Raw genomic sequence first — 57,671 nt, 5'->3', positions numbered from 1 at the left:
GATCCTCTGAGCCCCGGAGGTCCGCAGCCATGAGCCGCAAGCCCTGCATCCTTGCCATCGCCGAGGCCGCCAACCCCGAATGGGTCTCGGTGCCGCTGGTCGGCTGGTCGCTGGCGTCGGCTTTGCGCGCGGTGGCCGAGGTCCACATCGTCACCCAGATACGCAACCGCGACGCCTTCCTGCGCGCCGGTATGGTCGAAGGGCAGGACTTCACCGCCATCGATTCCGAAGCCTTTGCGCGCCCGATGTGGAAGCTCGCCGAACGGCTGCGCATGGGCGAGGGCAAGGGCTGGACCATGGTGCAGGCGATCAACGCGCTGAGCTACCCCTACTTCGAGCGCTTGGTCTGGCAGCGTTTCGGCGCCGGGATCCGGGCGAAGGAATGGGACGCGGTGCACCGCATTACGCCGCTCAGCCCCACGGTCGCCTCGCCGTTGGCCAGGCATTGCGCGCGCGCGGGCGTGCCCTTCGTGCTCGGCCCGCTAAACGGCGGTGTGCCGTGGCCAACTGGCTTCGACGCCGAGCGCCGGCGCGAGCGGGAATGGCTGAGCTACCTGCGCGGGGCCTACAAGGCCCTGCCAGGGCGGGAATCGACCCTGCGCCACGCCAGCGCAATCCTCGCCGGCTCGCGCCATACGGCCTCCGAGATCCCCTCCCGATATCGGGAAAAGCTGCTTTACCTGCCCGAGAACGCCATTGACCCCGCCCGGTTCAACAAACGGGCGATGCCCGAGCCCGGCCCCCTGCGCGCCGCCTTCGTCGGGCGGCTCGTGCCTTACAAGGGGCCGGACATGCTCCTCGAGGCCGCCGCCCCGCTGCTCCGCGATGGTCGCCTGCAGCTCGAGATGGTCGGCGACGGGCCTATGCGCGCGTCCCTCGAGGCGCAGGCGACGGCGCTTGGCGTCACCCATGGCGCCACCTTCCACGGCTGGCTCAATCACCGGACCGTTCAGGATGTGCTCTGTCGCTGCCACCTGCTGAGCTTCCCGTCGATCCGCGAATTTGGCGGCGGCGTTGTGCTCGAGGCCATGGCGCTTGGCGTGGTGCCGATGATCGTCGATTATGCCGGCCCCGCCGAGCTGGTCACCAAGGGCACCGGCTTCAAGCTGCCCTGCACCGACCGCGCCGGGATCGTCGCCGCTTTCGGCGCTGCACTGGAGCGGCTCGCCGCCGACCCCTCGCCCCTGCCCGCCATGGCGCAAGCGGCGCGGCGGCACGTTCACGCGCAGTTCACCTGGGCGCGCAAGGCCGCGCAGATCGCCGAGGTCTACGACTGGATCGCCCGGGGCCAGCCCGGCGCGCCGCCGCAGCTGCTGCGGGACAGCGAGGGCGGAGGCGATGCATCGGCCACTTGAGATTTCCCCAAACCGCTCGCAGTTTCGCAACACTTCCGAGGCTACCCTTCCCGCGCCCGCCTTTGCCTTGCGATGCTGCCGCCCGCCTTCCTATAGTCGAGGAAGGGCGCACGCCTCGGCGCAGGCCGCTTCTGCCCCTGTCGGGGTCGTTCCATATCGAGTTCGCGTAATGTTGAGATCCGGTCCGATCATGCCCCCCTGCGTCCCATCCCACAGCGGCTGCCCCGGCCATGCGTGACCCGGCCCCCCTGCGCGATCCCGCCTTTGCCCCCATGCCGTACCGCCCCGACATCGACGGGCTTCGGGCGGTGGCGGTGCTCTCGGTGGTGCTCTACCACTTCGGCCTGCCCTGGCTCGGCGGCGGCTTCACAGGGGTCGACGTCTTTTTCGTCATCTCCGGCTTCCTGATCGGCGGCATCCTCTGGCGCGAGTACGAGGCCGAGGGGCGCATCCGCCTCGGGGCCTTTTACCTGCGCCGCTTCCGCCGGCTCGCCCCGGCCTTCTTCACCATGGCGCAGCTGACCGCGGCGCTGAGCGCGGCATTGCTCCTGCCCTTCGAATTCCGCGAGTTCGGCAAGTCGCTGATCGCCGCAACGGTGTATCTGTCGAACGTGCTGTTCTACCGGCAGTCGGGATACTTCGACACCGGCGCAGAGCTGAAACCGCTGCTGCACACATGGTCGCTGGCGGTGGAGGAGCAGTTCTACCTCTTCCTGCCGCTGTTCATCGTGGCCTTGTCGCGCAATCGCAGCCTGCTGCTCATGGCGCTCGTTGCGATCTGGGGCGGCTCGCTCGGGTCCAGCGTGCTCGCCACGCCGAGCCACCCGGACGCGGCCTTCTTCCTCTTTCCGTTCCGCGCCTGGGAGCTGCTGTCGGGGGTGCTGCTGGCGATCTGGGGGCTGGAGACCGGACGCGTCTGGCGCGGACATCCAGCGCTGAGCTGGGCCGGGCTGACGCTGGTGCTCGGCTCTGTGCTGCTGATCCCGGCAGGCCCGCTCTTCCCGGGTCTCCTGGCCCTTGCCCCGGTGCTCGGCGCGGTGCTGCTGATCGGAAGCGGCACCGGTGACAGCCCGGTGAACCGGGCGCTCTCGCATCCGTTCGCGCTGTTCTTCGGGCGCATCTCCTATTCGCTCTATCTCTGGCACTGGCCGGTGCTGTGCCTGTCGCTCTACCTGCGCGGCAGCTACGCCAGCCCCGTGGAAGCGCTGTGCTGGATGGCGCTCTCGGTGGCTCTGGCCTGGCTGTCGTGGCGTTTCGTCGAAACCCCGATGCGCCGCGCCCGCCTGCCGGGGATCGTCGTCCTTGGGGGCACGGCGCTGGCCTCGGCGGCAACGCTGGCGGTGGGCGCCTGGCTTTATCTCGGCGACGGTCTCGCGGGGCGCTTCGGCCCAATGGTGCGCCCGCATATCGCCGCCTCTGCCGACTTTCTTCAGGACTGGAGCCGCTGCACCACCGCCGCGAGCGGCCCGCTGATGGGGATCGAAACCTGCCCGATCGGTCCGGAGGGCACGCCGCAGGTGCTGGTCTGGGGCGATAGCCACGTCCGCGCCTTCAAGGAGGGGCTCGATCTTGCCGCCCACGAGGCCGGTGTGCCCGGCCTCATCATCTGGCGCGCCGGCTGTCCACCGCTCTTCGGTTTGCGCAAGACCGAGAGCGCCGCCACCCCCGCGCAGGACCGCGCCTGCACCCAGGCCAACCTGCAGATCCGCCAGGCGCTTCCGGCCATGACCGACCTGCAGCGCATCGCCCTGATCGGGCGCTGGACCTATTACGCTCATGGCGCGGGCGTCGGGCTTGACGCGGGCAACACCATCCAGCTCTTCCCCACCGACGCGCCGACACCGGCCGACGCGCCGCAGTCGCAGATCGTTGCCGAGGCCGCCCGCGCCACCGTCGCCGAGCTGCGCGCCGATGGGGCCGAGGTCATCGCCCTGCGCCAGCCTCCCGAGATCGCCAACTACGACAGCCGCCGTGCCGCGCGCGAAGCCGCCCACGCCGGCTGGCCACTGGCCCCGGTGCCGGTCACCAACCCCGACATGCCGCGCGGCCCTCTCGCGCAGCGGGTGACCGAGGCCGAGGCGCCATGGCGCGCCATGGCCGAGACGGGCGAGATCAGCTTCATCGACAGCTGGCCGCCGTTCTGCGATGCCGAGGCATGCCACGCGCTGCAGGGATCCGAAGGCTGGTATTTCGACAACAACCACATCACCAACACCGCCGCCCGCGCGCTGCGCGACCTCTTCGTCCCGATCTTCGGCACCAAGGTGGCCGGCCTGTGACCCATCCGCTGAGCGACACCTGCTGGGATGTCATCGTCATCGGCACGGGCATCGGCGGCGGCACGATCGGCCGGGCGCTGGCCGAGGCCGGGCAAAAGGTGCTTTTCCTCGAACGCGGCCCCGCGGGTCAGCGCGCCGCGCGCAATGGGCTTTCAGAGGTCTTCGTGCCCGAGGCCCGACTGGCGCGCGGGCTCTGGCCCGAGCCGATGCACGCACGGGTAAACGGGATCGAGAGCTCCTTCTACGCCCCGCTCGGCGCCGGGCCGGGCGGCTCCTCGGTCTTCTACGCCGCCACGCTCGAGCGGCCCGAGCGGCACGATCTCGACGAGCTGCCCGGCCTGCCCCATCCCGCGGGTGGCTGGCCGGTGGGCTATGACGCGCTGCGCCCTTGGTACGACCGCGCCGCCGAGCTCTACCGCATTCACGGCACACCCGACCCGCTCTCGCCCGAGCCCGCGCCGCCCCTGCGCAGCCCGCCACCGCTCACCGCCACCGAAACCGCGCTGATGCAGGCGCTCGAGGCGAACGGCCTGCACCCCTACCACGCCCACACGGCCATCGACCACACGCCGGACTGCCTCAACTGCCTCGGCAGCAAGTGCCCCCGGACCTGCAAGATGGACGGGCGCTCTGCCGGGGTGGAGCCCGCGCTGGCCACCGGCAACGCGATGCTGCTCGACCGCGCCGAGGCAACCCGGCTGCTCGGCCGTGAGGATAAAGTAGAGGGTGTCGAGGTCCGCCGCGACGGCGAGACCCATGTGTTCCGCGCCGCAACCTACGTGCTTGCCGCCGGGGCGCTCAACTCGCCGCGCCTGCTGCTCGCCTCGGCCTGCGACGCCTGGCCGGAGGGCGACGCCAACGGCTCTGGTCTCGTCGGCCGCAACCTGATGTTCCACCTCAACGAGATGTTCGCGCTCTGGCCGCCGCGCGGGACGCCCGATCTCGGCGCAACCAAGGCGATCTCGCTGCGCGATCTCTACCACGCGGAAGGGACCCGCATGGGCACGGTGCAGGCCATGGGCATCCGCGCATCCTATGGCGAGATCACCTTTTACCTCAATCGCATGCTGGCCCGATCGCGCCTGCGCCACCTGCCAGGCTTGGCGCAGCTCACCCGCCTGCCCGCCGCCGCTGCGGCAAAGCTCTTCGGCCATGCGCAGATCTTCGTCGGCCTGCTCGAGGATCTGCCCTACCCCGAAAACCGCGTCACCTACGACCCGGCGCAGCCACACCGGCTGTCGGTCGACTACACGCTGCATCCCGAGCTGCTGCAGCGCCGCCGTGCCTTCCGCAAGGCGATCTCGCGCGCCCTGAGGGGCCAGCGCCGCATGTTTCTCGGCCGCGCCCCCGAGCTGAATTTCGGCCACCCCTCGGGCACGCTGCGGTTCGGCATCGACCCCCGGAGCTCGGTGCTCGACCCGGACTGCCGCGCCCACGGGCTGCGCAACTTGCGGGTGGCGGATGCGTCCTTCATGCCAAGTTCGATGGGGGTGAACCCCAGCCTGACCATCGCCGCCAATGCCCTGCGCGTGGCCGATTCCATCCTCAAGGAGCGCAGATGATCCAGCTCACCCCCGCGAGCGGCATCGCCGTCGTCACCGGCGCGGGCTCCGGCCTTGGCCGCGCCATGGCGATCGAGCTGACGAAACGCGGCTTCACCGTCGCCGGTCTCGGCCGCCGCCGCGCCGCCCTGGAAGAGACCCGCGCCAAGGCCGAGCCGGGGCGCTTCCACCTCTACCCCACCGATGTCGCCGCGCCGCAGGAGGTCGCCGAGACTTTCGCGCGCATAAGGGCCGAGCACGGGCGCATCGCGCTTCTGATCAACAACGCCGCGACCTACCCGCGCCGCGACATCCTCGACGAGAGCGCCGAAAGCTTCCTGCGGACCGTCGCCACCAACCTCGGCGGCACCGTCGCCTGCTGCCGCGCCGCGCTCGATGGGATGGTCGAGGACGGGCACGGGCGCATTCTCAACGTCGCCACCTTCGCCGACCTGGCGCCTCTGCCCGCCTCGTCCGCTTATTCCGTCTCGAAGGGCGCCGCGCGGATCTTCACCCGCGCGCTGATCGCGGATCTGTCGGACCGCTTCCCCGAGATCGTCATCACCGACTGGATGCCGGGAATGCTGCGCACGCAGATGGGTATTCCGGACGGGGTACCGCCCGAACGGGCCGCACGGTGGGGCGTGGCGCTGGCGCTCGATGCCGATCCGGCGCTCACCGGGGCGACATTCGAGATGGACCGGGAGATCCTGCCGCAGCTTGGCCTGAAGGGCAGGCTCAAGAACCTGCTGATGATGCGCCGACGCAGACCACGGCGGATCTCACCCTAGGGGCGAAGCGTGAAGAAACGTAGGAGCAGCGCCCGCGCCGATTGCGCCGGCAGGATCGACAGGCAGCGCAGGTAGCGCAGTCCCAGCCGCCCCGGGCTGTTCGCCGCGCGCCACAGCCATTCCAGCGCCAGCTTGCGCGTCCATGCCGGCGCGCGCTGCTGGGTACCGGCAAGGAAATCCAGCCCCGCGCCGATCCCGGCAAAGCCCACGTTCGGCGCCAGCTTGCGCCCGACCGCGGCAAATATCTCCTGCTTGGGGGCGCCGAGCGCGACAAAGCACAGCCCCGCCCCGGAGGCGGTGATCTCGTCGAAAACCGGCAGCGCCTCGGCCCCCTCGGGATCGAAGCCCATGGGCGGAGCGATCAGGCACACCACGCTCAGGTCGCGGACCTCGCGTTCGAGGTAACTGCGCGCCCGCGACAGCGCCGCAGGCGTGCTGCCGACCAGCGCCACGCCGATGCCTTGCTTCGCCGCAATGCGCGCCAGCGGCAGGATCGCGTCGGAGCCGGGAATCAGCTCTACCGGTCGTCCTGCGAGCCGCGAGAGCCAGACGATGGGATTGCCATCGGCGACGACAAGATCCTGCGCCGCGTAGGCGGCCCGGAACTTCGCCGAGCGGCTCAGTTTGACCAGATGGTCGAGGTTGATGGTTGCCAGCGCAAAGCCTTGCCTCTGGGCGAGTCGCTCGGTCACACGTGCCTGCAACGCGGCCCAGGTGGGCACGCTGATGGCGACGCGCTGGCCGCCAACCCGAAATTCCATGCGCGGATACATCGGCGCGCGACATCCTTATTTCGCCCCGTCGGGGAATGTGGCGCATGGCCCCGGGCGATCCTAGCAGGCCGGAGCGATTTGCCCATGACCGTGGCCGCCGTGCCGCAGTCGCGAGACAAATGCACCGCGATCCAAGCAATGCGCCGAAGAGACCTGCGCAGCGCCGAAATTCGGTCAAAGTTCTCTGCTGAATGGCGTCCCGGAGGCGCCTCCCGAAATGCGCATCCAGTTTTTGCACGACCCGTAGTCAGGTACCCCGATGAACGCCCTCCGCCTCCCTCGCGCCGCGCGCGCCTGCAGCGCGCTCCGCTGCGGTACGGGCCTCCGATGACCGGCACGATCGCCCTGCTTGGCTGCGGGTTCGTCGCCGATCTCTACCTGCGCTCGCTGCAGGCGATGCAGGGCATCGCCGTCCACGCCGTCCACGACCGCGACGCCGCCCGCCTGTCGCGTTTCTGCGGCCATTGGCAGCTGCGTGCCGAGCCCGATCTCGAGGCGTTCATCGCTGGCCTGCCCCAGGGCTGCGTGGTGCTCAACCTGACGAACCCCGCCGAGCACTACGCGCTGAACCTCCGGCTGCTCGAGGCGGGGCACCACGTCTATTGCGAGAAACCTCTCGCCATGGAAGTTGGGCAGGCCAAGGCGCTGCACGCGCTGGCCTTCGAAAAGGGCCTGCTGCTCGCCTCCGCCCCCTGCTCGGTACTGGGCGAGGCGGCGCAGACGCTGGGGCACGCGCTGCGCCACGGCACCGCAGGCACGCCCCGCGCGATCTACGCCGAGCTCGACGACGGCTTCATCCCCCAGGCGCCCTACACCCGCTGGCACAGCGAGACCGGCGCGCCCTGGCCCTATGAGGACGAGTTCGCAACCGGCTGCACGCTGGAACATGCGGGCTATTACCTCACCTGGCTGATCTCGTGGTTCGGCACCGTCCGCAAGGTGGTCGCCGCCTCGGCCGAAGTGCTGCCGGACAAGCCCGGGCTGACAGCTTCCGCCCCGGACCTCTCGGTTGCCACGCTTTTCTTCGAGAACGGACCGGTCACCCGGCTCACCTGCTCGATCGTCGCCAGCCACGGCCATGGCATCCGCATCTTCGGCGACAAGGGCGTGCTGAGCTGCGAGGCCTCCTGGGACAACGATGCCAAGGTGCGCTTCGCAAGGCGCCGCACGCTGCGCCGGCGGCTGATCGAGAGCCCCTTCCCCAGCCGCCTCCGGCTGCCTCACCCAACCCATCCCAAGGTGAAACGCTGGGGCGCCGCTGCGATGAACTTCATGCTCGGCCCGGCCGAAATGCTGGAGTCCCTGCGCGAGCGCCGCCCCTGCCGCCTGTCGTCGGAGTTTGCCTTGCACCTGACCGAGGTCACGCTGGCGATCCAGAACGCCGGCGAGGACAGCGGCCCGCAGGTGATGACCACCCGCTGCGATCCCATGGAGCCCATGCCATGGGCGAAGTGACTGGAAAAATGACCGACGCAGCGATCGACGACGGGACCGGCCAAACCCGCATCCTGCTGACCGGCGCCACCGGCTTCCTCGGCCGCGCGGTGCTTGCCGAGGCCCGCGCGCAGCGGCTGCAGGTCATCGCGCTCCGCCGCTCCGCCGCGCCGGAAGAGGGCGCTCAAGGCAAGGGCATAAGCTGGATCGAGGCCGATCTCGCGGACCCCGCCTGCATCCCGCGCCTGCGCGAGGCGGCCCGGGGCTGTTCGGCGGTGATCCATGCCGCGGCGCATCTCGGCTCCGACGAGGCTGCTGTCACCGCGGCCACCGTGGACGGCACCCGCCACCTGCTTGCCGCGCTCGAAGGGCTGCCGCTGCACCTCGTGCTGGTCAGCTCGATCGGCGTCTACGACACGGCCCGGCTCTCCCCCGGAGCCGACGTCACCGAACGGACCCCGCTCGAAACCAGCGCCACCGCCCGCGACCCATATGTCGCCGGAAAGCTCGCGCAGGAAGCGCTCTGCCGCGCCGCTGACCTGCCGCTCTGGATCCTTCGGCCGGGCGTCATATTCGGTGCGGGACGCACGTGGAATGCCCATCTTGGCCCAACGCTCGGCCCGCTGCTGATCCGCGTCGGCACCAAGGGAGAGCTGCCACTCGCCCATGTCTCGCATGTGGCGAAGCGCCTGCTGCAGGCCGCCCTGCGCCGCCCCGAAGGACTGCGCGCGGTCAATGTCATCGACCCCGACCGTCCCGACCGCACCCGCTTCCTGCGGGCCCATGCCGCGTCGGGCTGGCCGAAAGCGGTGCTGCCGCTGCCCTGGCCGCTCTGGATGCTGGCCGCGAGGCTGCTGGCGCCGCTGGCCTCGCGCCTGCCCGGCCTGCTGCGCGTGCCGGTGCTCAAGGCACGGATGATGCCGCTGCACTACCCCGACAAGGGGCTCGTCGCGGCGCTCGGCTCGCTGCCGCAGGACCGCTTCGACGCGCTCATGGCCCGCGCCCTGCAGGAGAGCCGCGAATGAGCCTGCCCAAGCTCGCCTATCTTACCGGTGAATACCCCCGCGCCTCGGACACCTTCATCCAGCGCGAGGTCGCCGCCCTGCGCGAGCTCGGCCACGAGGTGCTGACCTGCTCGATCCGCACCACGGGCCCCGAGCATCTCGTCGGCCCCGAGCAGCGCGCCGAACACGCGCGGACCTTAAAGGTGCTGGATGCCTGCCGGTCGCCGCTGCGGCTGCTGCGTGCCCAAGCCCGGGGGATGCGCCGACCCCGCCGCTACCTGCGCGCGCTGACACTCGCCTGGCGCAGCGCACCGAAGGGACTCAAGGGGCGCGCCTTCAACCTGATCTACTTTGCCGAAGCCGGGGTGCTGGCCGAGGCGCTGGAGAACGCCGGCGTGCAGCATTTGCACAACCACATCGCCAAGGCGTCCTGCACCGTCGCCATGCTGGCCTCGGAGCTGTCGGGCATCCCTTTCAGCTTCACCATCCACGGGCCTGACATCTTCTTCGAGCCGCAGCACTGGCGCATCGACGAAAAGACCCGCCGGGCCCGCTTTGTCGCCTGCATCAGCGCCTTCTGCCGCGCGCAGCTCATGTGTTTCGCGGGCCGGGCGGACTGGGACAAGCTAAAAATCATCCACTGCGGCATCGAACCCACGCGCTACGCGCCCTCGCGGCACGAAGGGCAGACCCTGCTCTTCACCGGCCGTCTTGCCGGGGTGAAGGGCGTGCCGGTCCTGCTGCGCGCACTGTCGGCACTCGCTCCGCGACACCCGGAGCTGCGCCTGAGGCTCATCGGTGACGGACCCGAGCGCGCGGTGCTGGAGGCCATGGCGGCCGAGCTGGGCATCGCCGCGCGCACCGAGTTCCTCGGCTACCGCTCGCAGGCCGAGGTCGCCGAAGCGCTGACCGAGGCCGACGTCTTCGTCCTGCCGAGCTTCGCCGAGGGCGTGCCCGTGGTGTTGATGGAGGCGATGGCCGCGCAGGTGCCGGTGGTGACCACCCGCATCGCCGGGGTGCCCGAGCTGGTCGATCACGGCGTCAGCGGCCTGCTGGTGCCGCCGGGCGAGGCTGAGGCGCTGACCGCGGCACTGGACGCCCTGCTCGCCGACCCGGACCTGCGCCGCAGCATGGGCGCCGCAGGCCGCGCCAAAGTCGAGGCCGAGTTTACCGCGAAGACCGAGGCGGCAAAGCTCTCCGCCCTCTTCTGTGCAACCGAGCCTCGCGCATGACCGCCGTCGACGTCGTTCTCATCGGCCGCAACGAGGGCACCCGGCTGGTCGCCGCGCTGGCCTCGGTGATGGGACAGGCGCGGCAGGTGGTCTATGTCGACAGCGGCTCCACCGACGGCAGTCTCGCCGCGGCGCGCGACGCCGGGGCGAAAGTGGTGGATCTGGACCTGAGCACCCCCTTCACCGCCGCCCGCGCCCGCAACGCGGGTTTCGCGGCGCTCGACGATCCGCAGCTCGTGCAGTTCATCGACGGTGACTGCGCCCTGGTGCCCGGCTGGCTCGACAGCGCCCGCGCCCATATGCGCGCGCACCCGAAGACCGGGCTCGTCACCGGCTGGCGCGCGGAGATCCACCGCGACGCCAGCCTCTACAACCAGATCTGCGACGTCGAATGGCACCGGCCCGCCGGTGAAATCCAAACCTGCGGCGGCGACATGATGCTCCGCGCCGAAGCCTTCATCGAGGTCGGCGGTTTCGACCCCAGGGTGATTGCCGCCGAGGACGACGAGGTCTGCACCCGCCTGCGCAAGGCCGGCTGGACGCTGGAACGGCTCCCGCAGGAAATGACCCGCCACGACGCCGCCATGCTGCACTTCGGTCAATGGTGGAAACGCGCCGTGCGCACCGGCCATGGCTTCGCGCAGGTCGGCCATTTGCACCCTGACTGCTTCACCACCGAGCGCAAGCGCGCGCTGGTCTATGCACTGCTGCTGCCGCTCTCGATCCTTCTCGGTGCCGCCCTTTTCTGGCCGCTCGCCCTGGCAGCGCTGGCCGCCTACCCGCTCAACTGGATGCGCACGGCGCAGGGCCTGCGCCGCGAGGGGCTGCCAGCCCCCGAGGCGCGCCGCCATGCGCTGCTGCTCACCCTGTCCAAATTTCCCAACCTCATCGGCATGGCCACCTTCCACTGGCGCCGACTGAGACAGGCGCCCATGCGCCTGATCGAGTACAAGTAAGGAGCCCTCATGCCTCAACCGATCCGCGTGGGCCTCATCGGCGCCGGTTATATCGCCAGCTGGCACGGTGATGCACTGAAGGCGACCGAGGGCGCGCATGTCACCGCGGTCTGTGACCTGTCGGAACCCGCCGCCGAGGGGCTGGCCATGGCCTATGGCGCCGTCCCCTTTACCTCCGTCGGGGCGCTGATCGCCTCCGGCGCTTGCGACGCGGTGCATATCCTCACCCCGCCGCAGCTGCACGCGGGGCTGGCGCAGCAATGCCTGAGGGCGGGGCTGCACGTGCTGGTCGAAAAACCCGTGGCGGTGAGCCTTGCAGAGACCCGTGCCATTGCCGAGACCGCCGAGGCCGCGGGCAAGCGTTTTCACCCCGGGCACAACTTCCTTGGCCTGCCCTCCTACGTCCGGATGAAAGAGGCGCTGCAGGCCGGCACCTATGGCCGCGTCTCGCAGGCCGAAATCACCTGGGCGCTGCCGCTGGCGCCGCTGCGCTCGGGCCCGTTCAGCCTGTGGCTGCTGCGCGCGCCGAAGAACCTGCTGCTCGAGCTGGGGCCGCACCCCTTTGCCTTTGCCGTCGATCTTTTCGGCCCGCTCGACATCCTGAATGCCGAGGCGACCAAGCCGATCGCGCTTCCGGGGGATGACCTCCGCCCGCAGGGCTTCCGCATCCTCGCCCGCGCCGGCGGGGTCGAGATCACCTTCCAGCTGTCGATGGTCGAGACGGTGGACGACCGCTCGGTGACCCTGCGCGGCTCCTCGGGGCGGGCGCGTCTCGACTATGCGGCCGACACGCTGGTGGTGGACCGCGAAAATGCCTCGGACCTCATCATGAACCCCCTGCGGCGGCAACTGGACCAAAGCTGGCAACACCTGCGCGAAGGTCTGCGCAACGCCGCGATCCAGACTGTATCGCTGAACCAGAAAGGCCCCTACGCCCAGAGCTTCCGCGGCATGATGGCGGCCATCTACGGCCCGCTCGCCGCGGATCAGCCGCAGGACACCCGCTTCTCGGCGCAGAGCGCCGTCGCGGTCATGGAGGCCCTCGAGGCCGCCATCGCCAAGCTCCCCCCCGAAACGCTGGACGTGAAAGCGCCCGCCGTGCAGACCCGTAAGCCGCGGCCCACCGCCATGGTGATCGGCGGCACCGGCTTTATCGGCCGCGCCCTGACCCGGCGACTGGTGGCCGAGGGCCAGGACGTGCGCGTGCTCTCGCGCGGGCGCCACGGCCCCTTCCCCGACCTGCCCGATCAGGTAGAGACGGTCGGCGTTTCGCTCCATGATCTCGACGCGCTCACGCAGGCCATGCAGGGCATCGACACGGTCTACAACCTTGCCCGTTCGCTCGAGACGACCTGGGCCGGGGCGCTGGTCAACGATGTCGGCGTCTCCACCCGCATCGCCATGGCCAGCGAGGCGGCGGGGGTGAAGCGGCTGGTCTACACCGGCACCATCGCCAGCTATGACATGTCCGATCCGCATGTGCAGATCACCGAGGAAACCCGCTTCCCGGACGACATGACGGGCCGCAACCTCTACGCCCGCTCCAAGGCCGAATGCGAGCGCCAGCTGAGCAAGCTGCACGCCGAGCGCGGTCTGCCGGTGACCATCGCGCGCCCCGGCATCGTCGTGGGCCACGGCGGGCCGTTGCAACATTGGGGGATCGGCCGCTGGCATGGTGCGGGCGCGGTGCGCATCTGGGGGCCGGGGCAGAACATCCTGCCCTTCGTGCTGATCGACGACGTGGCTGACGGGCTGCTCCGCATGGGCGCTGACCCCGCGGCCATCGGCCAGAGCTTCAATCTCGTGGGTGAGCCCATGCTCACCGCGCGCGGGTATTTCGACGCGATCGAGGAAAGGCTCGGCGCCCGCATCCGCGTAAGCTCGGGCAACCTTTCGATCTTTTACGCCGCTGACGCGGTCAAATATGGGCTCAAGAAATACGCCCTGCGCAAGAAAGGGCTGGTGCGCCCCTCGCTGGCCGACTGGCAGAGCCGCGCGCATTTCTCGCCCTTCGTCAACGACAAGCCAAAAGCCGTGCTGGGTTGGCAACCCGAAGCGGACCGCGGGCGTTTCATCGAAAGAGCCGTCACCGAAGCAAATCTCTTCGGGTTCTAGGGGGACGGTTGCGCGGCCACTGCGCCCATTTCCTCCTTATTGTTGACCGAATCTCATGGCGTTATGACACGAATGGTCATGAGTGCATGGGCCGTAAGAACGTCGGGTGTGGCCCGGCGCCGCCGGCCTGAAAGCAGGCGGTCTCCTTGCCGATCGGGCAGGGGCGCCGCAGGTGGGGTGCCCGCGTGTGAGGTGCGGAGAGACGAGTATGGTAGAACGCCGCAAGTTCCAGCGTCGGAAACGGGTCGATGAGACGCCGGAGGATCCGCCGATCTTCCCGCTCGAGCGCCGCGCCGACCGGCTCGCCCGCCGCGAAGCCGAGCGCGAGGCCGAAGACGCCCGCACCGAACAGGGCCGCGCAGACCAGATGTGGGCCGACCAAATCCGGGTTGCCCAGATCCAGACTGAGCAGCACCGCGCGGAGATGGAGACCGCCCGCCGGCAGCCCGCCGCGACCCGCGCCCGTACCGTGACGCCACGCCCTGTGCCCGAGCCGCCCGCGCCCCGCGCGGAGGCGGCCGAGCCCGTCCCCGCCCCGCGCCGCCCGATCACCCGCCGCGCAACGCCCCAAGCCGGGGCGCTCTGGGACCGGCTGCCGGTGCTCGAGATCGACAGCGTCCATCTCGAGCGCAACCGCATCATCACCGCCAGCCGCGAAGACCCGGCCCATGCCGCCTTTGATGTGCTGCGCACCCGCTTGACCCAGGCGCTGGCCGAGAACGGCTGGACCCGCGTCGGCATCACCTCGCCCAGCAAGGGCTGCGGCAAGACGTTCACCGCCGCCAACCTCGCCATCTCGATGTCGCGGCAAGAGGGGCTGCGGGCGCTGCTGATGGATCTCGACCTGCGCAACCCGTCACTGCACAAGGTCATGGGGATGCGCGCGCCCGGTGCCATGGGGGCGCTGCTGCGCGGTGTGATCCCTCCCGAGGCGCACTTGCTGCGCATGGGCGAGAACCACATCCACGCCGGGCACAACATCGCCTTCGGCTTCAACGAGGTCATCGAGCCCTACGCCGCCGAGCTGCTCAACGCGCCAGCCACCGCCGAGGTGATCACCTCGATCGAGGCGCGGCTGCAGCCCGACGTGATGCTCTTCGATCTGCCACCCGCGCTCTACTACGACGATGTTCTGGCCTTCCGGCCGCAAATCGACGGGGTGCTGATGGTGGTCGGCGGCGGGCTGACCACCGAGCGCGAGATCCGCGAGGTCGAGCGTCGCCTCGGCACCGATACGCCGCTGCTCGGCATGGTGCTGAACAAGGCCGAGGGCACCAACCTCAAGAAGTACCAATACTGAGAAAGGCGGGCCCCGGGCCCGCCTTTTCCGTCTCAGCTCACCCTGTCGCCGGGCAGCTTGGCTCAGGCCCCGACGCGCGGCAAGAAACGCTCGATCATCGGCAACCTGTCGCCCAGCAGGCGCAGCACGCCAAAGAGCGCGGCCCCCAAAGCCAGCAGCAGCGCAGCGACGCCGAGACCCCTGCCGCGACGGTCGCGGCGGCTTTTCACCGGCGGAATCGCCACCACGGGCTGGATCCCGAGCACCCGTTCCATCTGTGCCGCGCTGCGCAGGGCCGGGTTCATCATCTCGGCGGCAAAGGCCGCGATTAACCCGGCGATCAGGCTCGCCACGGCGCCCACGGCCACCAGCTTGCGGCGGCTCTGCGAGGCCGAGACCTCGGGCACCAGCGCCGTCTCGAGCACCTCGAAGCGGTCCGACTGCTGCCGGTCCTCGAGCATCTGGCCCATCTCGGCATCCGCCTTGCGGCGGGTGATCACACTGTACTGGTCCTGCAGCTGCGTGCGCTCGCGCTCCAGCCCGCTGAGTTCGCGCTCGACCTCGGGGGCACGGCGGAGGGTCTCTTCGATGCCGTCGATGCGCACCGCGACCAACTGCCTCTGCTCTTCGAGCAACGCCAGCTGTCGGGCCTGCACGTCCTCGCGCTGGCGGGCGGAATTGGCCTGCAGCGCGACGATGTCCCGGTCGAGCTGCAGCTTGTTGTCCTCGAGCGTGCCGAGCTGGTCGCGCATGGCGGTCAGCGCGGAAGGCAGCGCTTCGGAATTCTGCTTCTTGAACTCGGCGATACGGGCATCCATAGCCTCGATCTCGGCCTCGACCCGCGCGTCCTCAGCCTCGAAGAAGGCCAGAGCGTCACGCGCCCGAGTCTCGCTTCGGCTGCGCGACATGTCGATCACCGAGTACATCAGCTCGTTGGCCACGTCCGCAGCCTTCTGCGGATCGTCGAGCCGTACGGTGATCATCAGCCCCGAAGGCTGGTTCTGCGGCGCATAGACATTCGGGGTGGCGCGGATTTCCTGGATCGAGGCCGACTCGCGCATACGGAAGACGCGCTCGTTCATCGGCATCTCGGGACCGGACACGAACAACCCGTGCTCTTGCATGATGCGCACGAGGTTATCGCGCGACATGATCCGCTGCTCGATGAGCTGTACCCGCCGAGAAGCGGACTCAGCCGCGCCTGTGGCGCTGGTCGGATTGGGCGCAACCTGCGCTTCCTCGATCTGCACCACCGCCGTCGCCTCGTAGAGCTTGGGCTGGTTCAGCGCGAAGAACACGGCGATCGCCGTGCCGACCACGAAGGTCAGGGCAATCAGAACAAAACGGCGGCGCACTGCGGAGAGCACCTCGGAAAACGACTGGAACTGGTTCACAACAAAACTCCCGCAATGGCCCCCAATGCGATCGGAAAGCGGCGCCCCTGCCCCGGCCAATTTGGGGTTGGGACCAAGGGTAGGCGCGCCGCTTTCATGTCAAAATCTAACAATTTCGCCCGGTTTACGCCATCTTTATACCGGGCCAATCGGGAAACACTTCGTGTCCAATGTCGGGATCACGGTCACATTTAGGACATAAAATAGGGATTTTTCGCCTATCACTCGTTGGGAAGGGTGCAGATCGACACGATCAGGTCAAATTTCACGATCTGGAGCATCGGCAAAGTCGCCCCAGCCCCAAGCCCCATTTCCGCCACCATTCGCATCGCCCCCAGCGGCAGGCGCGATTCCATCGCCTCGAAACCAAAGAGCGCGCCGGTCAGCGGGTACTGCGCCTTGTAGGCCGCCTCCTTGGCGCTGAAAATTCTCACTCCGGCACGCGAGAAAGGCATCGGCGAGAGCCGCGCCAGCTCGGGCACGCTGGCAATGCTGCGGATCAGCTCCGAGCGCATCGGACGATCGACCTCAAGATCGATTCCCAGTCCGCGCCAGTCCCGCGCCCTTGCCGCCATGGCAAGGCAGAGACCCTCGGTATGGGTGATGCTGGCGACAACGCCCTCGGGCCACACCGGTGCCCGGTCCGCACCCTTGGGAATGGCAACGTCCCGCAGGCCGAGCTGGCGCAGCGCCGCACGCGCCGCCAGCCGGCCACCGGCAAATTCCGCCTGTCGCTTCGGGACCGCCCGGGAGATGCTGGCGCGTTCCTCGGGGAAAAGCTCCGACAGATCCTCCACCGGCTCCGACACCGCCCAGACCAGACCCCCGGGCAGCGTGACCCCATTCAGCAGATCCCTGAGATCCTCGGGCCGGACCATGTCACGCGCGCCTCTTGGCGCGCATCTCGCGACGCCGGTTCATGAGGTCCGCCCGCATCTGTGCGCGCGGGTTGAGCGGCGGAGCCACCTCCGGCGCGGCGCGACCCGTCTCCGTCCCGACCCCCGTCTCTGTCGCTGTCTCGGTCTCAGTCTCAGGCGCGCTCGGCACGACCGGTCCCTCTGGTGCAGCCCGCTTGGGCGCGGGCGCAGCCACGCCGCCGGTAAGCCCCGCGACCCGCTCGGCCAGGTCCGCCAGCACCGGGAAGCGGAAGATGTCGGTGATCGACAGGCCCTTCGCCCCCAGCCCGTCGCGGATCGCCCGATGCGCCTGCACCGCGAGCAGCGAATGCCCGCCCAGCTCGAAGAAATTGTCCCGCCCGGAGAGCCCCTGCACCCCCAGCACGGTCGACCAGATCTCGGCGATCTCTGCCTCGACCCGCGTTGTGTCCACCGTCTGCGCGGGGGGCGACGCGGGGGCCGACGGGGCGGCCATCGGTGCATCGACCGGTGTCGGAGTCCCCCGCCGCGCCACGGGCGCGGGCAGCGCTTTGCGGTCGACTTTCTTGTTCGGCGTCAGGGGAAAGGCGTCGAGCCTGACAAAATGCGCGGGCACCATGAAGGCCGGCAACCCGCTGCCCATCGCGGCCCGCAGCCCGCCCTCGTCCACCTTGGCGGACGCGGTGTAATACCCCACGAGCCGCAGATCGCCGGGGCTGTCCTCGCGCGCCACGACAACTGCCTGGGCAATCCCCGGCTGCGCCTCCATGACGGCCTCGATCTCGCCCAGCTCGATGCGGTAGCCGCGCAGCTTCACCTGATGGTCGACCCTGCCGATGAAGTCGATCCGCCCATCCATCCGCCGCCGCACCAGATCGCCGGTGCGGTACATACGGCCCGAATGGAACGGGTTGGACACGAAGCGTTCCCCGGTCAGCGCCTCCTGTCCCCAATAGCCGCGCGTCACCCCCTCGCCACCGATCCAGAGCTCGCCCGGCACGCCCACGCCCACAGGCTGCTGCGCCTCGTCCAGCACGTAGAGCTGCTGGTTGGCCAGCGGCAGGCCGATGTTGACCACGCCCTCGTCCGCGCGCGCGTCCTCGGTCGAGGACCAGATCGTCGTTTCGGTCGGCCCATACATATTGGTGATCGAAGCGTCCGTGATCCGCCCGAACTCCTCGACCAGCGCGCCGGGCAGCGGCTCGCCGCCGAGAAAGAGGTGCGCCACCTTCGACAGCGCATAGCGCGCCTCGTCGTTCATCGCGATCATCCGCGCCATCGACGGGGTGCACTGCATATGCGTCACCCCATGGCGCAGGATCTGCGCGGCGATCGAGAAGTCCTCCTCCGCCAGTTCCGGCGCCACATTGGCCCGCTTCACCACCTCGGCCAGCGGCCTCAGACCCTGCAGCACGGTCTCGACCGGGATGCCGTAGTCGATCAGGCAGGCGATCTCTCCCACGCCGATCCGTTTCAGCTGCTCGGTGCGCTCAAGCGCGTCCTCGACCGTGCCAAAGAGCCCGCTTTCGGTGAAATACCGCTCGAAGGCGAAATCGAGAATGGCCTCCAGATCGTCGGGCTCCAGAATATCGAGGTCCAGATCGAAAGCGTTGTTCACCCCTTTCGGGCGTTTGAACGCCGGGAAGGCCCAGGCGTATTGCTTGATCAGCGCCGCCGCGGACCGCAGGTACTCGCGCATCGGCCCGCGCGCGGTCTCGCGCGCCTGCTCACGGGTTTCGGCGATGTAGCTGTGCAGCATCAAGGTGACGGTGAAATCCTTGGGATCGCGCCCGGCCTCGCGCAGCGCCGCATGGTAAAGACGGATCATCTCGGCCACGTCGTCGATGCTCTGGCCCAGCAGGTGCGTCAGCACGTTGCAGCCATGGGTGCCCGCATCCTTCCAGGTCTGCGGGTTGCCGGCGACGGTCAGCCAGAGTGGCAGCTCCTTCGACACGGGCCGTGGCTGGGTCACCACGTCATGGGTCGAGCCGTCCTTGCGCGGGAAGGCGACAGGCCGCCCCGCCCATAGTTCTCGGATCTGGGATATATTCTCGATGACCGCCTTCTTGTTATCCGGCGGCGTGTTCTCGGGGCGCAGCACGAAGTCATCCGGCTGCCATCCCGAGGCCAGTGCCAGCCCGGCGCGGCCGTTGGTGAGGTTGTCGATCACCGCCCATTCCTCGGCGATCCGCGCCGGGTGGTGCAGCGGCGAGACCACCGAGCCCGCGCGCACCGCGAGGGTCTCGGTCACCGCCGCCACCGCCGCCCCGGTCACCGAGGGGTTCGGGTAGGGCCCGCCAAAGGCGTGGAAGTGCCGCTCGGGGGTCCAGACCGCGCAGAAGCCGTTTCTGTCACCGAACTTCGCGCCCTCGAGCAGCAGCCGGTACTTGTCGCGGCCGGCGCCGTCGTCGTTGCCCCAGTAGTAGAGCGAGAACTCCATGCGCGCGTCCGAGAGCGGCATCGGCCCGTTCGAGATCAGCCCCCGGTCCTCGTCCGAGGTCAGCACCACCTTGAAGCCCCGCGCCAACGTGTAGAAAAGCTCCAGCACCGAGATGTCGAAGCTGAGCGAGGTCACCGCCAGCCATGTGCCCGCCGGCTCGTGCGGCACGACGGCATCCATCCCGGTGAAGAAGTTCACCACGTTTCGCTGCTCGACCATCACCCCCTTGGGCGTGCCCGTCGAGCCGCTGGTGTAGATCAGATAGGCGATGTCCTCGGGCCCGCTGGTCGCTTCGGGGCGCAAGGCCGGGGCTTGCGACAAGCGCGGGTCGGCGTCGAGCAGCAGAAGCTGCGCGTCATGCTCCGGCAGGGTCTTCGCCAACGCCGACTGGGTGACGATCACCGGCGCACCGCTGTCGGCGATGTAGTGCTGCAGCCGCTCCGCCGGGTAGGCCGGGTCGAGCGGCAGGTAGGCACCGCCCGCCTTGAGGATTCCAAGCGCCCCGACCAGCAGGTCGATCGAGCGGCGCGTGCAGAGCCCCACGACCACGCCCGGCCCGACGCCCATGGTCTGCAACACATGCCCCGCGCGGTTGGCGCGGGCGTCGAGGTCGGCGTAGCTCAGGCTCTGCCCCTCGAAGACCAGCGCCACCGCCCCGGGGGTCTTGGCCACCTGCGCCTCGAACGCGGCCTGAACCGTCAAGTCGCGGTCATGCGCCACGCCAGTGGCGTTCCACAGGTCGATGACCATGTCGCGCTCGGCCTCGGGCAGGACCGGCAGGTCGCGAATCTCGGTGTCGCCGGTCAGATGCGCCGCGATCAGCTCAAGCCGGGCGGCGATCAACTCCACCTGCGCGGCTGGGATGCGGCCGATGTCGGCATGCAGCAGGATGCCCTGCGCGGTCTGCTCGACGGTCAGCACCGCGCCGGGGATTGGCCCGGCGGCAAGGCTCAGCCCCAGATGCGGCACCTGTGGCGCACCGCTCAACTCGGGCGTGCGGGCGGGCAGATCGGTGGCAAAGCCCCGGCGCCTGCGCGCCTCGGTCATGGCCTCGGCCATACGCGCCTGCAGTGCGTTGGCATCCCCCTCGGCCGCGGTGCGCAGCGGCACCCAGGGGGTGAGTATCCCGCTCTTGGCAAGCCCGCTCAGCGCGAGGTCCGCAAGGGCGATGTCGCACACCCCCTGCGGATCGTGCCGCACGGCAAAGGCAGCGACGACCGCGGCGAAATCGGCCTCGCCGAGCGAGAGCGTGCGTCGGGTGATCGCGCCCGTCTGCCGACCGAGACCCGGCATTTCAAAGGGGCGCAGCGCGGCCAGCCGTCCGCGCCAGAAGGGTTCATGCGGGGCAACGGTCCAGATGGCGGTGTCGATCCGGGCGCGCTCCTCCGACTCCACGAGATCCAGCGCTCCGCCGGGTTTGCCGACCTGCGCCACCAGCGCCGGCGCGCCGCAGGGATGGGTGAAATGCGCGAGCCGCAGTGCGCCGCTGCCGCAGGCCACGGTGAGGTGATCGTCGCTGGCCTCGAGGATCTCCCCCGGGGTGCCACGCCCCTCGATCCCCCGGGCCTCGCCCACCAGCCAGATGCGCCCATCGGCCCGCACCTTCGGGGCAGAGAGCGGGTTGGCATAGCCGCCGTGATCCAGCGCCCGCACCAGCCGGGCAAGGTCGGTGGCGGGCTTGGTGAAATCCAGCAGCCCGTGGCCCGAGGGCCGGTCGGCGAGCGCGTGGTAGCTGCGTTGCGAGAGGTCCTGAGGCAGGCGTTTCAGGTCGGTCGCCAGCTGATCGATCACCTCGTCGAAACTGTCGATGGCCGCCTCGAAAGCCTTGGCGTTCAGCGTCAGCGCGGTGTCGCTGGCCGAGATGTCGAAGCCGCGGGTCACGAGGATATCGCCCTCGTCCACGCCGCCCTCGATCATATGCCAGGTGATGCCATGGCGGGTTTCACCCTCGATCAGCGCCCAGACCGGGGCATTGAGCCCGGCGTGCCGCGGCAGCGGCCCGTCGTGGAAATTTACTGCGCCCCTCACGGGCAGCGCCAGCACATCCGCGGGAATTATGTCCAGATTAGAGATCGAGAGCAGGTAGTCGAAGGGCTGCGACAGTCGCTCTGCCAGACCGGGACCGGGAGCGACGACCGGGATTCCCAGGTCTGAAGCCCATTTCCCGATTTCGGGATTTCTGGTCACAACCGCCTCGATGCGATGTCCGGCGGCGTGCAGCTTCCCGGCGCATTGCACCAGCAGGGACTCGTTGCCGATGACGACAGAGCTGAACTTGTCCATCACAGTCTCTCCGCGTTCGCCTCTGCGCCACCTGTCCCCGCGGGGACGGCGCGTCGCGCCGCGGGCCGGAACAGGGCGCGGAGGTCATGGGATATCAGGTCGCGCAGGAAATGCGCGGGATCGGCGGCGGGCTTGCGCTGGATCACCCGACGCAGCCGCCAGAGCAGCCCGCCGCAGGCGTGCGACAGCGTCGCCAGCACCGCGTAGCCCCGCCCGTGGGTCTTGGAGAAATAATGCCACCGGCTGTCGAGCCAGAAGGTGGGAATGCGGGTCCAGCGCTTCATGCCCGTCGAGACCGAGCCGATGTGCATGACCTCGCTGTCCCGCACGTAATGGGTCTGATACCCGGCACGGGCGGCGCGGTGGCAGAGCTCAGTTTCCTCGAAGTAGAGGAAGAAGGTCTCGTCGAAGAGCCCAATCTCGGCCAGCACCGCCTGCCGTATCATCAACGAGGCACCGGCCAGCCAGTCCACGCGCTGTGTCCCCGCGGGGACAGGCATCGGCACGGCCTTGCGCCGCAGCAGCCGCGAGACCGGGCCGAAGCGGGCGGCGCCTTCGAATTCCGAGGCGATGGAGGGGAAGCGGAACGCGGTCATATGCGCCTCGCCGTCCTCGCCGTGAAGATAGCTCCCCGCCAGGCCGGCCTCGGGGTGCGCTTCGAGATGTGCGACCAGCGCGCGGATCGCCCCCGGCGCGGGAAAGGCGTCGGAGTTCAGCAGGTAGACGTAGTCGGGGCGGCTGCCGTCCGACCATCCCGCGTGGATGCCGATGTTGTTGCCCGCGCCGAAGCCGCCGTTGTGGTCGGAGCCGATCAATCGGATCGGCGCGCCCCGGGCCCAGTCCTTTGCCGCGAGCGCAGCCTTCATCTTTTCGTAAGATCCGTCGCCACTGGCATTGTCGACGATGACCAGCTCGGCCTCGAGACCCTGCAGGGCGCGCAGCGCCGCCTGCGCCGAGCGCAGGGTCATCTCCGCCGTGCGGTAGTTGAGCGATATGACGAGCACGCGCGGCATGGGCTATTCCGCCGCCTCGGCAGGGACCGGCGGCGCCCGGCGGTCGGTGGCAGATGCCTCGGCCTCGGCCTCGGCAATGGCCTGCCGCATTTGCGCAGCCAGCACCCGCACGTTGGGCTCGAGCACCATGGAATCATGATCCCCCGGCACCTCGTGCACCTCGACCCCGGGCACATATTGTCCCCAGTCGTTGTCGGCGAGCACGTAGGCGCGTTCCGAGTTCACCATGCGGCCGCCGCCAACCTGCCACTTGCCGACCAGCGGCGGGCGGTAGAGCACCAGTCTCCCGTCCCAGGGGCGGACGCGGTACTGCGCCACGGCCTGCAGGAAGGCGGCTTCGATCTCGGCGTTGTGGAAGGCGTGCCCGGCGTGGGTGGCCTCGCTGGCGCGGCGCTTGGCGATCTCCCAGCGCAGGCGGTTGCGCGCCCAGACCAGCGGGTAGAGCGGGCCTTTGGCCCTGGCTTCCTGCCACTGGATGCGCAGACGGTCGGCGCGCCCGAGCGGACGGCGCGTCGGCAGCGGTGTGTCGAGCAGGACGCAGAGCGCCACCTCTTCGCCTAGGGACTCGAGCTGGCGGGCGATCTCGTAGGCGGTGATCCCACCGCCCGAGAAGCCGCCGAGCATGTAGGGGCCCTCGGGCTGCACCTGCCGCATCTCGGCGATGTAATCGGCGGCGGCAGCCTCGATGGTCGCGTGGGGCGCCTCGCCGCCGTAAAGCCCCTTGGCCTGCAGCCCGTAGAAGCGCCGGTCGGCCCCCAGCAGATGCGCGAGATGGCGCAGGTTGAGCACGTTGCCGAACATCCCCGCCACGAGAAAGAACGGCCGGCGCGGCCCGCCCTCGCCGTCGTGCATCGGCACCAGATGGGTGAAGCGGCGCTCGGGGGTCTTGGGCGTTTCGCTCTCCGCGCCGCCCACGAGGCCCGTGCGCTCGGCGATGAGCGCGGCGCAGCGGCGGATGGTCGGCGCCTCGAACAGCACCGAGATCGGGAAATCGACGCGGAAGGCCTTGCGCACCATGGCAAACAGCCGCACGGCGATCAGGCTGTGCCCGCCAAGGTCGAAGAAACTGTCTTCGGCTCCGACGCTCTGCACGCCGAGAAGCTCCTGCCAGAACCCGGCGAGCGTGCGTTCGATCTCGCCTTCGGGGTCGACGAAATCGCTGTCCAGTTGCGGGCGCTCGAAGCTCTGCCCCTCGGGCGTGTCGAGGCTCGCGGCGGCACTCTGCCGTCTGAGCTGGTCGAGATCCATTGACGAGACCACCACCTGCGGCAGGCCGAGCGCCAGTGCGCGGGCAAAACCCTCGACGCCTTCTTCGGGCCGGATGCCCTGCGACAGGGTGTGGGCCAGCCGCTCCTCTGCGGGCGAGAGCGGCTGCGCGGCGCCCTGGTCCTCTGTCTCCAGCTCGGCGGCGGTGAGCCGCGGCGCGGCCTGCAACTGCTCGGGCGTGTCGAGGCGGCGGAGGGTGAAGCCGGTGATCTCCATCAGCACGCTGCCATCGGGCGCGCAGAGGGTGACGTCGAAGCTGGCGGTTCCGCTCTCGGCCCGGGTGTCCGCCGCACTGCGGACCCAGCTCACGATACGATCCGGCAGCGAACCGTAGACGCGGACACGGGCGTAGGACACCGGCACCCAGAGGTGGGTCGGCTGCCAGCCCGGGATCAGCGCCATCGCCCAGCCGGTGGCGATGTCGAGAAGCGCCGGGTGCAGCAGGCAGCCGTCCTGCGCCGCCTCGGGCGGCAAGGAGAGATCGGCAACCCCCTCGCCCTGCCCCAGCGCCGCGGCGGCGAGCACCTTCCAGCGCGGCCCGAAGGCAAGCTGCTGGTCCTGCGCGGCGGCGAGCTTGCCGCCGCGCGGCGCGCGCTCGGGGGCAGCGCATCGGGCGCGCAGGGCTGTCACGTCGAGCCGTGCCGGGCGCTGCAGGGGCAGGAGCGACAGCGTCGCCTGCGCCGTGAGCGCGAACCCACAACGACCATTCAGCGTTGCATCGGCCAGCACCTCGAAGCCGTACCCCTCGTCGCGGCGGGTGAGTCGCAGGCGAAGGTCGCGGGGGCGATCAGCGGCCACCCGCAACGGGCGCAGGAAGGCGAGGTCGCGGATCTCGAAAGGCTGGTCTTCGTGCTGCGCCATCAGCGCATGGGCTGCAAGGGTCAGATAGCCGGTGCCCGGCAAAAGGGCGTCGCCCGCACGGGTGCGGTGCTCGTCGATGATCCAGTCATCCGTCGAGAGCGTGCTCGTGAACAGCCGGTTGCCGAAACGATCGAAGGTGGCGTCGCCAAGCAGTGGCAAGCCAGTGGGCACCACGGGCGGCGCAGGCAGATCTCCGCTGCGGGCGGCGACGGCCTCGGCGGCCATGCCGACCTCGTTCCAGATGCCCCAGTTGATCGCGGTGACCTGCGTCTGCCCGCCGGCGCGCGACCGCGCGAAGGCGTTGAGAAACTCGTTGGCGGCGACGTAATCCACCTGCCCCGCCGGGGCGGTGACGGTGGAGGAGGACGAGAAGAGCGCGATCCAGTCGGTGGCGCCATCGGGGAAGACCTCGCCCAGCACCTGCGTGCCGTGGATCTTCGGGGTAAAGACGTCCTCCACCGAGGCCGGGGTCTTGGTCAGCAGAGGCGCGTCGTCGATGACGCCCGCGGCATGGATCACCCCGGTGATGCGGCCAAAGCGCGCCTCGGCCGCATCCCGCGCGGCCTGAAGCTGGGCGCGGTTGCAGACGTCGGCGGCGATCACCATGACCTCGGCCCCGGCCTCCTCGAGCGCCAGCACAGCGCGGATGCGGCGGGCGATGGCCTCCTGCGGCGCGTGGCGGGCGAGGTATCCCGGCCAGCCCTCGCGCGCAGGCAGGGCGCGGCGGGCGACGAGGATCAGCTTGGCACCGTGCTTTGCGAAGGCCATGCCGAGCGACAATCCAATGCCGCCGAAGCCACCGGTGAGCAGGTAGGTTCCCCGCCCCGGCTGCGGCGCGCCCTCGGGCAGCGGCACGGGGGTCATGATGCATTCGAACCGGCGGCCGTGTCGAAGGGCGGCGGTCGCATCCCCGGGCTCGGCGAGCAGGTCCTCGAGCACGAGATCGGTGAGCCGGGCGAAGGCGACCTCGTGCGCGGCCTCGGGCTTGCGCCGGGCAAAGGGCGTGTGGGCCCCGCGCTCGGGCAGGACCAGATCCAGCGTTTCGACACGCACACCGGGCACTTCGCGCGGGATTACACGGGCAGGTCCGGCGATGGTCGCCTTGGACGGATGCGCCAGCGGCTCGTCCTGCACCTGCGCGGCGCCGGTGGTCAGAACGGTCATCTGCAGCGGGCACGGCAGCGGTTCCTCGGCCATGGCCTGCGCGAGGAAGAGCAGCGAGTAGAAGCCCTGCTCCTGCACGCGGTGGAAGAAGCTCGAGCCGGGGCGGTGAGTCTCGCCCTCGGTGACCAGCCAGAAATGCGCGATACGCGTGGGCACATGCCCCCGAAGCGCAAGGTCCTGCAGCAGCAGCTCATAGCCCTCGCGGCCCCGCTCGGGCGGCAGGATATAGGAGCTGTCCGAGAGGCGGGAGAAGGCATCGCCGGGGCGCACCTCGATCACCTCATGGCCAGCGGCACCGAGCCGCGCGGCGCAGCGGGCCGCGAGCCCGGCCTCGTCCATGAACATCAGCCAGACCTGCGGCTCGACCGTCGCAAGCGCCTCGGTGACGTCCAGCGCAGCCTCGGCGACGCGCGGGCGCCAGACCGGCTTCCAGCCCCAGTCGGTCAGGTTGTCGCTGCGCATCAGGTGCTTCGGCGCGGGCTCGGCCTGTTTGCCCGGCGCGATGAAGTAGGGCGCGCGCTGGAAGGCGTAGGTGGGCAGCACGACGCGGTTGCGCCGGGCCTCGCCCCAGACCTGCGCCCAGTCGATCTCGGCACCGAGCGCCCAGAGACGGCCCAGCACCTCGAACATGTAGCGGTCGTCGGCGATCTCTTCGTCGGGATGACGCAGCGAGGAAAGCACCTGCTGGCCGGGCACCGCGGGGTGCTGGCGGGCAAGCGAGGAAAGCGCCTTGCCCGGGCCGACCTCTAGGAAAATGCGGCTCTGATGCGCGGCAAGCGTCGCCACGCAATCGGCGAAATGCACGGTCCCGCGCAGATGCTCGACCCAGTAATCGGGGCTGGTCGCCTCTTCGTCGGTCAACCAGCTGCCGCTGAGGTTCGAGGTCAGCGGGATGCGCGGCGGGCTGAGGTCGATGGAGCGCAGGTAGGCGCGGAACTGCTCGAGGATCGGCTCCAGCATCCGGCTGTGTGCGGCGATGTCGATGGCGATGCGCTGGCAGTCGATGCCTTCCGCGATCAGTCTCTGTTCAAGCGATTTCAGCGCCTCTGCAGGCCCCGAGGCCACCGAGAGCTCGGGCGCATTGACCGCGCCGAGGTCGAGATCGGCGCCGAGGTAGCCCTGCAGCGTCTCAGCGGGCAGGCTGACCGAGAGCATGCCGCCCGCCGGCACCGTGTCGAAGAGCCGTCCGCGCAGGTGCACAAGGCCGATGCAATCCTCGAAGCTCATCACGCCCGCGATGCAGGCCGCGGTGTTCTCGCCCATGGAATGCCCCGCGAGCGCGGCGGGCTCGAGACCCCAGCTCATCCAGAGCTTCGCAAGCGCCACTTCCGTCATCAGGATCAGCGGCAGCTGCAGGGAGGGGCGTTTCAGCGCCTCGTCGGCCGCCGCCTTCGCTTCCGGCGCGGGCAGCCAGAGGGCGCGGATGTCCTCGTCGGTGATCTCGGCCAGCGCGGTCAGTCCGCGGTTCATCCAATCGGCGAAAACAGGCTCTGTTTCGTAAAGATCGCGCCCCATGCCGGCGTATTGCGCGCCGCCGCCGGGGAAGAGGAAGGCGACGTCGGGCCGGTCGAGCGCGCTATGGGTATGCACCCGGCGGGGGGTGTTTTCCTCCAGCAGGCGCGCAGCCTCCTCATGGCTCGCTGCGACGACGACCCGGCGCTTTTCGAAGGCGCGGCGACCCTGCTTCAGGGTGAAGGCGACATCGGCCAGCGGCTGCTCTGGATGCGCGCGCAAATGCGCGGCGAGGCGCTGCGCGTTCTGCTCAAGCGCCGCCTTGTTGCGGCCCGACAGGGTGAGGATCTGGAACGGCCAGTCGCTCTGCTCCGAAGCCGGGCGCGGCGGCGCCTCTTGCAGGACCACATGGGCATTGGTGCCGCCGACACCGAGCGAGTTCACCCCGGCGCGGCGCGGATGATCGCCGCGCGTCCATGGTGTCAGCGTGTCGTTCACCACGAAGCGCGAGTTTTCGAAGTCGATGGCGGGGTTGGGCTTCTCGTAGCTCAGCGAGGGCGGTATCTGCGCATGGTGCAGCGCCAGCGAGGTCTTGATCAGGCTCGCGACCCCGGCGGCGGTGTCGAGGTGGCCGATATTGGTCTTCACCGAGCCGATCCGGCAATGCCCTTGATTAGAGCCGCTTCCCGAAAAGGCCTGGGTCAGAGCCGCGACCTCGATGGGATCACCAAGATAGGTGCCGGTGCCGTGGCATTCGACGTAATCGATGCTGTCCGGGCTGACGCCTGCCACGGCCTGCGCCTCGGCGATCGCCTGCGCCTGACCATCGACCGAAGGGGCGAGATAGCCAGCCTTGCCCGCGCCGTCGTTGTTGATTGCCGTTCCCTTGATGACCGCCCAGACGTGATCGCCGTCGGCAAGCGCATCCCCGAGGCGGCGCAGCACCACGACACCGGCGCCGGAACCGAAGACCGTGCCCTGCGCGCGGTGATCGAAGGCATGGCATTCGCCATCGGGCGAGAGGATTTCGTTCTCGCGGTAGAGATAGCCGCGCCCCTGCGGCAGCTCGATGGTCACCCCGCCCGCCAGCGCCATGTCGCATTCACCGCTCAGGAGGGACTGCACCGCGAAATGCGTGGCCACCAGCGAGGTGGAACAGGCGGTCTGCACGTTGACCGACGGCCCGTGCAGGTCGAGCACGTAGCTGAGCCGCGTGGTCAGGAAGTCCTTGTCGTTGCCGGTATGGCGCAGCAGGAACATGCCGGTGCTGTCGACGAGCTCGGGGTTGGAGCACAGGTTGACGTAGAAATAGCTGCCCATGCCGACGCCGCCGAAGACCCCGATGGAGCCGTCGAAGCTGTCGGGGACGTGACCGGCGGTCTCGAGCGCCTCCCAAGAGGTTTCGAGGAACTGCCGGTGCTGCGGGTCCATGATCGCCGCATCCTTGGGAGCGAAGCCGAAGAACTCCGCATCGAACATCTCGAAACCATCGAGCGGCGCTCCGAAGGGCACGTAGTCGCGGTGGCGCAGCAGGCCCGGGTCTTCGCCGGCCGCGCGCAACTCATCCTCGGTGAAACGGCGGATGGCGCGGCGGCCCTCACGCAGGTTCTCCCAATAGGTGGCGATATCGGCGGCGCCGGGCAGATGCGCGGCCATGCCGACGATGGCAATGTCCGTCTCTGCGATACCTGTCTCGGCGATGTCACGTTGACTGTCCAAGAAGCCTTCCTCACTCGCACAAACCCCGCGACCTCATGCTCCGTAAAGACAGATTACGGAGAAAATTGGGCGCAATGCGGCGTGATCCGCCGTCGCGGGAAACAAAGCGGGACAGGTCACGGCACTGTCCGCCGCAAAGGAGACTATCAGGCGCGACCGCGCGTGTCTCGGGCCGCTGTCGCCGCAGGCGCGAGACCGGCGGGGCTCACCAGCCCTGGCTGCTGAGCGCGGTGACGGCGGGCCAGTTGAGCGAGATTGCAAGCGCCGCCAGCGCCGCGCCGAAGAGCGCGAAGCACAGGTCGTGCAGCGGATCCCAGACGCCCATGCGCCGCGCCAGCCAGACCACCACCGGATAGGCCAGCGCAAAGGCCGCGCCGTAGCCGAGCAGCGCGCCGATCAGCCCGTAGGTTTCCAGCCCGACGAGGATGCAGCCCACCATGAGCAGCGCCCGCGCCAGCGCGAGGACGAAGAAGCTGCGGCTGTCGCCCGCCGCCAGCGCCGCCTGGTCGTAGGTCTGCACGATGATCTGCGGCATCTGCATGCAGGCGATGAGCACCGTCACCGCCCCGGCGGCAAGATAGCGCTCGTCGTACATCAGATCGACCAGCCCGTGACCGCAGACGGCGAAGCTGGCGACCAGCACCAGCAGCGCGCCGGTCACCGAAAAACGCATCTTGCGCAGGCGCAGGAAATTCTGGCGGCTCTCGCGCGGCGGGCTCTCGCGGTAGATCGGGATCAGCACCTTGCGCGTCACCATGCCGCCCAGCAGCATCGGGAAGGACGCGAGGAAATAGCCGATGTTGTAGACCCCGAATGCGTCGAGGCTGAGGTACTTGCCGATCAGGATCTTGTCGCCCTGGCTGAAGAAGAAGCCGCAGACCGTCGACAGGAAGATCCATTTGCCGAAGGTCACCAGTTCGTGCCGCGCCTCTGGCTCCATGCGGAAGCGGTTGCGGCCCCCCGCCAGCAGCAGCGAGTTGGCGGTCACCTCGACGAGGCTGCTGATCAGCCCGGAGAGCACCAGCGACCAGACCGAGCCGGTGGCCCAGGCCAGAAGCACCGCACTGCCGACACCGATGGTCTGGGTGGCAAGCTCGAGCAGGGTGACCCGGCCGAGCAGCAGGTGACGGTTGGCGCTGTCCATGCGGGTCGGGCGGAAGCCGACGATCAGCAGTGACAGCCCCGCCACGGGCAGCAGGTGCAAAAGCTGCGGCTCGTCGTAGAACAGCGACATGGGCCAGGCCAGCGCGCAGGCACTGAGCCAGAGGCCGATCCCGCGCAGCACCTGGATGGTCCAGGCGGTGTCGAGAAACGCCCGATCGTCGCCGCGCTTGCTTTGCAAGATCGCCGGGGTGACGCCCACGTCCGAGAACTGCATCAGCCCCATCAGGAAGACCGAGACCAGCGCCATGAGACCGAAAGCCTCGGGGAAGAGCAGCCGGGTGAGGATCAGGTTGCTGCCGAGCCGCAGCGCCTGCGAAAAGCCGAAGCTGCCGACGGTGAGCAGCGACGAGCGCAGCACCCGGGCGCCGAGCGAGGCCCCGGAAAAGCGTTGGATCAGGGTGGTGGTCACCGGCTGCGGCTCCACTCCGGGTGCGCCTGCGGGGTCAGCCGCACCAGCAGCGCCACGCCGCTGTAGACGGCAAAGCCGATCGGGTCGCGCAGCGCCATGCGCAGCTTGCCGATGGCCGAGAGCGGCAGCTTGTCGTCATTTCCCAGAAGCCGCGGATAGAGTTTGCCAACCTGCGCCACCCCGGCGTCCTGCCTGCGACGCACGCGCACCAGCGCGGCCAGACCCTCGGCGATGGGCCATTCGTAATACGCGGGCACCGAGGCGCGCTCTTCGGGGGTGAAGCTGAGCCGCACGAAGGTGTCGTCCGAAATGACGTCGGGAAACTCGGGCCAGCGCGCGCGGCCCTCGGCGTTGACCGCGAAGACACCGCAGCCGGGCACGCCGTCGGACATGAAGGGCACCTGCCGCCAGGTCCGGGCATAGGCGCGGGCGGCCCAGCCGTGGGCGGTGATCCGCAGCCGTCCGCTGGCATAGCGCGCGCCGGGCCGGCTCAGGGCGGCGTAAAGCTGTGCGAGGAGCGCCTTGCTGACCGTCACATCGGCGTCGAGGTAGATGCGGATGCCCGAGAGTGCCTCTGCATCACCGGCATTGAGCGCGGCGAGCTTGCCGCCCTCTGCCCGCTCGATCACCCGCAGGCGCCAACCCCGCGCGGCGAAGCCGTCGATGGCCCCGCGGGCGCGCGCGGCGGTGTCATCCACGCAGCCATTGGCAACCACGATGACCTCGGGCGCGGGGGTGTCCCCGGGCCAGTCCGAGGCCAGCAGAGCCTTCAGGCACGCGCCGATCAGCGCGCTCTCGTTGCAGGCGGGCAGGATCACCGAAACCGCGGGGCTGCCAGGAAACCGATACTCGTCAGATGCCATGATCCGTACCAAGGACGACACACATGCCTATGTCCTGCACCAGGACAGGGTAGCTTTGCCAGCAAACTATGGCCAAAGAATGATTTGAGGGAGTTTGTGGTTTAATTGTCGACGGCCGTCCCGGCCTGCTGTTCGACGCGTGGGGGTTCCGCTGTCGCAAAATCTTCGGATCGGCTATCTCGTTCCCCAGTTCCCTGGGCAGACGCATATCTTCTTCTGGCGCGAGGTGCAGGCGCTCGAGGCCATGGGCCACGAGGTGCACCTTTTGTCGACGCGCGTGCCGCCCAGCGGGCTGATCGCGCACAGCTGGTCGAAGGACGCCATTGCCCGCACCACCTATCTTGGCGAGATTCGCCCCCTGGCAGCGGCGACCACGCTGGCCCGGCTGCTGCCGGGTCGGCTTGCGCGCGACCTCCTGCGCGAAGGGCCGGGCTTTGCCCGGGACACCGCGCTGACGCTCTCGGCCGCCGAGGCGCTGCGGGCCTACGCGCGGAGGCATGGGCTCGACCACGTCCACGTGCACAGCTGCGCCCGCGCCGCGCTGGTGGCCAATCTCGCGAAGAGGCTCGGCGGCGCGCCCTATTCGCTGACCCTGCATGGCCCGCTGTCGGATTACGGCCCTGGCCAGCGGGTGAAATGGCGCGAGGCCGCCTTTGCCACGGTGATCACCCGCAAGCTGACGGATGAGCTGCGCGCGGCGCTGGGGGACAACCTGCCGCAGCGCATGGTGATCCGCCCCATGGGGGTCGACACCGAGGAGCTGCGCCGCGACGCGCCCTATGTGCCGCCCGAGAAGGGCCGCCCGGTGCGGCTTTTCTCCTGCGGGCGGCTGAACGTTGTGAAGGGCCACCAGGACCTGATGTCGGCGATGCGCCAGCTGCTCGACCAGGGCGTCGACGTGCGGCTGGAAATCGCCGGCGAGGATGACGCCGGCGGCAGCGGCTACCGCGCCGAGCTCGAGGCACATCTGCGCAAGCTGCGGCTGCGCGACCACGTGAAGCTCTTGGGGGCGATCGACGCGGGGGCGGTGCGCGACAAGCTGCTCTCGGCGCATGTCTTCGTTCTGGCTTCCTGGCACGAACCGCTCGGCGTGGCCTACATGGAGGCCATGGCCTGCGGCGTGCCGGTGATCGGCACCGATGCGGGCGGGGTGCGCGAGCTGATCGACGATGGGCATTGCGGCAAGCTTGTGCCGCCAAAGGACCCGACGGCGCTGGCACGGGCGATCCGCGACCTGGCGCAGAACCCCGAGACCGCCCGCCGCCTTGGCGCGGCCGGACGGGAGCGGGTCGAACGTGACTTCCGCGCCAGCCTCGGCGCCGAGACACTGGTCGAGGAAATCCTGCGCGCGCGGCAGTAGCGGCAAAGACCATCCGGGGCCCTTGCGGCTCTTCTTGAAGAGAGTTGGGCCTCAGAGGCCGGCGGTGGGGAGTTCCGCCTCGGGCGTGTCCTCGAAGCCCAGAAGTTCGACGGCGTAGAGCGTGACCCGCCCGCGCGGCCCCGCCGCGAGCAGCCGCCCCGCCGCATCGTGCGAGAAGGTGTACTCCCCCAGCGCGCCCGGCAGCAGTGCCCGGTCCTCGCCGCCGCCCCCGTTGAGGTGATCGTCGCCGCCCTTGCCGATCAGCAGATCGTTCCCGGCCCCGCCAAGCAGCACATCGGGCAGCGCGCTGCCCTCCAGCGTCGCGCCCCCAGGCGCGGCGCGCAGGCGCAGCCCGTCGTCGAAGGTGCCCGGGGGGCGCTCTTCCCAGTCGGTGGGCGCCGCGGCGTTGTAGCTCATCAGCATGTCCCAGCGCGGGTTTGCGTCGTCGAGATGCCGCAGCGCCCCCCAGCTGCCCCATTGCGAGGCCGGGGCGACGTCGACAAAAGCATTGAAGAGCGTGCCATCCGCCGCCATCCAGCCATTCAGCAGCTGCTCGTAGAGCTTGGCCATCTCGGGGCTGTAGTTGAACTGCTCGAAAAATGCGGTGAGCCTCTCGTCCTGCAGCCGCTCGGCCTGCGCCGCCACATGGGTGCCGCCCTCGTACATCACCAGCCGCAGCCCGGCCTTGTCGGCAACCTCGGCGTGATAGGGCAGGATCTCGCCGGTCAGCTCCGCCAGCGAGCCCTCCTGCAGCGCGAGCGCCACCGGCAGCATCGCGGGATCAAAACGATGTTCCTTCACGTATTCGCGCAGGGCAACGCGGCGCAGCCCCTGCGCCTCGCCGTCCTCCTGCGCCTGCATCTCGGCGCGCGAGAGCCAGTCGTCCATCTGCCCCGCCATCTCCTCGCCCCCGAGCTCGTAGCCGAAGTAGCCCGCGACGGCGTAGGCGTCGAAGCTCTCCTGCGGCGCGCGCCCTAGCGCGAGATAGGCCAGCGGCGCCGTGAGGATCTGCTCCTCGAGACCCGGCCAGCCGGTGTGGGTCGAGATCACCCGGACAAGCCGCGCGCCGGCCTCTGCGCCGTAAACCTCGCTCCAGATGTCCATCACCTGCGCGGCGCGCAGCGCGTAGAACTGGATCCAGCCCGTCTCCGAGCGGCCCCAGCGCGCCTCGGCCTGCTGGGTCGCCCATTGCGCCTGCGGGAAGATGAAATTCCAGACCTCGTTGGAATATTCGACATAGGCCTTGAGCCCCGGATCGAGCCGCGCCTTCGCCAGCTCGGCGAAGCGGCGGACGTAGTCGTCATCGGCCATATGCGGCAAGACGAACCACGGATCGGCGCCGACCTCGTTGGCAAGGTCGATCATCACCTCGGGCGGCACACCCCAGGCGGTCCAGGTGGCATCGCTCATGCGGGGGCGGTCATCCCAGCGCTGCGCCGGGGAGCCATTGGTCATCATCCAGTCCATGAAGCGCAGGCTGCGCAGGTCGTGGATGCGCGCCAGCCAGTGCGGATTGAACAGCGCACCGGCTTCGAAGAGCGGCACCTGATCCTCGCGCACCACATGGATGTCGCGGATCGGGTCCTCGGGATCGATCGCCGAGATCGAGATGCCCACCGAGCCCTCGCCCGGCGCGTAGTCGAAGAGCGCGCGACCCTCGTCCATGCGCACACGGCTGGCGCGGCCGGTGAGCTGCAGATCGCCCTTGCCCTGCCAGGTCACCACGTAGGTGCCGCGCAGGTGCTGCGCGGCCTCGGGCTGATCGGTGAGCAGCAGGGCCTCCAGCCGCTCGACCCCCTCGGGGATGCGCAGCGGCCACCCATTCTCGTCCAACGCACCAAGGGCGCGGAGCGCGTCGATCTCCACCCCGCCCCACTGCCCCGGCAAGTGGCCAATCCAAGGCCGCGAGGATTTCATCAGGTCGACAAAGGGATGCTGGGTGGACCAGTCCGACAGGCCGTTGAGCCCCATGGCCAAGGCCGGGGCACCCTCGGGGCGGGCCCCGGCGTCGGGCAGTGCAAGCTCGGGGCGCGGCGGCAGCGACGTGTCTGCGGCCGGCTCGGCGGCACCCTGTTCGGGCGCTTCCAGCGCAGGCGTCACCGCCGCGGCCTTCTCGGGCAGCCCCTCCGAGACCACCTGCCAGACATGCGCGGCGATCTGCGGGTAGACGGCGGCGATCTCCCGGTCGATCTCGGGCGGCGGCGCATAGCCCTCGGGGGGCGGCGTGCCGTAAAGCGCGCTGTAGGTCACCATGGCGGCAAGGAAATAAAGCGAGGGCGTGCCATGCGGCGCATCGTCGACATAGAGCGCCTGCGCAGGCACGTCCTGCAGCGGCCCGCCCTCCTCGAGCAGCTCCGACAGGACCCGCGCCACCGGAATGAGCTGCACCGGCTGGCCGGGACGCGCCGCGCGCAGCTTTTCCAGCAGGTCATCGTACCAGACCCCATAGGCGCCGAGCGTGTAATCGTGGTAGCGCCGCATCCCCCGCGCCGAGGGCGGATAGTCCCCGGCGACCGAGGCCATGTCGGGCCAGCCCTCGTAAATCCAGAGCGGCGTGCCGGGGGCGTGCCCCTCGACCCAGTCGGCGACGGTGAGAATCGCATCCATCGGGCTGGTGCCCGAGGGGTTGTTGCCCGGATAGGGCGCGTCCGAGACCTGGTACTGCAGGAAGTTCGCCGGGGTGATCAGCACCGCGTCGAAGCCCGCATCGCCAAAGGCGCCCCGCCCCGGGTCCCAATGGTTACTCACCCCAGGGATCGTCCAGTTCGGCTCGGGTGGCAGGTTGTCGGAAAAGTCGCGCAGGAAACCCCATTGCCCGTCGAGCGACAGCCGCGCGCCATCTGCCTGCGCCAGCTGCGCGAGCCAGTAGGGCGTGTTGCTATGCGCCTCCTGCCCGAGGAAATGCACCAGCGAGTTGCCGAAGACATAGACCTCGCGCTCGGGGCTGCCGCCCTCCTGCGCCAGCGCTGCAAGGGGCCAGCCGGCAGCCAGCAATGCTGCCCTCAGAAAACGCCCGACCATGAAATTCCCCCGAAACAACCCTGAACCAAACGGCTTTCCCGGAACATATGGGCACGCGGTACGGTCACTCAAGCGGCACAAGGGTCGTGCTGCACTGCGGCGTAACTTTCCGGGCCTCTCGCGGTATTTGCGGTTTTCATTTCGCTGCCGCTGCGTATAGTCGCGGCCATGATGACCCTTGGCCATATCCCCGCTGCTGCACGTGCATTCCGCGCGCCGGTTGCGCTTGGCCTGCGTCTAGTCCTAATCCGCCTCTGAGCGCGCATCTCGGCGCGACCGCTCAGAGGAGGACCGTTTCGCGCCGGCGAACCCTTTCCAGGACGACGACTCAAGAGATCCGAAAAATGACAGACCAAGCCAAAGACCGCGTGTACATCTTCGACACGACCCTCCGTGACGGCGAGCAGTCGCCCGGCGCGACCATGACCCACGACGAGAAGCTCGAGATCGCCGAGCTGCTGGACGAGATGGGGGTCGACATCATCGAGGCGGGCTTCCCGATCGCCTCCGAGGGCGACTTCCGCGCCGTCTCGGAGATCGCCGAGCGCTCGAAGAACGCGGTGATCTGCGGCCTTGCCCGCGCGCAGCTCAACGACATCGACCGCTGCTGGGAGGCGGTGAAACACGCCAACCGCCCGCGCATCCACACCTTCATCGGCACCTCGCCGCTGCACCGTGCCATCCCCAACCTCACCATGGACGAGATGGCCGAGCGCATCCACCAGACGGTGACCCACGCGCGCAACCTCTGCGACAACGTGCAATGGTCGCCCATGGATGCGACCCGGACCGAGCATGACTATCTCTGCCGCGTGGTCGAGATCGCCATCAAGGCGGGCGCCACCACGATCAACATCCCCGACACCGTGGGCTACACCGCGCCGGTGGAATCGGCCGAGCTGATCCGCATGCTGATCGAAAAGGTGCCGGGCGCCGACGAGATCATCTTCGCGACCCACTGCCACAATGACCTCGGCATGGCGACGGCGAACAGCCTCGCCGCCGTCGAGGCCGGCGCGCGGCAGATCGAATGCACCATCAACGGCCTTGGCGAGCGGGCGGGCAACACCGCGCTCGAAGAGGTGGTGATGGCGCTCAAGGTGCGCGGCGACATCATGCCCTTCGAGACCAAGATCGACACCCGCAAGATCATGCACATCTCGCGCCGCGTCGCGACGGTCTCGGGCTTCCCGGTGCAGTTCAACAAGGCGATCGTCGGCAAGAACGCCTTTGCCCACGAGTCGGGCATCCACCAGGACGGCATGCTCAAGAACAAGGAAACCTTCGAGATCATGCGCCCCGAGGACGTGGGTCTCGCGGGCACCTCGCTGCCGCTCGGCAAGCACTCGGGCCGCGCCGCGCTCCGCGCCAAGCTCAAGGACCTCGGCGTCGACGTTGGTGACAACCAGCTCAAGGACATCTTCGTGCGGTTCAAGGACCTTGCCGACCGCAAGAAGGAGGTCTTCGACGAGGACATCCTCGCGCTGGTGACGGCGGCGATGACCGATGGCGCCGATCACCTCGAAATCGTCTCGCTCAAGGTCGTCTGCGGCACCGGCGGCCCGGCCGAGGCGACGCTCGAGATGGAAGTGGGCGGCGAAGAGAAGTCCTGTGTGATGGAAGGCGACGGCCCGGTTGACGCCACCTTCAAGGCAGTGCGGGCGCTCTATCCCAACGAGGCGCGGCTGCAGCTCTACCAGGTGAACGCGGTGACCGAGGGCACCGATGCGCAGGCGACCGTCTCGGTGCGCCTCGAAGAGGACGGCAAGATCGCCACGGGCCAGTCGGCGGATACCGATACGGTTTATGCGTCTGCCAAGGCCTATGTGAACGCGCTCAACCGACTGCACGTGCGCCGCAGCAAGACCGGCACCGACCAGAAGGAAATCAGCTACAAGGAATTTGGCTGAGTCCCCTGCAGCCATCGGCTGACAGGTCCCTGTCGTGACAGATCGAAGCCCGCTCCCTTTGGAGCGGGCTTTTTTCTGGCGGTTCGGCAACGGCGCGCGGGGACTTTCTGCGCAACGACCGGGCGCGCTGCGCTCAGGCGAAATGCCCGTCGAAGAGCACCGCATGCAGGGGCTGGCCGTGGTCACCTTGTCCGTCCGTAGCGGCGGGGTACTCGGGGCCGTGAGGCGACGCGGCCTCATGGGGATGGTCGATGTCGCCCTGCACCTTCCAGATGGCGTCTCCGTCGAAGAGCGCCCCATGCAGCGCCGCGTACTGGTTCTCGAGCAACATCAGCTCTTCCTGCGCCAGAGCCTCCTGCCCGTGCTGCACTGGGCTGCCCGCCGCGTCGTGGCTGGCGAAGTCGAAGCCCGGGGGCTCGTCCTCATCCGCCAACATTTCTTCGAGAAAGGCACGCCCGGCGTCGGAAGGCCCCGCGCCCTCGGCGCCCGTCGCGCCCTGCGGCGCGAAAGGATGCGGCACTGGGTCGCTCCGCGGGACATGTCCGCTGGATTCGAGCCCCATGTCCTCGAGCGGGCCATCGACGGAGAGCTGCATGATCTCGGGCAGGCGCTCCGCCCAGCCGATCCGCCAGCTTTCCGCGTAGCCCGCCTCGGCAGGCAGCGCCGCGGTCGCTTCGGACGCATGATGAGAGTCGAACCAATACCCGATGCTGATCACCGCGTTGCGCAGCCCGCGCACGCTCCCATCGGCCTCGCCGCGCAGCAGCGCCAGTTTCGATTTCCGGCCCTGCGCCTGAAGCGCCTGCTCATGGGCATGAGCGTGTTCGGCGAGCGCATCTTCGACCCGCGCCTCATCCAGCGCGTCACCCCGCGCCGCGATCGCCTCATACCCAAAGACCCCGGCCGCGATGCCGGCGTCGACGCGCGCCAGGTCCTGAGCCGCAAAATCGTAATGGGCGCCGTTGCCCATTCCCCAGGCCTGCCAGGACGACAGGCCGCGCTCCAGTGTCCGCTCCATGGGTCACCCTCATCCGCTTCGTTGCGATGCCGCCACATTCGCGCAAACGCGGGGCGGAAAGGGTGCGGAAGAATGGCGGGAAAACGGAGACTCCCGGCGTTTTTAGGAGAATGCGAGCAGGCGCCGCGCGACGGAGGGACTCAGCCCTCCTTGGCCTGAAGCTCCGCAAGGATCGCTGCCAGACCCACCCGCCAGTCCGGACGCGGCAGGCCGAAGGCGGCCTCGGTCGCGCTGTTGTCCATGCGCGAATTGGCCGGGCGCTTTGCCGGGGTCGGGAACTCGGAGGTCGGGATATCGACCACCTCGCAGGAGATCCCCGACTGGGCGAAGATCTCGCGGGCGAAGTCGGCCCAGCTCACGTCGGGGGCGCCCGAGAGGTGGTAGGTGCCCGACTTCTCCGGCGCCTCGATGAGCTGGCTCGCCGCGGCGAGGCAAAGCTCGGCGATGTCCGCCGCCGGGGTCGGCCCGCCGATCTGGTCGGCGACGATGGTCAGCCTGTCGCGTTCGGCGCCGAGCTTCAGCATGGTCTTCACGAAGTTCTTGCCGTGGGCCGAAACCACCCAGCTGGTGCGGATGATCGCATGCGGACCGCCCGCGGCGCGCACCGCCTCCTCGCCCGCCAGCTTGGTGCGGCCATAGGCGCCGAGCGGCGCGGTGGGCGCATCCGGCACAAACGGCTGATCGCCGGTGCCGTCGAAAACGTAATCGGTCGAGATGTGGATGAAGGGGATGCCGAGGTCCGCACAGGCCTGCGCCATGGCGCCCGGCGCCTCGCCGTTGACCCGCGCGGCGGTGATCTCGTCGCTCTCTGCCTGGTCGACGGCGGTATAGGCGGCGGCGTTGATCACCACGTCGGGGGCCTCGGCCCGCACCGCCTCGGCGCAATCGGCCGGATCGGTAAGGTCGACGTCCTCGCGGGACAGTGAGACGACGGGGGCGCGGCGCTCGATCTCGCGCGCGACTTGCCCCGTCGATCCGAACATTAGAATTCGCATGATCTACCCGTGTCTTGAATATCTAGGAAATGCTGTCCCGGCGGCTCAGAGCATCGCCGGCACGACCTGATCCGGCGGGCGGTGCCCGTCGGCGAAGGTCTTGACGTTGATGATCACCTTCTCGCCCATCTCGATGCGCCCCTCGAGCGTCGCCGAGCCCATGTGCGGCAGCATCGCGACGTTCGGCATGTTCACCAGCTCGGGGTTGCCCTTGATCTTGTGCTGGTACACGTCGAGCCCGGCACCGCCCAGCTCGCCCGCCTTGAGCATCCGGGTCAGCGCCGATTCGTCGATCACCTCGCCGCGCGAGGTGTTGATCAGCACCGCCGAGGGCTTCATCAGCCGCAGCCGGCGGGCGTTGAGCAGGTGGAAGGTCGAGGGGGTGTGCGGACAGTTGACCGAGACCACATCCATCCGCGCCACCATCTGGTCGAGACTCTCCCAATAGGTCGCCTCGAGCGCCTCCTCGGTCTCTTCTCGCAGGCGGCGGCGGTTGTGGTAGTGGATCTGCATGCCGAAGGCCGAGGCGCGCCGCGCCACCGCCTGGCCGATCCGCCCCATCCCGAGAATGCCGAGCCGTTTGCCGCCAAGCCGCGTGCCGAGGAAGGCGGTCGGCGCCCAGCCGGCCCAGTTGCCCTCCTGCATCGTGGCGAGCCCCTCCTGCATGCGGCGCATCACCGCCAGCATGAGCCCCATCACCATATCGGCGGTATCGTCGGTCATCACCCCCGGCGTGTTCGACACCATGATGCCCCGCGCCCGGGCGGTTTCCACGTCGATGTGATCGACGCCCGCGCCATAATTGGCGATCAGCTTGAGTCGCGGTCCGGCCTGGGCGATCAGCCCGGCGTCGATCTGGTCGGTCAGAGTCGGCACCAGGACGTCGGCCTCGGCCATAGCCGCGGTCAATTCCGCGCGAGTCATCGCGAGGTCGTCGGTGCGCAATTTGACGTTGAAAAGCTCGCTCAGGCGGGTTTCCACCACCTCCGGCAAACGTCGCGTCACGACAACAGTCAGGCGTTTCTGCGGCATTCCGGTCAGGGCCTCCCTTTCCTTACGCTCTTTGCTTTGGCACACTGTCGCAAGCATGCACGGGGCACAAGAACCCCGGCGTAAAATCTCGAGCAGGACAGACACGATGGTCAGGACTTCTGTGTTGGCGGGGCTGCTTGCCGCCCTGCTCTGCGGCACGGCCGCGCAGGCGGCCGAAGAGCGCGGGCCGGTCACCAACCTTCCGTTGCCGCGCTACGTGTCGCTGAAGACCAACGAGGGCAACGCCCGGCGCGGCCCCTCGCTCACCCACCGCATCGACTGGGTCTACACCCGGCGGGACATGCCGCTCGAGATCATCGCCGAATATGGCCATTGGCGCCGGGTGCGCGACAAGGACGGCATGGGCGGCTGGATCCATTACGCGCTGCTGTCGGGGGTGCGCACGGTGCTTGTCGAGCAGGACATGCTCGAGCTGCACCTGCGCCCCGATCCGGACGCCCCGGTCGAGGCCAAGCTGGCGGTCGGGGTGATCGCCCATCTCGAGCATTGCGAGAAGGACTGGTGCGAACTGTCCGCCGGCGGCTACGACGGTTGGGCGCCGAAGTCCGCGGTTTGGGGCGTCAAGGCGGACGAGATTCTCGAATAGCCCTGCTCAGGGCTGCCAGCGGTAGAGCACGTCAAAAGGTTCTTCGCCCACGGCCTCGAAACCGCAGGCGCGGTAGAAGCGGTTCGCCGGGCTGCCCTTGAGCGCCATGAGCCGGATCGGCACGCCCGCCGCCCGCGCGTCGTCCTGCAACTCCGTGATGACCCTGCGGCCAAGTCCGAGGCCGCGCGCTTGCGCGGCAAGGTAGAGATGGTCGAGATAGTGCCCCTCCGGCCGCCGGCGCAGGACGAAAAAGCCGGCAAGCTGATCGCCCTGCAGCAGAACCACCGTCTCCGCCGGATCAAAGCTGTCGAGGAACCGCCGCCGCACGCGCAGCGGGTCGTAGCGCCCCAGCGCCTCGAGGCTCGGGCGCATGGCCTCGGCCCGCAGCTCGGCGAGCTGAGGCGCGTCCGAAGGCGAGGCGATACGGCGCGTGATCTGCATGTGGTCCGGTCCTCTTGCGAAAGGTGCCTTTCCATAGCGGCGCGGCGCGGGCACGCAAACGGCAAACCGCCGCTTTCGGGCCCTCTGCCGGAGATGCGGCGCCGCCCGTCCCGCGCTGACGAGTCGCTGCGCCGTCGCGACGGGCCAGCTGTGCCCCGGGCAGGACCGCTCCTGCCGCGCCGCGCCATTGGACAAGCCGGCGATTGCGGGATAACACGCGGGCATCTCAAGATCAGGGATCCCCATGTCCGAAACCCCTTCCGACATCGCCCGCAGGGTGCTGGCCACCGAGACCGAGGCGCTGGTCCGGCTATCCGACGAACTGCCCGCGGAGTTCGACGCCGTGGTCTCTCTGTTGCTGAACATCCGTGGCCGGGTCATCGTCTCCGGCATGGGAAAGTCCGGCCATGTTGCCGCGAAGATTGCCGCCACGCTGGCCTCGACCGGCACCCCGGCGCAATTCGTCCACCCCGGCGAGGCCAGCCATGGCGATCTTGGCATGATCACCTCGGCGGATGCGGTGATCCTGATCTCCAATTCCGGCGAGACCCGAGAGCTGGCTGACATGATCGGCTACTGCGCACGCTTCTCGATTCCAATGATCGCCATCACCAAGCGCGCAGAGAGCACGCTGGCGACCGCCTCCGATCACATCCTGCTGCTGCCCGACGCCCCCGAGGCCTGCGCCATCGGCATGGCGCCCACTACGTCGACGACGCTCTGCATGGCGCTCGGCGACGCGCTGGCCGTGGCGCTGATGAGCAACCGCGGCTTCGGCCGCGACAGCTATGCACATTTCCACCCCGGCGGCTCGCTCGGCGCGGCGCTGCTGCGGGTCTCGGCGGTGATGCACAAGGGCGACGAGCTGCCCGTGGTCAGCCCGACCACCCCGATGAGCGAGGCGCTGGTGGTCATGTCGCAGAAAGGCTTCGGCGTCGCGGCGGTGGTCACCGAGGGCCGCGTCGCGGGCATCATCACCGACGGCGACCTGCGCCGCAACATGGAGGGGCTGCTCGAGCGCCGCGCGGGCGAGGTTGCCACGCCCGGCCCGCTGGTCACCCAACCCGACACCCTGCTTACGGAGGCACTCGGCGTGCTCAACGCGAAGAAACGGACGGTCCTTCTGGTGGTCGACGAGGCCGAGCGCCTCGTCGGGCTGCTGCACATCCACGACGCGCTGCGGGCAGGTGTGGCATGAGCGCGGTCATCTTCATCCCCGCCCGCTACGCCTCGTCCCGCTACCCGGGCAAGCCGCTGGTCGAGCTCGCCGGTGCCACCGGCGAGAAGAAGAGCCTGATCCAGCGCGCCTGGGAGGCCGCCCTGACCGTCGAGGGCGTCTCGGCGGTTTACGTGCTGACCGATGACGACCGCATCGCCGAGGCGGCCCGCGGCTTCGGCGCCGAGGTGCTGATGACCTCCTCCGAGGCCCGCAACGGCACCGAGCGCTGTGCCGAGGGTGTGGCGCAACTGGACGGCGCGCCGGAGATTGTTATCAACCTGCAGGGCGACGCACCGCTGACCCCGCCGTGGTTCATCGAGGCGCTGATCGCCGCGATGCACGATCGGTCGGTCGAGATGGCCACCCCGGTGCTGAAGACCGACCCGGAGACCCTGGCCAACTTCGTCACCGACCGCCACGCCGGCCGCGTCGGCGGCACCACCGCGGTGATGCGCCACGACGGCACCGCGCTCTACTTTTCGAAAGAGGTGCTGCCCTACGTCGGCAACCTCGAAACACCGCCCGAGGTCTGGCACCATGTCGGCGTCTACGGCTACCGCCCCGGCGCGCTGCGCCGCTACGCCGCCTGGAACGAGGGCCCGCTCGAGCGCGCCGAGGGGCTCGAGCAACTGCGCTTCCTCGAGAACGGAACGCCGGTCACCTGCGTGCCCGTCGAGGCGCGGGGCCGGGTGTTCTGGGAGCTCAACAACCCCGTCGACGTGGCCCGTATCGAGGCCGTTCTGAAGAAGGAAGGCATCGCATGACCGCCCAGGAACCCGTCCGGAGTCCCGCCATGAAACCCGTCGCCGTCAAATCCGTCACCTTCGCCAATGACGCGCCACTGGCGCTGATCGCCGGGCCGTGCCAGCTGGAAAGCCTCGAGCATGCGCGCATGCTGGCCGAAAAGATCGCCGCCGCCGCCGAGGCCGCGCGCACCCCGTGGGTGTTCAAGGGCAGCTTCGACAAGGCCAACCGCTCCTCGCTCTCGGGCAAGCGCGGCATCGGCATGGAGGCGGGGCTGTCGATCCTGTCGCAGATCGGCGCCGAGTTCGGCGTGCCGGTGCTCACCGACATCCACACCGCCGAGCAATGCAGCGCGGTGGCGCAGGCCGTGGACATCCTGCAGATCCCCGCGTTTCTGTCGCGCCAGACCGACCTTTTGCTGGCGGCGGGCGAGACCGGTGCGGCGATCAACGTGAAAAAGGGCCAGTTCCTAGCACCTTGGGACATGGCGAACGTGGCGGACAAGATCGCCAGCACCGGCAACGAGCGGCTGCTGCTGTGCGAGCGCGGCGCGAGCTTCGGCTACAACATGCTGGTCTCGGACATGCGCGCGCTGCCGATCATGGCGGAAACCGGCTACCCGGTGGTCTTCGATGCCACCCATTCGGTGCAGCTGCCGGGCGGACAGGGGACGTCGTCGGGAGGCCAGCGGCAATACGTGCCGACGCTGGCCCGCGCCGCCGTGGCCGTGGGCTGCGCGGCGGTCTTCATCGAAACCCACGAGGATCCGGACAACGCCCCCTCGGACGGGCCGAACATGGTACCCGTGGACCGGCTCGGCGCGCTGCTGACGACGCTGCGCGCGCTCGACGAGGTGGCAAAAGGGGCGTAAGCGCCCCGCCCTCTCTGCTAGCGGAAGAGCTGCAGCACAAGCGGCGCGATGAGCCCGGTCAGCACCGCGTTCATCCCCATGCCAATCCCGGCAAAGGCCCCGGCCGTCGGATGCACCTGCAGCGCCCGCGCGGTGCCGACGCCATGCGCGGCAACCCCGGTGGCAAAGCCCCGCCCGCGCCAGTCGCGCAGCCCCAGCGCGTTCAGCATCGGCGTCACGGCGATCGCCCCGATCATCCCGGTCAACAGCACCAGCACCGCGGTCATCGACGGATCGCCGCCGAGCTTTTCCGAGATGCCGATTGCCACCGGCGCAGTCGCCGACTTTGGTGCCAGCGAAGCCAGAAGCCCGAAGTCGGCCCCCAGCATCCAGGCCAGCCCCAGCGCCGAGACCACGGCGGTCAGCGAGCCTGCCAGCAGCGCCAGCGCCATGGGCAGCGCCGCCTTGCGCACGCGGCGCAGGTTGGCATGCAGCGGCAGCGCCAGCGAGACCGTCGCCGGGCCGAGCATGAAGTGGACGAACTGCGCGCCCTCGAAATAGGTCTCATAGGGCGTGCCCGTCGCCAGCAGCAGCGCCCCCAGTGCGATCACCGACAGCAGCACCGGGTTGAACCAGGGCTTGCCATGCGAAAGACGGAAGATGCGGTCGCCGATCCAATAGGCGACCAGCGTGGCGGTGAGCCAGAGAAGCGGCCCGCTCTCGAGATAGGACCAGATCAGCAGCGGGTCGGTCATGCCTCCTCCTCCTCCTCGTCGACGTTGCCGGTGCGCCGCGCCACGTGCTCGAAGGTCAGCGCCCCGACGCAGATCGCCAGAAGCGTCGAGCCGATCAGCGACACGCCGATCGCCAGCGCGTGGGCCGAGAGCTCGGACAGGCGCGCCACTGCCCCCACGCCCACCGGCACGAAGAGCAGCGAGAGGTTCTGCAGCAGGAAGCTCGCCACCGGCCGGGTGAGCGCGAGGAGCCGCTCCGACAGCGCCATGCCAACGACCAGCGCCACCATGGCAAGCACCGGGCCAGGCAGCGGCAGGCCGAAGATGCGCGAGATCACCTCGCCGCAGAGCTGGAAGAGCAGAAGGACGATGATACCGGAGACGATGGCGGGCATGGGCGGACCTCTTTGCGGTGGAGCTTTCCGCAACCTGCGTCTGCCGCGAAGCCAAGTCGAGAGGCCGCGGTCGACGCGCGCCCGAAACCCGCGCGCCTTACATGCTTCGCCCCCGGCACCCCCAGCATCCCGCCTCGGAGAGCGGCGCCCTGCCTTTATGGTTTCCAGACCCGAAATCCCAAGGACGTCCACCCAGCGGATGGGGGCTGAGACCCCCTCTTCCAGTTCCAGCGCGCCCATGGGGCGCGGTGGCAGAGATCACAACCCGGGCGGCATAAAACGAAAAAGGCCACCCGCGACGGGTGGCCTTTTCTCTTGTCCGGCCGTCGGAGCGCGCTCCGGAAAGACCGTGGTGCCGCTGAAGGGACTCGAACCCCCGACCCCATCATTACGAATTATCGACACTTAGATTTGCGCGACTTTGTCAGGCCATGTTCGAGCTTGCGTGAGATGGGTAACATATTGATCTGTATAGCGTATTGTTCACTGTGCGGGATGGATCGAGTTTGCGGCGATATGCGCCGGCTTGTTCCGATCTGGTTCCGCCATGGTTCCGCGGATCGCAACCACAGGAGAACAAATATGCCCAAGATCACCAAAACTGCCATCGACGCGATGTCACCGGACGCCTCTCGCGACACCTACCTTTGGGACAGTGCGCTGGCCGGATTCGGGGTCCGGATGATGCCCACTGGCAGGGCCAGTTTCATTCTCAAGTATCGCACCCGTAGCGGAGCAGCTCGCAAGATGGTTATCGCCCGCGTCGGCACGATCACTCCCGACGAAGCTCGTAAGGAGGCCATCAAGTCTCTGGCGGAAGTTGCCAAGGGTGGAGACCCGTCCAGCGATCGTAAGGCCGCGCGCAAAAACATGAAGCTGGCCGAGCTGGCAGACCTGTATGTTGCCGACATGAAGGACGGCTGGAAGGAAAACACCTATCTCGCCAACACCAGCCAGATTGAGACCCATATCAAGCCCCTCCTGGGGCAGCGTGACGCTGTCTCGATCAACTACTCCGATGTCACAAAGATGCAGGCTGACATCGCTGCTGGAAAGACTGCCAAGAAACGCAAGGGGCGCGGCGGCGTGACGACCGGAGGCAAGGGCGTGGCTAGCCGCGCTGTCGTTATCTTGGGCGCAGTTCTCAACCATGGTATTCGCCACGATATCCTAACCCGCAATGTCGCTGATGGCGTGAAGAGGGAAGCCGCCCGCAAGCGAACCCGGTTCCTCTCTTTCGACGAATTGAGGACCTTGGGCCGCATCTTTGACGACAGTCCCGCGGAACCCACATCTGGTCTCAATGCAATCCGCTTTCTGCTGCTGACCGGTTTTCGCCGCAACGAAGGCCTCACGCTCAAGGGGCAGTATTGCATGCCCGAGAAAGGTACCATTTCTCTTCGCGACACCAAGACTGGGGCGCAAGTGCGCGCTGTCGGGAAGGTCGCCTTCGAAGGTCTGTTGGTTGACAAGGAGGACTGGGTGTTCCCCGCAGAGCGTGGCAAGGGACACTTTGTCGGGCTTCCGAAATGCTTGGATCGCATTTGCACGGAGGCGGGCATTCAGGGTGTCTCAGCACACACCCTGCGGCATACCTTCGCTTCGGTCGCGGCAACCCTCGGATACTCCGAGCTGACCATCGCTGGCCTTCTTGGGCATGCGGCGGGGAGTGTCACCGCAGGTTACGCGCATGTGGCCGATGCCGCTCTCGTCTCTGCCGCGAACCACGTATCGGATGTCATCGCACGCGCCCTAGCGGGAGATGATATCGAAGGCGAGCTCTTCCCTGCCTGAGCGCCTAAAGCCCTCACCCATGCCGGGATACACGCATTCCGCGGGGAACAGGGGGAACAAGGGGAGCAGCATTGATATTTAAAGAATAATCCCTGTTCCCCACATCAAGTCGACTTGGGGAACAGGGGGAACAGCTAGGCATGGTTGTGCGGCGCGATTCGCATGTTGATACAGCTTTTGCACTGGCCCCGCCGAACACCAGATGTAGCAATGAATCTGCTAAGAGTCCGCAGATATAGAAAAATTTATCTTGACTCGCGCTTTGACCTGTGACTCCACGAATGCTACTCTGAGTGCAGCAAAGAATCATCCAGCGCCCAGATGGAGAAGTAAAATGTCAACCCTCGAAACAGACCTGAAGCAACTTGGAGTAGACCTTGCTTCGCGTGAGGAAGATGTTTTCCCTGCATTTGGCGTGCATGCCGCGCAAGCGCAGACATTTCTTGCCTTTTCCGCCTATGGTGAATTTACTCCCATAAAGGTTGGATCTGGAACAAGAATTGCAAATGCCGACTTGGAACGAAATAAACGATGAGATCGAGCATCTAGGAACTCCGGATGCATGCGACCAAGTTCGCAAGAGATACCTTCAGGAACTCGAGGCGCTGACGGGTCGAACCGTCATTGCCTATTACTCCGGCTTCCTACAGAAGCGGCAGGCAAGCGGTCTAGCCCATCCGGAAGCGTCGATCACAGACTTGGACATGAACGGCCTGATGGCCGTTGTTCACAACATTGATCGAACTCGCGGCCTCGATCTGATTATCCACACCCCCGGCGGCGGCATTGAAGCCACACGCGCAATGGTCGAGTACATCTACGCAATGTTCCCCGACCGCAACCTTCGGGCAATTATCCCCCATATGGCCATGTCGGCCGGAACGATGATCGCGTGCGGCGCCAAGACAATCGTCATGGGAAAGCACTCGTGCCTGGGTCCGACCGACCCTCACATCAAGGGCGCTCCGGCCATGGGCATCATGGCAGAAGTAGAAGATGCTGTTGAGCAAATCCGGAAGGACCCGCTCAAGCAAGTCGTCTATCAGCAGGTATTCGCAAAGTATCCTCCAGCCTTTATCGGGGACTGCGAGCGCGCCGTGGTCATCAGTAGGAGCATGGTCGCCGAATGGCTGCGGGAAAATATGCTGAAAGGTCAGATTGATGCTGTCGCTCGCGCGGACGCAATCGTCCAACATCTGACCGACTACAAAGGCGTCTCGTCCCACAGCCACCACTTCCTGATGTCGGACTGCAAAGCTATGGGATTGAACATCGAGGTGCTCGAGGCTGACCAAGCCCTTCAAGAAGCTGTCCTCACCGTTCACCACTCCTTTGTAGCGACCTTCACACGAACCAACGTCATCAAGATCATGCAGAATGCGCACCACGGAATATGGACCATCGACGTGTAGCGAAGTTCTTCAAGGGTTACCCTGTCCTGCTTGGACTTGATGGTGGCACCGGCCACGTTGGCACAAGATCGCGGGCGTCTGAATGATGGAATCAACCCACTAGGATCGGTTTTACTCACCCCGATAATATGGGATGAACACCTGAAGTGGGGTTTATCGTGCTTCGCTGGGGAAGCTCGGATCGCGAATTGGTAAAGCCGGACCGCAGTTCGAAGGGTCTACCTTCCAACGCCTAGAGCTGAAAAGACGACGGCCAGCACCACCATGGCAACGAGAGCGATGATGGCCATGGCCTTCATGCTTTCCTGGTCATCCTTGTCGACCACCATCGACGCGCCACACTTCGGGCACGGCTTGCTCATGTTCTTGAACTGGCGCTGCGACTTCCAATCACAACTGGAGCAGCGGCCGCGAACAATGGTCTTGTTGATGGACATATAGATCACCGGGAATCGACTTGAGAACAGCGCAAGTCTACAAGTTTCGGCTCAACCTGCATCACGGACCTGGCGGGCTTCATGGATTTCGTCGCGGCGAATTCCGAGGTCTGCGGCGGTGACCCTATTGTTGTCACCTTCAACGATTGACGGGTTGCCCGTAGCCACAAGGCGTAACGATGGGCGTGACGCCCAAACCCACAAGATATGGTGTCCATCCATCCCCATACCTGCCCAGCAGTCAGGTTTTGCTAGCCGAAATTTCGCAAGGTCTCCTAAAGATTGAGGATCCGCTCGATACTTTGGAGCCAAGGGTGTCGGTTGAAGCGACACCCGACGCCATCCGTCGGATGAAGAGTTCGGTGCAGTGTACCCACATCTTAGGGGAGGAACGTTTCATTCCCCCCTCCAAAGCAGGGGACCCTAGAACAGGGCTCCTAGAGGGTCGTATTTCCCGACACCCCCTGCGACCAGCGCGTGGAAGCTCCCTGGGGTGAGGCGGCTCGATGTCGGCCCTTCCGCCGAGCAGCTGCTCGAGCAGTACCGCCTCTGATGCTTCTGCGGCTGGAACGTCTTCCCGCAATGCTCGCGGGCCCGCGGCCGATCCCGGCGCTTCGACGTGTTGTAGGCTGACGTACACCTCTGACTGCAGTACAGCACCCCGCGCCGGGTTGACCGAAGGATGGGGTCTCCGCAGTTGATGCACGTCCTGCCCTTCGCCTGTTCCTCCCGCGCCTGGTGATCGAGCCCTTTGTGGGCCGCGCGGGCGCATTCGATGCTGCTATGTTTCTGATCAGGGGGCGCACTGTCCGGCAGAGGCTCTTTGCACTGCCGGCAGCGAAGGGTGTCAGGTCCGGCCCGGACTCCGGTTATATGGTGCCTCGGTGAAGCCGAGCGCACAATCTTTTTGCAACAATTCGCGAAAGCATTTTGGCATGCGTCGCGTTCAGATTGAAGGTCTCTCGCTTTCTGAAGCAGCGTCGTGCCGCTGACTATAGAATCAGAGGGACAGAATGAAGAAAGTTGTTTTTGCAGGTCTCCTTGCGTTGGTTACGGCAGGGTGTGCAGGAAGAGTAATCGAGACCACGGTGCCGTTCGACCCGAACGAAGTCTCATTCATTGATCAACGCGGCGCAGCTGATATCGAAGGACAGGCATTCTTCCGTCAGCAAGGCGGTGGCGTCGTAACTTGCGCCGGGGAGCAGGTCACTTTGATCCCCGCTGGCAAATATGCCACGGAACGGATGACCCAAATCTACGGAAGCGTGAGTGGCGGTCGCATTTCGGTGTTCCAGGGCGCGAGCCAGGAAAACCTACCTCCTCAATACATCTCGATGGTGCGGTCTTCGATGTGCGATGCTGAAGGCGATTTCAGCTTCGCCAACGTCGCCAACGGGGATTACTACGTCACCACGAAAGTCCTTTGGACGGTCGGGAATAGCTACATCCCAGAGGGCGGTGCTCTCGCTCGCCGCGTATCCATCCGCAACGGACAAGATGCGCGAGTGCTTCTCAACTAACGAAGAAAACAAGGGGGCCCTGTCCCAGGGCCCCACCAAGCCAAAAGACATCGAACCCGCAGTGCTCATACCGAGTTCGGCCGCTAGACCTAAGATAACGGCTTGATGCGCCTTGGCATCAACTCGCGGCGTAGTAAAGTTCTTCGAATCGGGACCTCGCGCAGGCTCGAGACGCGAGTGTAGAACGGAGTAGTGCGTGCATCTTTGTTTCGTCGACGAAAGCGGGACCCCGCCTTCCAAGCCCAATTCCAGATCGCCCTATTTCACCCTCGGCGCGATAATCATCGAAGCGACCGATTGGCGGGGCGTTGCAAATGATGTGCAAGGCTTCTGCACGTCGAACTCGATTTTGGGAGAACTGAAGTGGCGCTACTTTTCTCCGCACAATCGGGACAAAGACAATCCGATGCTTACGCGATCTCCCGAAGAACGGAAGGCGCTGAGCACGACGCTGGCAAACATCATCGCAAGCTCTCCGGTCACGGTCATCGCGACGGTAACGGACGTCGCCGCGGCATTCGATTATGGAACCGTGAGCAATCAACAAGAGCTTTACCACTTTGCCTACAAGCCCCTCTCTGAGCGCTTTCAGTATTATCTGCAGGACAAGAAGAGCTTGGGCGTCGTGATCGCCGACCATCGAGGGAGAGACAATGACAGGCTGTTCAGGGCGCACCATGACGGCCTGACGGGCGGAACGCGTTCGAGCACTATCTCGAAGTACAACCGCTTCATCGAGGGCCTCTTCTTGCAGGACTCCTGTCACTCCATCGGCATCCAGTTGGCGGATTTTGTCGCCGGCGCAATCCACCGTGCCTATTCTACGGAAGACGGACGTCTGGCGGCAGTCCTGAAGCCGAAAGTCCGCAAGAGGCCAGACGGCTCGATCAAAGGCCACGGCATCGTTCATCACCCGAAAGACAAATTCCGCCCGGGCCTGTGTAGATCACGTTGAAAGAAGGAGACGCCGGGCGGGGCCGGAGCCCCGACGCCATAGATGTCAGGCTCCCGTGCGTAACTCACATATAGCGTCGAAGACGACTCTTGCCAACCTCGTTCTCTTGACTCTCGAATATTTTCATGCAGGAGGGCGACTCATCTTGACACCAGAGGTGAACTTAAAATCGACATCTTGGATTGAGGCCTGATTTCGAGACAGCTCTTACGCAGCCGTGGCGACGCTGAACGTGGCCACCGCGCCACCAGCCGAACCAAAAGCCAGCACAAGTGAAGCTGGCGCATCAGCGCAGTCGCCTCGCTCTCCGCATTCTGCGTTGCGCGGACAGTTTCCGAATTATCAATCATCCCACTCACTGTCTACCGTCCAGCCACCTTGCTCCCAGTGCGGCGCAATACTGAAGCTCCACTCCTATCCGGTAAGTCGGGCACCGATAGCTCGTAGCTTTGCCAAGCGGATCGGCCTCTGGCCGTTCTTTTGCATTGCGCCTGCCGCACTCCATACCGGCTCGCCAGGGCCGTCATACACGATCTCGGCTTCTTCAGGCGACACCACCTTCAGCACCACGAGCCGATCACACGTCGCGTATAGCGACACGCTCTGGCCGCCGGTCATCTTGATCTGCACATCTCGACCATCGGCGTCCACGGCGTCATGTCCAGGGTGTGAACTAGGGTAGAGAGTGAGACCGAGAGCTTCGGCGGCAACCACCTCGCCGATCGATCCAACGAGATGGCCATCCGGCGTGAACTTGCGGCCGGGATAGGCGGCGGAGAGGGCCTCGACGGCGCGGTAGATGTCGGCGACCGGCGCAGGGAGTTTAACTCTCATCAGAACCAACGTCGGGCATCGCGATCGATTCCTGTTCTCGGTCACTTTGTAGTCCAATCGCGGGAACTGCCTTCAGATCGACCCCGGTGGGCCAATATGCGTTCAGTATGGTGGAAACGACCGGTGAGCCGAGTGATGCCGCAATTGCGACCCACAAGGCGAGGACAGCAAGTTTGTGGCTGCGCGCCGAAGCAGTCTCGACAGATCTTCGATGTTTGGCATCATTGAGTAAAGCGGTTGCCTCAAGCATTCCCTCCTCGGTTAGGTATGGGAATGCGCCATTCTCGTCGTGCTCTGACCACCATTCGGGTTTGGACCTCTTACTGGGAAACCGAACTTCTAGCAGACGAAGCTTCTCTATGATGACGCTGGTGTCGATGCTTTGAGTTTCCGTGTAGTTCCACGCCGCGGCAAAGTTATGCTCATCATAGGCGTTACGACGAAGATTTTGATATCCTTGATCATCGCCTTCTTGGCTAAGCTTGCGTGCCTCCTCCAGGGCGACCGCAAGTGTCACTTGAATTTCCTCCTGTTCCTCTCGACAGGCCTTGGCTGCCGCTTCGAGCTTCGTCAGAGTTTCGCTGGAGAGTTCTTTCATTTCTATCTCGTTAAGGTGCCAACTACGCCATCATAGCCCCAGCATGCGCAGACCGGTTTAGCGCATTCAATCCCAGAGGATGCCGCAAGAAGAAGGCAAACGATGAACGATTGGCGCGGCCGCCTCCGCCTCCCTTGGGCGCCTGGGCTGCGCTTTCCACAGCCTTGCCCCGCAGGGACACCTGTCGCCGGATGGTCGACCTGCTTCGGCTTGCCCATGACGAAGCCTGCGAGACCGAGCTCGCGGGGATGATCGCCAGCGTCCTTGACGAGGGCCTCTCGCCCGAGGCCCGGGCCATGAAGCCGAAGCTGGTACCGCGGCGGCGCGAACTGCCGGGAGACCACACCTGTCACCCTGACCGACCTCGCCAGCTTCGACGCCCTGCTGGAGGGCCGGGCATGACCGCGCCCGTGCCGCGCCCCGTCGACGTGCATGCGCTGCCCGCCATGCTCACTGCGCTGCGCCTCCCCAGCATCCGGCGGCACTTGCCCGCGCTGGCCGGGCGTGCCGATGCCGAGGGTTGGCCCGCGTCCCGCATTCTTGCTACCTTGGCGAGATCGCCGACCGTGACGCACGGCGCATCCCGCGCCACCTGCGCGAGTTCGGGCTGGCCGGGGGAAAGACGCTCGCAACCTTCGACTTCAAGGCCTTGGCAGGCGTCCCAAGGGCCCGCATCGAGGCGCTCGCCGCCGGGGGCTGGGTCGAAACCGGCGCCAACCTGATCGCCATCGGCAATTCCGGCGCCGGGAAGACGCATGTCCTCTGCGCGATCGGACATGCGTTGGTCGAAGCCGGGCGGCGGGTCCTCTACACCCGCACCACTGATATGGTGCAGCGCCTCCAGGCCGCCCGACGCGACCTCGCCCTCGAGGCTTCTCTGGCAAAGCTCGACAAGTTCGACCTGACCATTCTCGACGACATCACCTACGCGCAGAAGGATCGGGCCTAGAGCTCCGTGCTCTTCGAACTCATCGCCCGGCGCTACGAGACCAAGAGCCTCGCGACCGCCGCCAATCAGCCCTTCAGTGCCTGGGGCAGCGTCATTCCAGACCAGGCTGTCACCGTTGCCGCGATCGACAGGCTGGTCCACCTCGCGACCATCCTGGAGATGAATGGGGACAGCTAACCCCGGCGAGCTGCAGCCTCCCGACAATCACCCGTGGCTGTCGCTCCGCCGACAGTCTCCAGCGACAAGCTCGAGGAGGAAACCGCACAGTAACATCAACGAACAACGCAGCGGTCAAAACCGGCCAATTTGGTTGTCGGTAGCGGCCAAGGAGGTTGACGCTCTACACGGGGTCCTCGAGGAAGACGCGGTGCTCACGCAGGGCGTGATCAAGGCATGCTCTGGTCAGCTACGCAATGACAGCACAATTCCAAGCACACCGAGTACCACCGAAATAGCAGCAAGCCAGGCAGATACCCGCACCATAGGATCGCGGACGGTCAGGAACCAAGCCAAAGTTCTAAGCCAGCCGCACTTGGTCACCTCTAGTCGGTACACTGTATTGGCCGTCACGCCTAGAGCATCGCGAAGGTCTCTATCTAGCCTGATCCGGTCTGCCGGTTCCTTCGGCCCGAGGCCAAGCACTGCAGCGTGAATAAATGCTCCATCATCACAGCGCATTATCCTCACAATCTGGAAGCGCTTGGCCTTGTCTCGCCGCTTATGGTGAAGGGCCACTCGGCTCAGGCCAGAGTGTTTCAGGTGCATTTCATGAACCCGAAACTTATGGCAGCAATCTTCACGCATAATAAGCCCGCTCATTTTCGCGTCTGCTCCAGTGCCGCGCCCGGCCCGATCGCAACCCGACCGTCGTCAAGGGCATCGACCTGGTCAATCATCTTCTTCCCCGAGGGCTAGCAGCCGTCCATGCTTCGCCGCATAGGAATTCCAGACCGTGCGAGCCGCATCCACCGCGTGATCGCCTCCTTTTCGCCAAAGATGGCTGCGAAGTTCGGACCACTCAGAGATAGCCTCCATTCGCGGATCTGTGCGAGCATCGCTGATGAAGTCACCTGCCGGATCGTCCGTGACTTCTGCAATAGCCAAGTATTCAGCGAATGTTTGGCCGCTCTTTCGGCGCAGCCTCACCCCCGCCCCCCCGCCGTTCTCGGGGATGAACTCGACCCCCGCGGCTTCGAGGGCGGCAACCATGGCAGAAATCGCCTTTGCGGCAGGATATGGGCTTCCCGAACCTTCTGCGCGCTTCACAGTCATCGATGAGACCCCAGCCACCTCGGCAAGAGCAGCTTGGGACATATTGCATAGGCCTCGGGCGGCTCTCAGCTGAGCGGCCAGCACAATTTTCTCATGTTCCAATTTAGAACATTCCTTATGTTCTCTTTTGGAACATTACCATCACCCGGGAGACCCCACAATGCCACGCAACCGCGTTTTGGCAGCCGATACCGGCTTGCCTGCCGAAACCCTTCTCGAAATCTACGACTGCCTGATCCTGGCGCTCGATGCCACGGACGGCAACCAGCCCAAGCGCTGGCAGATGCCCGAGGCGCGCAGCTACCTGCGCAGCGCCCTGCGCGATACCCGCCGCCTTCTTGGCGAGGTGAGCGCATGAGCAGCACTCGCCTCGGCGATGATCGGGGGCTGCACCTGCCCGGCGCCCCGCTCGTCCTCGATGCCCGCAGCGTCATTGTGGTGCCCACTGAGCGGGCCTCGACTGAGCTAGCGCCACTGTTCCCCACCGATGACCTACCGCTCTTAACGGGAAGACTGGTGATCGGAACGATGAAAAAGCGCCGCGCACCACACCATGCCGAATTGAACCGAGCCCGGCTCAAGCTGGCTCGACTTTGCGTCGATCGCGCACTTACCGCTTCTAGGGAGTTCGAAGTATGAACGATACCACGCTTTCCAGTGATGCCATGCTGAACATGCGTCAGTGCATCGCCCTTGTTTCCATGAGCGCTTCGGCCCTTCGCCAGATCGGCAGTGATCAGCGCAGCCAGGCCAAGGCTCTTATCGACCTCCGCGAGATCATGAACCTTGCAGCCACCTTAGGAGAACAAGTGCTGGACGAAGCCGATCTAGCTAAGTCGGGTGAGAGGAGGTGCGGCGCTCAGGATTAGCGACGTACAGGACAGCCCCGGGGAGGCCCGGGTTGCGAGGGGCCGCCGCGGTTCAACGGCCTGACCAAGTTCAACGATGCGGTGAGGACATCCGTCTTGATCGACAATTGTGAGTAAAACGCAAAATGACTTGCGCTATTGGTTATTCTGAGTAAAACTCACAATGGACGAGCAAGGTAAGAAATATGGCGAAGCTACCGGCGATCATCGATCTAATCTCCAAGCACGACACCAGGTCGGTGGCGACAATCAGCAACTACGCACGCGTGCTACGCGATCACGGTCTGTTGCCGAAGGGTAAGCGTGGTCGTGGAGCGCCAGATATCCACCCGCTCGAGGTCGCCGATCTGGTTTTGGGGTTGGCAGGCGCTTTCGACGCGGTGAACGCACCTCATGCGACTAGGGTGCTACGCGCCGCCAAGCTAGCGCATATCCGCAGACATAATGGCGACGTTGAAGACGCCATGTCCGAACTTCGCCACTGGACAATCGCTGAGAGCTGCGAGGACTTCGGATTTCTTCTAGCAAGCATCCTGACCGATGAACCTCGGCGCAATGACTCTTCGCCAGACATCCCCGGCGTCATGAATATGCACGTGACGATCCACGAAGTCGAACCGGGCAAGGCATACGGCAGCGCTGAAGTCTACCTCGACAACGGAGAACACAGCTTCTTCCTTCATTTTCAGACACACTCCACTGAAGAGGAATTCCGTCAGCTGATCGCTGAACTAGGAAGCGATGGCTTCGCATCCAAGGCATGGTCCAGGTCAACCAGCATCAACATCGACTTCTTCTATGACGCCAGTCGATGCCTTCTCGGCATCTCAGACGCCGACCAGGAACCCGAAATCGATCCTGCGCCAGATTGACGGACACCGCGGGCATTTGCGCGAATATGTGGATAACCTCACCTCGCCGCTTCGCGCTCTCCCGCTGATCGGCGATAATGCGAGGCTGTTGATTTCCACCCAGAACTGATGGGGTGGATACCCCCTCCCGACGGCATCGCAATGTGCCAAGGTGATGTGGGTCACATCACA

Annotated in this window: 46 protein-coding genes and 1 pseudogene (1 of these 47 running past the window's edge); 27 read left to right on the top strand and 20 right to left on the bottom strand. The window is 67.0% G+C overall.

Annotated elements, in window-relative coordinates:
- The 5 genes from G0D83_RS31055 to G0D83_RS31035 form a co-directional block, all read left to right on the top strand.
- Positions 1-10, top strand: partial view of a hypothetical protein gene (locus tag G0D83_RS31055; protein ID WP_164198571.1) — the 3' portion only. The gene continues 1,385 nt to the left of window position 1, outside the view; only the last 10 of its 1,395 coding nucleotides appear in the window; its start codon lies beyond the left edge, outside the window; its stop codon occupies positions 8-10.
- A 19-nt stretch (positions 11-29) separates the two neighbouring features.
- Positions 30-1,355 carry a glycosyltransferase family 4 protein gene (locus tag G0D83_RS31050; protein ID WP_164198570.1) on the top strand — a complete coding sequence of 442 codons (1,326 nt, stop codon included), beginning with the start codon at positions 30-32 and terminating at the stop codon, positions 1,353-1,355.
- Positions 1,356-1,585: 230 nt separating this feature from the next.
- Complete coding sequence (locus G0D83_RS31045) at positions 1,586-3,634, top strand: acyltransferase family protein (protein ID WP_203595700.1); 2,049 nt, start codon at positions 1,586-1,588, stop codon at positions 3,632-3,634.
- Positions 3,631-5,196, top strand: a complete 1,566-nt coding sequence (locus G0D83_RS31040; RefSeq protein WP_203595708.1) for a GMC family oxidoreductase — start codon at positions 3,631-3,633, stop codon at positions 5,194-5,196. The genes G0D83_RS31045 and G0D83_RS31040 overlap by 4 nt, the downstream gene beginning before the upstream one ends.
- Positions 5,193-5,966 (top strand): SDR family oxidoreductase, encoded by a 774-nt coding sequence (locus tag G0D83_RS31035; RefSeq protein WP_164198568.1) that lies wholly within the window; start codon positions 5,193-5,195, stop codon positions 5,964-5,966. The genes G0D83_RS31040 and G0D83_RS31035 overlap by 4 nt, the downstream gene beginning before the upstream one ends.
- Here the strand turns inward: G0D83_RS31035 and G0D83_RS31030 are convergent.
- Positions 5,963-6,727, bottom strand: a complete 765-nt coding sequence (locus G0D83_RS31030; RefSeq protein ID WP_164198567.1) for a WecB/TagA/CpsF family glycosyltransferase — start codon at positions 6,725-6,727, stop codon at positions 5,963-5,965. The two genes, G0D83_RS31035 and G0D83_RS31030, sit on opposite strands and share 4 nt — an antisense overlap.
- Positions 6,728-7,066: 339 nt before the next feature.
- Here G0D83_RS31030 and G0D83_RS31025 point away from each other — a divergent pair, with 339 nt between their 5' ends.
- From G0D83_RS31025 to G0D83_RS31000, 6 genes are all read left to right on the top strand, one after another.
- A complete protein-coding gene (locus G0D83_RS31025) occupies positions 7,067-8,194 on the top strand; it encodes a Gfo/Idh/MocA family protein (protein ID WP_164198566.1) in 1,128 nt (375 codons plus the stop codon).
- 8 nt (positions 8,195-8,202) lie between these two features.
- Positions 8,203-9,198, top strand: a complete 996-nt coding sequence (locus tag G0D83_RS31020; protein WP_164198565.1) for an NAD(P)-dependent oxidoreductase — start codon at positions 8,203-8,205, stop codon at positions 9,196-9,198.
- A complete protein-coding gene (locus G0D83_RS31015) occupies positions 9,195-10,409 on the top strand; it encodes a glycosyltransferase (protein WP_164198564.1) in 1,215 nt (404 codons plus the stop codon). Before G0D83_RS31020 ends, G0D83_RS31015 begins: the two co-directional genes overlap by 4 nt.
- Positions 10,406-11,365, top strand: coding sequence for a glycosyltransferase family 2 protein (locus G0D83_RS31010; RefSeq protein ID WP_164198563.1), 960 nt, complete (start codon positions 10,406-10,408; stop codon positions 11,363-11,365). The genes G0D83_RS31015 and G0D83_RS31010 overlap by 4 nt, the downstream gene beginning before the upstream one ends.
- A gap of 9 nt (positions 11,366-11,374) precedes the next feature.
- The gene (locus G0D83_RS31005; RefSeq protein WP_164198562.1) at positions 11,375-13,480 is read left to right on the top strand and encodes an NAD-dependent epimerase/dehydratase family protein; all 2,106 of its coding nucleotides are present in this window, start codon (positions 11,375-11,377) and stop codon (positions 13,478-13,480) included.
- 208 nt (positions 13,481-13,688) lie between these two features.
- Complete coding sequence (locus G0D83_RS31000) at positions 13,689-14,780, top strand: CpsD/CapB family tyrosine-protein kinase (RefSeq protein WP_164198561.1); 1,092 nt, start codon at positions 13,689-13,691, stop codon at positions 14,778-14,780.
- Between the two features lie 62 nt (positions 14,781-14,842).
- Here the strand turns inward: G0D83_RS31000 and G0D83_RS30995 are convergent, their stop codons facing one another.
- The 7 genes from G0D83_RS30995 to G0D83_RS30965 form a co-directional block, all read right to left on the bottom strand.
- Positions 14,843-16,153 (bottom strand): Wzz/FepE/Etk N-terminal domain-containing protein, encoded by a 1,311-nt coding sequence (locus G0D83_RS30995; RefSeq protein ID WP_164198560.1) that lies wholly within the window; start codon positions 16,151-16,153, stop codon positions 14,843-14,845.
- Between the two features lie 221 nt (positions 16,154-16,374).
- Entirely contained in the window at positions 16,375-17,031 is a 657-nt protein-coding gene (locus G0D83_RS30990; RefSeq protein ID WP_164198559.1) for a 4'-phosphopantetheinyl transferase, read from the bottom strand.
- Position 17,032: 1 nt separating this feature from the next.
- Positions 17,033-21,751, bottom strand: coding sequence for a MupA/Atu3671 family FMN-dependent luciferase-like monooxygenase (locus G0D83_RS30985; protein WP_164198558.1), 4,719 nt, complete (start codon positions 21,749-21,751; stop codon positions 17,033-17,035).
- Positions 21,751-22,764 (bottom strand): glycosyltransferase family 2 protein, encoded by a 1,014-nt coding sequence (locus tag G0D83_RS30980; protein WP_164198557.1) that lies wholly within the window; start codon positions 22,762-22,764, stop codon positions 21,751-21,753. The genes G0D83_RS30985 and G0D83_RS30980 overlap by 1 nt, the downstream gene beginning before the upstream one ends.
- Before the next feature lie 3 nt (positions 22,765-22,767).
- A complete protein-coding gene (locus G0D83_RS30975; protein WP_164198686.1) occupies positions 22,768-29,163 on the bottom strand; it encodes a type I polyketide synthase in 6,396 nt (2,131 codons plus the stop codon).
- Positions 29,164-29,431: 268 nt separating this feature from the next.
- Positions 29,432-30,799, bottom strand: a complete 1,368-nt coding sequence (locus G0D83_RS30970) for an oligosaccharide flippase family protein (protein WP_164198556.1) — start codon at positions 30,797-30,799, stop codon at positions 29,432-29,434.
- Positions 30,796-31,662, bottom strand: a complete 867-nt coding sequence (locus G0D83_RS30965; protein WP_164198555.1) for a glycosyltransferase family 2 protein — start codon at positions 31,660-31,662, stop codon at positions 30,796-30,798. The genes G0D83_RS30970 and G0D83_RS30965 overlap by 4 nt, the downstream gene beginning before the upstream one ends.
- A gap of 151 nt (positions 31,663-31,813) precedes the next feature.
- Between G0D83_RS30965 and epsE the strand changes: the two genes are divergently transcribed.
- A complete protein-coding gene (epsE, locus tag G0D83_RS30960) occupies positions 31,814-33,022 on the top strand; it encodes an exopolysaccharide biosynthesis GT4 family glycosyltransferase EpsE (RefSeq protein ID WP_164198685.1) in 1,209 nt (402 codons plus the stop codon).
- Positions 33,023-33,073: 51 nt separating this feature from the next.
- On the opposite strand, the gene G0D83_RS30955 is transcribed toward epsE, so the two are convergent.
- Positions 33,074-36,043: a calcium-binding protein gene (locus G0D83_RS30955; RefSeq protein WP_164198554.1), complete on the bottom strand. Its 2,970-nt coding sequence runs from the start codon at positions 36,041-36,043 to the stop codon at positions 33,074-33,076.
- 344 nt (positions 36,044-36,387) lie between these two features.
- Between G0D83_RS30955 and G0D83_RS30950 the strand changes: the two genes are divergently transcribed.
- Positions 36,388-37,953, top strand: coding sequence for a 2-isopropylmalate synthase (locus tag G0D83_RS30950; protein WP_164198553.1), 1,566 nt, complete (start codon positions 36,388-36,390; stop codon positions 37,951-37,953).
- 133 nt (positions 37,954-38,086) lie between these two features.
- On the opposite strand, the gene G0D83_RS30945 is transcribed toward G0D83_RS30950, so the two are convergent.
- From G0D83_RS30945 to G0D83_RS30935, 3 genes are all read right to left on the bottom strand, one after another.
- Entirely contained in the window at positions 38,087-38,971 is an 885-nt protein-coding gene (locus G0D83_RS30945; protein WP_164198552.1) for a hypothetical protein, read from the bottom strand.
- Between the two features lie 140 nt (positions 38,972-39,111).
- Positions 39,112-39,966 (bottom strand): dTDP-4-dehydrorhamnose reductase, encoded by an 855-nt coding sequence (gene rfbD, locus G0D83_RS30940; protein ID WP_164198551.1) that lies wholly within the window; start codon positions 39,964-39,966, stop codon positions 39,112-39,114.
- 45 nt (positions 39,967-40,011) lie between these two features.
- Positions 40,012-40,998 (bottom strand): D-glycerate dehydrogenase, encoded by a 987-nt coding sequence (locus tag G0D83_RS30935; RefSeq protein WP_095881881.1) that lies wholly within the window; start codon positions 40,996-40,998, stop codon positions 40,012-40,014.
- Between the two features lie 106 nt (positions 40,999-41,104).
- Here G0D83_RS30935 and G0D83_RS30930 point away from each other — a divergent pair, with 106 nt between their 5' ends.
- On the top strand, positions 41,105-41,605 hold the full coding sequence (locus G0D83_RS30930; RefSeq protein WP_108964157.1) for an SH3 domain-containing protein: 501 nt from the start codon (positions 41,105-41,107) through the stop codon (positions 41,603-41,605).
- Positions 41,606-41,611: 6 nt separating this feature from the next.
- Here the strand turns inward: G0D83_RS30930 and G0D83_RS30925 are convergent, their stop codons facing one another.
- The gene (locus G0D83_RS30925) at positions 41,612-42,046 is read right to left on the bottom strand and encodes a GNAT family N-acetyltransferase (RefSeq protein WP_203595698.1); all 435 of its coding nucleotides are present in this window, start codon (positions 42,044-42,046) and stop codon (positions 41,612-41,614) included.
- Between the two features lie 244 nt (positions 42,047-42,290).
- On the opposite strand from G0D83_RS30925, the gene G0D83_RS30920 reads away from it, so the two are divergent.
- Genes G0D83_RS30920 through kdsA form a run of 3 tightly spaced genes read left to right on the top strand, consistent with a single transcriptional unit; the run spans position 42,291 to position 44,880 of the window.
- Positions 42,291-43,244, top strand: coding sequence for an SIS domain-containing protein (locus G0D83_RS30920; RefSeq protein WP_108964158.1), 954 nt, complete (start codon positions 42,291-42,293; stop codon positions 43,242-43,244).
- On the top strand, positions 43,241-44,029 hold the full coding sequence (locus G0D83_RS30915) for a 3-deoxy-manno-octulosonate cytidylyltransferase (RefSeq protein WP_164198550.1): 789 nt from the start codon (positions 43,241-43,243) through the stop codon (positions 44,027-44,029). Before G0D83_RS30920 ends, G0D83_RS30915 begins: the two co-directional genes overlap by 4 nt.
- A 29-nt stretch (positions 44,030-44,058) precedes the next feature.
- Positions 44,059-44,880, top strand: coding sequence for a 3-deoxy-8-phosphooctulonate synthase (gene kdsA / locus G0D83_RS30910; RefSeq protein ID WP_108967436.1), 822 nt, complete (start codon positions 44,059-44,061; stop codon positions 44,878-44,880).
- Positions 44,881-44,897: 17 nt separating this feature from the next.
- Here kdsA and G0D83_RS30905 read toward each other — a convergent pair whose 3' ends face one another.
- The gene (locus G0D83_RS30905; protein ID WP_108964160.1) at positions 44,898-45,614 is read right to left on the bottom strand and encodes an LrgB family protein; all 717 of its coding nucleotides are present in this window, start codon (positions 45,612-45,614) and stop codon (positions 44,898-44,900) included.
- Entirely contained in the window at positions 45,611-45,988 is a 378-nt protein-coding gene (locus G0D83_RS30900; protein ID WP_203595697.1) for a CidA/LrgA family protein, read from the bottom strand. Before G0D83_RS30900 ends, G0D83_RS30905 begins: the two co-directional genes overlap by 4 nt.
- Positions 45,989-46,570: 582 nt before the next feature.
- Here G0D83_RS30900 and G0D83_RS30895 point away from each other — a divergent pair.
- The 3 genes from G0D83_RS30895 (at position 46,571) to G0D83_RS30885 (ending at position 49,194) form a co-directional block, all read left to right on the top strand.
- Positions 46,571-47,782, top strand: a complete 1,212-nt coding sequence (locus G0D83_RS30895; RefSeq protein WP_164198549.1) for a site-specific integrase — start codon at positions 46,571-46,573, stop codon at positions 47,780-47,782.
- Between the two features lie 334 nt (positions 47,783-48,116).
- Positions 48,117-48,317: a hypothetical protein gene (locus G0D83_RS30890; protein WP_164198548.1), complete on the top strand. Its 201-nt coding sequence runs from the start codon at positions 48,117-48,119 to the stop codon at positions 48,315-48,317.
- Positions 48,289-49,194 (top strand): S49 family peptidase, encoded by a 906-nt coding sequence (locus G0D83_RS30885; protein ID WP_235958232.1) that lies wholly within the window; start codon positions 48,289-48,291, stop codon positions 49,192-49,194. The genes G0D83_RS30890 and G0D83_RS30885 overlap by 29 nt, the downstream gene beginning before the upstream one ends.
- Before the next feature lie 218 nt (positions 49,195-49,412).
- On the opposite strand, the gene G0D83_RS30880 is transcribed toward G0D83_RS30885, so the two are convergent.
- The gene (locus G0D83_RS30880) at positions 49,413-49,631 is read right to left on the bottom strand and encodes a hypothetical protein (RefSeq protein WP_164198547.1); all 219 of its coding nucleotides are present in this window, start codon (positions 49,629-49,631) and stop codon (positions 49,413-49,415) included.
- A 1,013-nt stretch (positions 49,632-50,644) separates the two neighbouring features.
- Here G0D83_RS30880 and G0D83_RS30875 point away from each other — a divergent pair.
- Positions 50,645-51,151, top strand: coding sequence for a carboxypeptidase regulatory-like domain-containing protein (locus G0D83_RS30875; RefSeq protein ID WP_164198546.1), 507 nt, complete (start codon positions 50,645-50,647; stop codon positions 51,149-51,151).
- Positions 51,152-51,347: 196 nt separating this feature from the next.
- Positions 51,348-52,106, top strand: coding sequence for a DUF3800 domain-containing protein (locus tag G0D83_RS30870; protein WP_164198545.1), 759 nt, complete (start codon positions 51,348-51,350; stop codon positions 52,104-52,106).
- A gap of 414 nt (positions 52,107-52,520) precedes the next feature.
- On the opposite strand, the gene G0D83_RS30865 is transcribed toward G0D83_RS30870, so the two are convergent.
- Both G0D83_RS30865 and G0D83_RS30860 read right to left on the bottom strand, forming a co-directional pair.
- Complete coding sequence (locus G0D83_RS30865; protein ID WP_164198544.1) at positions 52,521-52,940, bottom strand: hypothetical protein; 420 nt, start codon at positions 52,938-52,940, stop codon at positions 52,521-52,523.
- Complete coding sequence (locus G0D83_RS30860) at positions 52,930-53,538, bottom strand: hypothetical protein (protein ID WP_164198543.1); 609 nt, start codon at positions 53,536-53,538, stop codon at positions 52,930-52,932. The genes G0D83_RS30865 and G0D83_RS30860 overlap by 11 nt, the downstream gene beginning before the upstream one ends.
- A 520-nt stretch (positions 53,539-54,058) precedes the next feature.
- Here G0D83_RS30860 and istB point away from each other — a divergent pair.
- Positions 54,059-54,664: pseudogene (gene istB / locus G0D83_RS30855) on the top strand (IS21-like element helper ATPase IstB).
- A 225-nt stretch (positions 54,665-54,889) separates the two neighbouring features.
- Here the strand turns inward: istB and G0D83_RS30850 are convergent.
- Both G0D83_RS30850 and G0D83_RS30845 read right to left on the bottom strand, forming a co-directional pair.
- Positions 54,890-55,306, bottom strand: a complete 417-nt coding sequence (locus G0D83_RS30850) for a hypothetical protein (RefSeq protein ID WP_164198542.1) — start codon at positions 55,304-55,306, stop codon at positions 54,890-54,892.
- 69 nt (positions 55,307-55,375) lie between these two features.
- Positions 55,376-55,843 (bottom strand): helix-turn-helix domain-containing protein, encoded by a 468-nt coding sequence (locus G0D83_RS30845; RefSeq protein ID WP_370457374.1) that lies wholly within the window; start codon positions 55,841-55,843, stop codon positions 55,376-55,378.
- A 76-nt stretch (positions 55,844-55,919) separates the two neighbouring features.
- Here G0D83_RS30845 and G0D83_RS30840 point away from each other — a divergent pair, with 76 nt between their 5' ends.
- The 4 genes from G0D83_RS30840 (at position 55,920) to G0D83_RS30825 (ending at position 57,500) form a co-directional block, all read left to right on the top strand.
- Positions 55,920-56,117, top strand: a complete 198-nt coding sequence (locus G0D83_RS30840; RefSeq protein ID WP_164198541.1) for a hypothetical protein — start codon at positions 55,920-55,922, stop codon at positions 56,115-56,117.
- On the top strand, positions 56,114-56,398 hold the full coding sequence (locus G0D83_RS30835; protein WP_164198540.1) for a hypothetical protein: 285 nt from the start codon (positions 56,114-56,116) through the stop codon (positions 56,396-56,398). The genes G0D83_RS30840 and G0D83_RS30835 overlap by 4 nt, the downstream gene beginning before the upstream one ends.
- Complete coding sequence (locus tag G0D83_RS30830; protein WP_164198539.1) at positions 56,395-56,628, top strand: hypothetical protein; 234 nt, start codon at positions 56,395-56,397, stop codon at positions 56,626-56,628. The genes G0D83_RS30835 and G0D83_RS30830 overlap by 4 nt, the downstream gene beginning before the upstream one ends.
- A 185-nt stretch (positions 56,629-56,813) precedes the next feature.
- Positions 56,814-57,500, top strand: a complete 687-nt coding sequence (locus G0D83_RS30825) for a hypothetical protein (protein ID WP_164198538.1) — start codon at positions 56,814-56,816, stop codon at positions 57,498-57,500.
- The last annotated feature ends 171 nt before the right edge of the window (positions 57,501-57,671 follow it).

Source organism: Salipiger sp. PrR003 (assembly GCF_010500785.1).
Lineage (GTDB): Bacteria > Pseudomonadota > Alphaproteobacteria > Rhodobacterales > Rhodobacteraceae > Salipiger > Salipiger pacificus_A.
Note: the sequence above shows the minus strand (reverse complement) of the source record. Positions and strands in the feature narration are given on the sequence as shown.

Coding starts and splice junctions, on each gene's coding strand:
- G0D83_RS31050 (WP_164198570.1), top strand. CDS start 30: ATGAGCCGCAAGCCCTGCATCCTTGCCATCGCCGAGGCCGCCAACCCC.
- kdsA (WP_108967436.1), top strand. CDS start 44,059: ATGAAACCCGTCGCCGTCAAATCCGTCACCTTCGCCAATGACGCGCCA.
- G0D83_RS30860 (WP_164198543.1), bottom strand. CDS start 53,538: ATGAAAGAACTCTCCAGCGAAACTCTGACGAAGCTCGAAGCGGCAGCC.
- G0D83_RS30880 (WP_164198547.1), bottom strand. CDS start 49,631: ATGTCCATCAACAAGACCATTGTTCGCGGCCGCTGCTCCAGTTGTGAT.
- G0D83_RS31045 (WP_203595700.1), top strand. CDS start 1,586: ATGCGTGACCCGGCCCCCCTGCGCGATCCCGCCTTTGCCCCCATGCCG.
- G0D83_RS30915 (WP_164198550.1), top strand. CDS start 43,241: ATGAGCGCGGTCATCTTCATCCCCGCCCGCTACGCCTCGTCCCGCTAC.
- G0D83_RS30875 (WP_164198546.1), top strand. CDS start 50,645: ATGAAGAAAGTTGTTTTTGCAGGTCTCCTTGCGTTGGTTACGGCAGGG.
- G0D83_RS30830 (WP_164198539.1), top strand. CDS start 56,395: ATGAACGATACCACGCTTTCCAGTGATGCCATGCTGAACATGCGTCAG.
- G0D83_RS31035 (WP_164198568.1), top strand. CDS start 5,193: ATGATCCAGCTCACCCCCGCGAGCGGCATCGCCGTCGTCACCGGCGCG.
- G0D83_RS30965 (WP_164198555.1), bottom strand. CDS start 31,662: ATGGCATCTGACGAGTATCGGTTTCCTGGCAGCCCCGCGGTTTCGGTG.
- G0D83_RS30925 (WP_203595698.1), bottom strand. CDS start 42,046: ATGCAGATCACGCGCCGTATCGCCTCGCCTTCGGACGCGCCTCAGCTC.
- G0D83_RS30920 (WP_108964158.1), top strand. CDS start 42,291: ATGTCCGAAACCCCTTCCGACATCGCCCGCAGGGTGCTGGCCACCGAG.
- G0D83_RS30900 (WP_203595697.1), bottom strand. CDS start 45,988: ATGCCCGCCATCGTCTCCGGTATCATCGTCCTTCTGCTCTTCCAGCTC.
- G0D83_RS30975 (WP_164198686.1), bottom strand. CDS start 29,163: ATGGCCGCGCATCTGCCCGGCGCCGCCGATATCGCCACCTATTGGGAG.
- G0D83_RS31020 (WP_164198565.1), top strand. CDS start 8,203: ATGACCGACGCAGCGATCGACGACGGGACCGGCCAAACCCGCATCCTG.
- G0D83_RS30980 (WP_164198557.1), bottom strand. CDS start 22,764: ATGCCGCGCGTGCTCGTCATATCGCTCAACTACCGCACGGCGGAGATG.
- G0D83_RS30930 (WP_108964157.1), top strand. CDS start 41,105: ATGGTCAGGACTTCTGTGTTGGCGGGGCTGCTTGCCGCCCTGCTCTGC.
- rfbD (WP_164198551.1), bottom strand. CDS start 39,966: ATGCGAATTCTAATGTTCGGATCGACGGGGCAAGTCGCGCGCGAGATC.
- G0D83_RS30990 (WP_164198559.1), bottom strand. CDS start 17,031: ATGGTCCGGCCCGAGGATCTCAGGGATCTGCTGAATGGGGTCACGCTG.
- G0D83_RS31005 (WP_164198562.1), top strand. CDS start 11,375: ATGCCTCAACCGATCCGCGTGGGCCTCATCGGCGCCGGTTATATCGCC.
- G0D83_RS30850 (WP_164198542.1), bottom strand. CDS start 55,306: ATGAGCGGGCTTATTATGCGTGAAGATTGCTGCCATAAGTTTCGGGTT.
- G0D83_RS31025 (WP_164198566.1), top strand. CDS start 7,067: ATGACCGGCACGATCGCCCTGCTTGGCTGCGGGTTCGTCGCCGATCTC.
- G0D83_RS30935 (WP_095881881.1), bottom strand. CDS start 40,998: ATGCCGCAGAAACGCCTGACTGTTGTCGTGACGCGACGTTTGCCGGAG.
- G0D83_RS30825 (WP_164198538.1), top strand. CDS start 56,814: ATGGCGAAGCTACCGGCGATCATCGATCTAATCTCCAAGCACGACACC.
- G0D83_RS30955 (WP_164198554.1), bottom strand. CDS start 36,043: ATGGTCGGGCGTTTTCTGAGGGCAGCATTGCTGGCTGCCGGCTGGCCC.
- G0D83_RS30840 (WP_164198541.1), top strand. CDS start 55,920: ATGCCACGCAACCGCGTTTTGGCAGCCGATACCGGCTTGCCTGCCGAA.
- G0D83_RS31030 (WP_164198567.1), bottom strand. CDS start 6,727: ATGGAATTTCGGGTTGGCGGCCAGCGCGTCGCCATCAGCGTGCCCACC.
- G0D83_RS30905 (WP_108964160.1), bottom strand. CDS start 45,614: ATGACCGACCCGCTGCTGATCTGGTCCTATCTCGAGAGCGGGCCGCTT.
- G0D83_RS30865 (WP_164198544.1), bottom strand. CDS start 52,940: ATGAGAGTTAAACTCCCTGCGCCGGTCGCCGACATCTACCGCGCCGTC.
- G0D83_RS31000 (WP_164198561.1), top strand. CDS start 13,689: ATGGTAGAACGCCGCAAGTTCCAGCGTCGGAAACGGGTCGATGAGACG.
- G0D83_RS31015 (WP_164198564.1), top strand. CDS start 9,195: ATGAGCCTGCCCAAGCTCGCCTATCTTACCGGTGAATACCCCCGCGCC.
- G0D83_RS30945 (WP_164198552.1), bottom strand. CDS start 38,971: ATGGAGCGGACACTGGAGCGCGGCCTGTCGTCCTGGCAGGCCTGGGGA.
- G0D83_RS30885 (WP_235958232.1), top strand. CDS start 48,289: ATGCCGACTTGGAACGAAATAAACGATGAGATCGAGCATCTAGGAACT.
- G0D83_RS30950 (WP_164198553.1), top strand. CDS start 36,388: ATGACAGACCAAGCCAAAGACCGCGTGTACATCTTCGACACGACCCTC.
- G0D83_RS30895 (WP_164198549.1), top strand. CDS start 46,571: ATGCCCAAGATCACCAAAACTGCCATCGACGCGATGTCACCGGACGCC.
- G0D83_RS30890 (WP_164198548.1), top strand. CDS start 48,117: ATGTCAACCCTCGAAACAGACCTGAAGCAACTTGGAGTAGACCTTGCT.
- G0D83_RS30985 (WP_164198558.1), bottom strand. CDS start 21,751: ATGGACAAGTTCAGCTCTGTCGTCATCGGCAACGAGTCCCTGCTGGTG.
- G0D83_RS30835 (WP_164198540.1), top strand. CDS start 56,114: ATGAGCAGCACTCGCCTCGGCGATGATCGGGGGCTGCACCTGCCCGGC.
- G0D83_RS31010 (WP_164198563.1), top strand. CDS start 10,406: ATGACCGCCGTCGACGTCGTTCTCATCGGCCGCAACGAGGGCACCCGG.